Annotated in this window: 47 protein-coding genes (1 of these 47 cut by a window edge); 34 read left to right on the plus strand and 13 right to left on the minus strand. The window is 70.7% G+C overall.

Going from position 1 to position 48,305, the window contains the following annotated elements:
- The 5 genes from H537_RS0104695 to H537_RS0104715 all read left to right on the plus strand — a co-directional run.
- Positions 1–234 carry the final stretch of a Stp1/IreP family PP2C-type Ser/Thr phosphatase gene (locus tag H537_RS0104695; RefSeq protein WP_028996974.1) on the plus strand. It extends 546 nt beyond the left edge of the window, so the window shows 234 of its 780 coding nt (coding positions 547–780); its start codon lies beyond the left edge, outside the window; the stop codon is at positions 232–234.
- A 56-nt stretch (positions 235–290) separates the two neighbouring features.
- Positions 291–965, plus strand: a complete 675-nt coding sequence (locus H537_RS0104700; RefSeq protein WP_028996975.1) for an FHA domain-containing protein — start codon at positions 291–293, stop codon at positions 963–965.
- Positions 966–1,005: 40 nt separating this feature from the next.
- Complete coding sequence (locus H537_RS41175) at positions 1,006–1,794, plus strand: MBL fold metallo-hydrolase (RefSeq protein ID WP_043458188.1); 789 nt, start codon at positions 1,006–1,008, stop codon at positions 1,792–1,794.
- Between the two features lie 186 nt (positions 1,795–1,980).
- A complete protein-coding gene (locus H537_RS55390) occupies positions 1,981–2,457 on the plus strand; it encodes a pilin (RefSeq protein ID WP_043458189.1) in 477 nt (158 codons plus the stop codon).
- Positions 2,458–2,904: 447 nt separating this feature from the next.
- Positions 2,905–4,626 carry a PglL family O-oligosaccharyltransferase gene (locus tag H537_RS0104715; protein WP_156901393.1) on the plus strand — a complete coding sequence of 574 codons (1,722 nt, stop codon included), beginning with the start codon at positions 2,905–2,907 and terminating at the stop codon, positions 4,624–4,626.
- 33 nt (positions 4,627–4,659) lie between these two features.
- Here the strand turns inward: H537_RS0104715 and moaC are convergent, their stop codons facing one another.
- Positions 4,660–5,142: a cyclic pyranopterin monophosphate synthase MoaC gene (gene moaC / locus H537_RS0104720; protein ID WP_028996977.1), complete on the minus strand. Its 483-nt coding sequence runs from the start codon at positions 5,140–5,142 to the stop codon at positions 4,660–4,662.
- Between the two features lie 69 nt (positions 5,143–5,211).
- Between moaC and H537_RS0104725 the strand changes: the two genes are divergently transcribed.
- Positions 5,212–6,798: a M48 family metalloprotease gene (locus H537_RS0104725; protein WP_028996978.1), complete on the plus strand. Its 1,587-nt coding sequence runs from the start codon at positions 5,212–5,214 to the stop codon at positions 6,796–6,798.
- A gap of 24 nt (positions 6,799–6,822) precedes the next feature.
- Here the strand turns inward: H537_RS0104725 and H537_RS0104730 are convergent, their stop codons facing one another.
- Positions 6,823–7,173, minus strand: a complete 351-nt coding sequence (locus tag H537_RS0104730; RefSeq protein ID WP_028996979.1) for a phage holin family protein — start codon at positions 7,171–7,173, stop codon at positions 6,823–6,825.
- A gap of 168 nt (positions 7,174–7,341) precedes the next feature.
- On the opposite strand from H537_RS0104730, the gene H537_RS56450 reads away from it, so the two are divergent.
- The 9 genes from H537_RS56450 to H537_RS0104775 all read left to right on the plus strand — a co-directional run bounded on the left by H537_RS56450 (position 7,342) and on the right by H537_RS0104775 (position 15,153).
- Positions 7,342–8,037, plus strand: a complete 696-nt coding sequence (locus tag H537_RS56450) for an energy transducer TonB (RefSeq protein ID WP_043458190.1) — start codon at positions 7,342–7,344, stop codon at positions 8,035–8,037.
- A 5-nt stretch (positions 8,038–8,042) separates the two neighbouring features.
- Complete coding sequence (locus H537_RS41185) at positions 8,043–8,798, plus strand: MotA/TolQ/ExbB proton channel family protein (RefSeq protein WP_043458191.1); 756 nt, start codon at positions 8,043–8,045, stop codon at positions 8,796–8,798.
- A gap of 34 nt (positions 8,799–8,832) precedes the next feature.
- Positions 8,833–9,252, plus strand: coding sequence for an ExbD/TolR family protein (locus H537_RS0104745; protein WP_028996981.1), 420 nt, complete (start codon positions 8,833–8,835; stop codon positions 9,250–9,252).
- A 102-nt stretch (positions 9,253–9,354) separates the two neighbouring features.
- Entirely contained in the window at positions 9,355–11,631 is a 2,277-nt protein-coding gene (locus tag H537_RS0104750; protein WP_043458192.1) for a TonB-dependent receptor, read from the plus strand.
- Between the two features lie 86 nt (positions 11,632–11,717).
- Positions 11,718–12,401 (plus strand): Fe2+-dependent dioxygenase, encoded by a 684-nt coding sequence (locus tag H537_RS0104755; protein WP_028996983.1) that lies wholly within the window; start codon positions 11,718–11,720, stop codon positions 12,399–12,401.
- Positions 12,402–12,411: 10 nt separating this feature from the next.
- A complete protein-coding gene (locus H537_RS0104760) occupies positions 12,412–13,527 on the plus strand; it encodes an alpha-hydroxy acid oxidase (RefSeq protein ID WP_043458193.1) in 1,116 nt (371 codons plus the stop codon).
- A gap of 263 nt (positions 13,528–13,790) precedes the next feature.
- A complete protein-coding gene (locus H537_RS0104765) occupies positions 13,791–14,135 on the plus strand; it encodes an SWIB/MDM2 domain-containing protein (protein ID WP_028996985.1) in 345 nt (114 codons plus the stop codon).
- A gap of 168 nt (positions 14,136–14,303) precedes the next feature.
- Positions 14,304–14,585 (plus strand): PepSY domain-containing protein, encoded by a 282-nt coding sequence (locus H537_RS0104770; protein ID WP_043458194.1) that lies wholly within the window; start codon positions 14,304–14,306, stop codon positions 14,583–14,585.
- Positions 14,578–15,153 carry a cytochrome b/b6 domain-containing protein gene (locus H537_RS0104775; RefSeq protein WP_238446604.1) on the plus strand — a complete coding sequence of 192 codons (576 nt, stop codon included), beginning with the start codon at positions 14,578–14,580 and terminating at the stop codon, positions 15,151–15,153. Before H537_RS0104770 ends, H537_RS0104775 begins: the two co-directional genes overlap by 8 nt.
- A gap of 6 nt (positions 15,154–15,159) precedes the next feature.
- Here the strand turns inward: H537_RS0104775 and H537_RS41190 are convergent, their stop codons facing one another.
- Positions 15,160–16,335 (minus strand): alpha/beta hydrolase family protein, encoded by a 1,176-nt coding sequence (locus H537_RS41190; protein ID WP_051241850.1) that lies wholly within the window; start codon positions 16,333–16,335, stop codon positions 15,160–15,162.
- Between the two features lie 233 nt (positions 16,336–16,568).
- Here H537_RS41190 and bfr point away from each other — a divergent pair, with 233 nt between their 5' ends.
- Complete coding sequence (bfr, locus tag H537_RS0104785) at positions 16,569–17,036, plus strand: bacterioferritin (protein WP_028996989.1); 468 nt, start codon at positions 16,569–16,571, stop codon at positions 17,034–17,036.
- 103 nt (positions 17,037–17,139) lie between these two features.
- Here bfr and H537_RS0104790 read toward each other — a convergent pair whose 3' ends face one another.
- The 4 genes from H537_RS0104790 to uvrA form a co-directional block, all read right to left on the minus strand.
- Positions 17,140–17,550 (minus strand): response regulator, encoded by a 411-nt coding sequence (locus H537_RS0104790; protein ID WP_084150427.1) that lies wholly within the window; start codon positions 17,548–17,550, stop codon positions 17,140–17,142.
- Positions 17,540–18,211 (minus strand): dienelactone hydrolase family protein, encoded by a 672-nt coding sequence (locus H537_RS0104795; protein WP_043458195.1) that lies wholly within the window; start codon positions 18,209–18,211, stop codon positions 17,540–17,542. Before H537_RS0104795 ends, H537_RS0104790 begins: the two co-directional genes overlap by 11 nt.
- Complete coding sequence (locus tag H537_RS0104800) at positions 18,211–18,840, minus strand: 2-hydroxychromene-2-carboxylate isomerase (RefSeq protein ID WP_028996992.1); 630 nt, start codon at positions 18,838–18,840, stop codon at positions 18,211–18,213. Before H537_RS0104800 ends, H537_RS0104795 begins: the two co-directional genes overlap by 1 nt.
- A 353-nt stretch (positions 18,841–19,193) precedes the next feature.
- Entirely contained in the window at positions 19,194–22,091 is a 2,898-nt protein-coding gene (gene uvrA, locus H537_RS41195; RefSeq protein WP_043458196.1) for an excinuclease ABC subunit UvrA, read from the minus strand.
- A gap of 158 nt (positions 22,092–22,249) precedes the next feature.
- On the opposite strand from uvrA, the gene H537_RS41200 reads away from it, so the two are divergent.
- Both H537_RS41200 and H537_RS0104815 read left to right on the plus strand, forming a co-directional pair.
- A complete protein-coding gene (locus H537_RS41200; RefSeq protein ID WP_084150428.1) occupies positions 22,250–24,091 on the plus strand; it encodes a PHA/PHB synthase family protein in 1,842 nt (613 codons plus the stop codon).
- Positions 24,092–24,127: 36 nt separating this feature from the next.
- The gene (locus H537_RS0104815; protein ID WP_028996993.1) at positions 24,128–24,529 is read left to right on the plus strand and encodes a hypothetical protein; all 402 of its coding nucleotides are present in this window, start codon (positions 24,128–24,130) and stop codon (positions 24,527–24,529) included.
- Positions 24,530–24,550: 21 nt separating this feature from the next.
- On the opposite strand, the gene H537_RS52335 is transcribed toward H537_RS0104815, so the two are convergent.
- The 3 genes from H537_RS52335 to recQ form a co-directional block, all read right to left on the minus strand.
- On the minus strand, positions 24,551–26,035 hold the full coding sequence (locus H537_RS52335; RefSeq protein WP_156901403.1) for a tannase/feruloyl esterase family alpha/beta hydrolase: 1,485 nt from the start codon (positions 26,033–26,035) through the stop codon (positions 24,551–24,553).
- Positions 26,032–28,293, minus strand: a complete 2,262-nt coding sequence (locus H537_RS52340; protein ID WP_211234964.1) for a 3-hydroxybutyrate oligomer hydrolase family protein — start codon at positions 28,291–28,293, stop codon at positions 26,032–26,034. Before H537_RS52340 ends, H537_RS52335 begins: the two co-directional genes overlap by 4 nt.
- Before the next feature lie 201 nt (positions 28,294–28,494).
- Positions 28,495–30,378, minus strand: a complete 1,884-nt coding sequence (gene recQ, locus H537_RS0104830) for a DNA helicase RecQ (RefSeq protein ID WP_028996995.1) — start codon at positions 30,376–30,378, stop codon at positions 28,495–28,497.
- Positions 30,379–30,519: 141 nt separating this feature from the next.
- Here recQ and ssb point away from each other — a divergent pair, with 141 nt between their 5' ends.
- The 15 genes from ssb (at position 30,520) to H537_RS0104905 (ending at position 44,404) form a co-directional block, all read left to right on the plus strand.
- Positions 30,520–31,092, plus strand: coding sequence for a single-stranded DNA-binding protein (gene ssb, locus H537_RS0104835; RefSeq protein WP_028996996.1), 573 nt, complete (start codon positions 30,520–30,522; stop codon positions 31,090–31,092).
- 87 nt (positions 31,093–31,179) lie between these two features.
- Complete coding sequence (locus tag H537_RS0104840; protein ID WP_028996997.1) at positions 31,180–31,542, plus strand: thioredoxin family protein; 363 nt, start codon at positions 31,180–31,182, stop codon at positions 31,540–31,542.
- Between the two features lie 110 nt (positions 31,543–31,652).
- A complete protein-coding gene (locus H537_RS0104845; RefSeq protein WP_043458197.1) occupies positions 31,653–32,645 on the plus strand; it encodes a sulfate ABC transporter substrate-binding protein in 993 nt (330 codons plus the stop codon).
- 21 nt (positions 32,646–32,666) lie between these two features.
- Positions 32,667–33,503: a sulfate ABC transporter permease subunit CysT gene (gene cysT / locus H537_RS0104850; RefSeq protein WP_028996999.1), complete on the plus strand. Its 837-nt coding sequence runs from the start codon at positions 32,667–32,669 to the stop codon at positions 33,501–33,503.
- Positions 33,500–34,426, plus strand: a complete 927-nt coding sequence (gene cysW / locus H537_RS41210; protein WP_084150429.1) for a sulfate ABC transporter permease subunit CysW — start codon at positions 33,500–33,502, stop codon at positions 34,424–34,426. The genes cysT (H537_RS0104850) and cysW (H537_RS41210) overlap by 4 nt, the downstream gene beginning before the upstream one ends.
- 64 nt (positions 34,427–34,490) lie before the next feature.
- A complete protein-coding gene (locus H537_RS0104860; protein WP_028997000.1) occupies positions 34,491–35,477 on the plus strand; it encodes a sulfate/molybdate ABC transporter ATP-binding protein in 987 nt (328 codons plus the stop codon).
- A 282-nt stretch (positions 35,478–35,759) separates the two neighbouring features.
- On the plus strand, positions 35,760–36,779 hold the full coding sequence (locus H537_RS0104865) for a sulfate ABC transporter substrate-binding protein (RefSeq protein WP_028997001.1): 1,020 nt from the start codon (positions 35,760–35,762) through the stop codon (positions 36,777–36,779).
- Positions 36,780–36,917: 138 nt separating this feature from the next.
- Complete coding sequence (cysT, locus tag H537_RS0104870) at positions 36,918–37,751, plus strand: sulfate ABC transporter permease subunit CysT (RefSeq protein ID WP_028997002.1); 834 nt, start codon at positions 36,918–36,920, stop codon at positions 37,749–37,751.
- 11 nt (positions 37,752–37,762) lie between these two features.
- Entirely contained in the window at positions 37,763–38,626 is an 864-nt protein-coding gene (cysW, locus tag H537_RS0104875) for a sulfate ABC transporter permease subunit CysW (RefSeq protein ID WP_028997003.1), read from the plus strand.
- A gap of 6 nt (positions 38,627–38,632) precedes the next feature.
- Positions 38,633–39,697: a sulfate/molybdate ABC transporter ATP-binding protein gene (locus tag H537_RS0104880; protein WP_028997004.1), complete on the plus strand. Its 1,065-nt coding sequence runs from the start codon at positions 38,633–38,635 to the stop codon at positions 39,695–39,697.
- 82 nt (positions 39,698–39,779) lie between these two features.
- The gene (locus H537_RS0104885; RefSeq protein ID WP_028997005.1) at positions 39,780–40,808 is read left to right on the plus strand and encodes an amino acid ABC transporter substrate-binding protein; all 1,029 of its coding nucleotides are present in this window, start codon (positions 39,780–39,782) and stop codon (positions 40,806–40,808) included.
- A gap of 74 nt (positions 40,809–40,882) precedes the next feature.
- A complete protein-coding gene (locus H537_RS0104890; protein WP_028997006.1) occupies positions 40,883–41,839 on the plus strand; it encodes an amino acid ABC transporter permease in 957 nt (318 codons plus the stop codon).
- Positions 41,839–42,948, plus strand: coding sequence for an amino acid ABC transporter permease (locus H537_RS41215; RefSeq protein WP_084150431.1), 1,110 nt, complete (start codon positions 41,839–41,841; stop codon positions 42,946–42,948). Before H537_RS0104890 ends, H537_RS41215 begins: the two co-directional genes overlap by 1 nt.
- Positions 42,949–42,953: 5 nt before the next feature.
- Positions 42,954–43,748, plus strand: a complete 795-nt coding sequence (locus tag H537_RS41220) for an amino acid ABC transporter ATP-binding protein (RefSeq protein WP_051241854.1) — start codon at positions 42,954–42,956, stop codon at positions 43,746–43,748.
- A 59-nt stretch (positions 43,749–43,807) separates the two neighbouring features.
- Positions 43,808–44,404, plus strand: a complete 597-nt coding sequence (locus tag H537_RS0104905; RefSeq protein ID WP_028997007.1) for a nitroreductase family protein — start codon at positions 43,808–43,810, stop codon at positions 44,402–44,404.
- 10 nt (positions 44,405–44,414) lie between these two features.
- Here the strand turns inward: H537_RS0104905 and H537_RS0104910 are convergent, their stop codons facing one another.
- The 3 genes from H537_RS0104910 to H537_RS0104920 form a co-directional block, all read right to left on the minus strand.
- Positions 44,415–45,362: a CysB family HTH-type transcriptional regulator gene (locus H537_RS0104910; protein WP_028997008.1), complete on the minus strand. Its 948-nt coding sequence runs from the start codon at positions 45,360–45,362 to the stop codon at positions 44,415–44,417.
- Between the two features lie 160 nt (positions 45,363–45,522).
- The gene (mnmA, locus tag H537_RS0104915) at positions 45,523–46,683 is read right to left on the minus strand and encodes a tRNA 2-thiouridine(34) synthase MnmA (protein WP_051241858.1); all 1,161 of its coding nucleotides are present in this window, start codon (positions 46,681–46,683) and stop codon (positions 45,523–45,525) included.
- Complete coding sequence (locus H537_RS0104920) at positions 46,680–47,183, minus strand: NUDIX hydrolase (protein ID WP_028997010.1); 504 nt, start codon at positions 47,181–47,183, stop codon at positions 46,680–46,682. The genes mnmA and H537_RS0104920 overlap by 4 nt, the downstream gene beginning before the upstream one ends.
- Before the next feature lie 127 nt (positions 47,184–47,310).
- Between H537_RS0104920 and H537_RS0104925 the strand changes: the two genes are divergently transcribed.
- The coding region (locus tag H537_RS0104925; protein WP_028997011.1) for a Re/Si-specific NAD(P)(+) transhydrogenase subunit alpha at positions 47,311–48,305 on the plus strand (995 nt) is incomplete at its 3' end.

Here is a 48,305-nt window from a genome sequence, read left to right on the forward strand (position 1 = left end):
ATGCACGAGCTGCAGCCCGGTGACCTGTACCTGCTGTGCTCGGACGGGCTGTCGGACATGCTCGACGACAACGCCATCGCCCAGATCCTGCTGGCCCATGCCGACCTGGCGCAGGCCGGGCGCGCCCTGGTGGACGCCGCCAACCAGGCGGGGGGAAAAGATAACATCGCCGTGATCCTGGCCCGCGTGCCGGGACCGGCGGCGGCCCGCTCGTGGTGGCCGTTCAAGCGCTGAGGTCCGCCATGCCCGCCGGGCTCGCCGCCTCCCCTGCCAGCCACACGAGGACAAGCATGGGCAAACTGGTCGTCTCCCTGGACGGCGTGGTGATCAAGCAGGTCGATCTCACCAAGGAGAAGACCACGCTGGGCCGGCGTCCCTACAACGACATCGTGATCGACAACCTCGCCGTCAGCGGTGAGCACGCCGTGCTGCAGCGCGTGGGCGACGCGGTCTTCATCGAGGACCTCAACAGCACCAACGGCACCTACATCAACGGCCGCGCCATCCGCCGCCAGCAGCTCGCGCACAACGACAGCGTGGAGATCGGCAAGTACAAGCTGCGCTACCTCGCGCACGACGAAGGCACGCCGGAGCCGCCCCGCCCGCCGCGTGCCGCCCCCGTGCCCGATTTCGCCCACACCGCGCCGCTGCCCGGCGCGGGCAGCCCGTTCCCCATGCCGGCCGATGCCGGTTCCGACATGCCCGTGGCCACGCTGCGGGTGCTCAGCGGCAACGCCGCCGGGCACGAGGTGATGCTGACCAAGATCGTCACCACCGTGGGCAAGCCCGGCGTGCAGGTGGCCAGCATCACGCGGCGCCCGGGCGGCTACGTGCTGACCCATGTCGAAGGCAGTGCCCGCCCCGGCATCAACGGCATGCCGCTGCAGTCCGACGCCATGCCGCTGCGCGACGGCGACGTGATCGAGCTCGCCGGCACCCAGATGCTGTTCGTCCTGCAACGCTGATGCACACCGGCGCGAACCTCGGCGCGCCGCGCTCCGGCTCATGAACATCCGCGTCTTAGGTTGTGCCGGTGCGATTGCCGCGGGCAGCTTCACCACCTCGTTCCTGCTGGACGGCGACGTGCTCATCGACGCCGGCACCGGCGTGGGCACGCTCACGCTCGAAGAGCTCGCCGGTATCGACCACATCCTGCTGAGCCACTCGCACCTGGACCACGTGCTGGGCGTGCCGCTGCTGGCCGACAGCGTCATGCGCATGCGCGCCGCCGCGGGCCGCGGGCCCATCCGCGTGCACGGGCTGCCCGAGACGCTGCAGGCGCTGCGCGATCACCTGTTCAACAACCGCATCTGGCCCGACTTCACGCGGCTGCCCACGGCGCAGCAGCCGGTGCTGGTGCTGGAGCCCTTTGCCGTCGGGCAGGCACTCGCGCTGGGCGAGCGCCGCATCGAGGTGCTCAGCGCCGCCCACACCGTGCCGGCGGTGGGCTTTGCCGTCTTTGCCCGCGCCCAGGGCCCCTGCTGGGTCTTCACCGGCGATACCGGCCCCAACGAGGCGCTGTGGCAGCGCCTGGCGCAGCTGCCGGTGGCGCACCTGGTGATCGAGACCTCCTTCTGCGACGAGGAGGCCACGCTGGCCCAGCTCAGCCGCCACCTGTGCCCGTCATCGCTGGCGGCGCAGCCGCTGCAGCAACTGCAGCAGTCCCAGGAGCCGGCGCAGCTGCACATCACGCACGTCAAGCCCGGCGAGGTGCGCACGGTGATGGCGCAACTGCGCCGCCATGGCGTCAAGGCGCACGCGCTGCGCACGGGCGACCGCTGGCAGCTTGACTGAGCGGGGCCAGTCGGGCGGCGCCTGACGTTTGTCCCGAGCCCGGCGCCCCGGCGCCAGCCCCAGCATGGCGCCACCGGGGCGGCGAGCGTTTACTTCACTTCCAAGCCCGTCCTCCGGCCGCAGCCCCGGTGCTGTCGTGGTGCCGGTGCACCCACCTCTCACAGACCAAGGGAAGGAGGACGTTCCATGCAAAGCACCCGCCTCAAGCAACGGGGTTTCACGCTCATCGAGCTGATGATCGTCGTGGCGATCATCGGCATCCTGGGCGCCGTGGGCTTGCCGCTGTACCAGAACTACATCGTCAAGGCCCGCGTGGGCAATGCGCTGCGCTCGGCCGACGCGCTCAAGACCGCCGTGGGCCTGTGCATCCAGGAGCAAGGCGGCACGCTGGCCGGCTGCAGCCAGGGCGCCCAGGGCGTGCCGGCGTTCACGCCCACCAAGGAGGTCGCCTCCGCCACTGTCGCCGACGGCGTGATCACCCTGACGCTGGCCAGCGGCCTGGGCAACGGCGTGGATGGCCGGACCATCACCTTCACGCCGCAGCCGGGCACCAGCAGCGTGGTCTGGCTCAACTCCACCAGCGTGAGCCATGACGACGCCGCGGAGCTGATCCGCCGGAACAACCCGGCCGGCGCGGGCAGCGCCGCGTCCGCGGCCTCCTGAGCCGCCGTTGCCGGCGGCGCGCCGGGCTCGGCGCGCATCCCATTCCAAAGACCGCCTCGGCGGTCTTTTTTATGTCCGCACGAGGTTGCCCACAAGGTTGTGCACGGCCGGTGCAAGGGACACGTTGGCTCTCCGCGACGTCCACAACGAGCGACGCTAGAAGCAACTTTATTAATTGGTGTTGGTGATAGAGGTCGCCCTGATCTGTGGACAACTCTTTTTTCCCCTTGTTTATCAAAAGCTTATGCCAGGTACAAGGCTGTGCGGCCCACGGCTGGATTAGTTCTTTCGAAAACACAACAACTCGGCGCAGCGACCTGTGGCATGTGGACAAGCCCAAGTTGTCCAGATCACTGTCCACAGCCTTGTGCAGTGCGGCACGCGGAGGTGCGGGAGCTTCTTGCTAGAGTGCGCCGCCTTCGCTCAAACGCTTCATCCGTGCTCCCGATGTCCTCTCCCGCGCTGTTGCTGGCGGCGCTGCTGGCCTGCTGTGTGCCCGCCCTGGTGGCCTTCAACCTGCCGCCTTCCGCCACCTTCTTCAACCAGGCGGCGGCTCTGGGGCTATGGGGCGTGTTTGCCGCGCTGCTCGGAATGCCGCGCGGGCGGGCGGGCGGACGCGCGGCCATTGCGCTGCTCGGCGCGCTGGCGCTGCTGGTGCTGAGCGTGCTGTGGTCCGCCGCGGTGGCGTTGCCGGCCAGCCTGGCGGCGTCGGCACTGGGGCTGTTGCTGGGCGCGCTGGTCATGGCGTGGTCCGGCGCGGCGCTGCAGGGGCCGGCACGCGCGGTGGCGCTGCAGGTGTTCTTGCTGGGCTGGGTGGCGGTGGGCGTGCTCAGCAGCGTGATTGCCCTGGTGCAGGTGTTCGCGCCGAACTTGGCTGACGGCGTGCTGGTGGCGCGTTCGGGTCTGCCCGGCCGCGCCGTGGGCAACCTGCGGCAGCCCAACCACCTCAGCACGCTGTTGCTGTGGTCGCTGGTGGCGCTGGTGCCGCTGCGCGAGTCCGGACGCTTTTCCACCCGCAGCACGGCGCTGCTGGGCGCGCTGATGGTGGTCGGGATCGAGCTGTCGGGATCGCGCACGGGCACCCTGGGCGTGCTGCTGCTGGCGCTGTGGGGGGTGGTGGACAAGCGGCTGTCGCGTCCGGGCCGGTTGCTGCTGCTGGGAGCGCCGCTGTTCTATGCCGCCTGGGCGATGGGGCTCAAGACGCTGCAGGCGGACAGCACGCTGGGCGCGGCCACGCGGCTGGGTGAGGCCGACGTTTCCGGCTCGCGCTTCGGCATCTGGCGCAACACCGTGGAGATGATTGCGCAGCAGCCCTGGACGGGCGTGGGCTTCGGCGAGTTCAACTTCGCCTGGACCCTGACTCCTTTCCCCGGCCGCCCGGTGGCTTTCTTCGATCACACCCACAACGTGGTGCTGCAGTTCGCGGTGGAGCTGGGCGTGCCGCTGGCGCTGCTGGTGCTGGGCTTGCTGGGACTGGCCTTGTGGCAGGCTTGGCGGCGCACCTGGGCCGTGAAGGGCGTTGCGGGCACGGCGCTGCGCGCCCTCTTCGTGATGGTGCTGCTGGTGGCATTGCACAGCCAGTTGGAGTACCCGCTGTGGTACGCCTACTTCCTGCTGCCGGCGGCGTGGATGTGGGGCGTGTGCCTGGGCACGCCGCCGGCGGTCCCGGCCGAAGCCGCCGTGGCGCCCCGGCGTCTGCTGATGTCGCGGCTGCCCGGGCTGCTGCTGGCGGCGGGGGCGGTGTTCTCGCTGATGGATTACAGCCGCGTGGTGTCGATCTTCTCGCCCGGCGCGGACGCGGGCCCGCTGGCGCAGCGTATCGAGGACGGCCAGCACAGCGTCTTCTTCGCCCACCATGCCGACTACGCCGCCGCCACGACGGCCGACGCCCCGGCCGATGCGCTGGTGGCCTTCGAGCGCGCCACGCATTTCCTGCTCGACACCCGGCTGATGCAGGCCTGGGCCGAGGCGCTGGCCGATGCAGGCGACGTCGACCGCGCACGCCACGTCGCGCAGCGCCTGCGGGAGTTCCACTATCCGCAGTCAGAGCGCTTCTTCGCGCCGTGCGCAGCCGGCGCGCTGCTCAAGGCGGCCGACGAGAAGCCGTTCCAGTGCGAGAAGCCGGAAAAGGCGCTGGAGTGGCGCGATTTCCTGGACGTGATGCCCTGACGGAGACGGCGCGGCGCCCGCCGCGCCCCGGGCTCAACCCCCGGCCTGCCAGTGCCCCGACTTGCCGCCCTTCTTCTCCAGCAGGCGGATGTCGCCCATCACCATGCCCTTGTCCGCGGCCTTGCACATGTCGTAGATGGTGAGCAGGCCCACCTGCACCGCGGTGAGGGCTTCCATCTCCACGCCAGTGACGCCCACCGTCTCCGCCTGCACCGTGCAGTGCACGCCGGGCAGGGCCTCGTCGACGTCGAGCTCCACCGCTACGCGCGTGAGCGGCAGCGGGTGGCACAGCGGGATCAGGTCCGAGGTGCGCTTGGCGGCCTGGATCGCGGCGATGCGGGCGATGCCCAGCACGTCGCCCTTCTTGGCCGTGCCCTCGCGGATCAGCGCCAGCGTCTCGGGCAGCATGCGGATGCTGCCGCTGGCGCGCGCCACGCGGTGCGTGGCGGCCTTGGCCGAGACGTCCACCATGTGGGCCTGGCCCTGGCTGTCGAAGTGGGTGAGCGGGTTGTTCATGGGGGGAAACCTGGCAGCAAAAGCGCGGTGCGATCATAGCCAGCCGTTCTGCAGCCCCCTCCAGCGACCTTGAAGCACTCCCTTGCCGCCTCCGCCCTCGCCGCCGGCCTGGCGCTGGCCGCGCTGCCGGCCGCCGCGCCGCGGGCGCAACCCTCCTCCTCGTCCCTGCCCGCGCTGGGCGATTCGGTCTCGGGCGAGTTCAGCGTCGATACCGAGCGCCGCCTGGGTGACCAGATCATGCGCGAGGTCCGCCGCGACCCGGCCTACCTCGACGACGCGCTGCTGCTCGACTACGTGCAGTCGCTGTGGCAGCCGCTGGTGGGCACGGCGCGCCGGCGCGGCGAGATCGGCGCCGACACGGCCAATGCCTTCAGCTGGGAGGTGTTCCTGGTGCTGGACCGCAGCGTCAACGCCTTCGCGCTGCCCGGCGGGCACGTGGGCGTGCACCTGGGGCTCATCGCCATGACGGCCAGCCGCGACGAGCTCGCAGCGGTGCTGGCGCACGAGCTCTCGCACGTCACGCAGCGCCACATCGCGCGCAGCATCAGCAGCTCCTCGCGCCAGTCGATGGTGGGCATGGCCGCCATGATCCTGGGCGTGCTGGCCGCCAGCCGCACCGGCAATGCGGCCATGGCGCAGGCGGCCGTGGTGGGGGGGCAGGCCGCCATGGTGCAGGGACAGCTTAACTACTCGCGCGACATGGAGCGCGAGGCCGACCGCGTCGGCTACGGCGTGCACAGCGACTCTGGCTACGCCAGCGCCGGCGTGGCGGGCATGTTCGAGAAGCTGGAGCACGCCAACCGGCTCAACGACAGCAACAACTACCCCTACCTGCGCTCGCACCCGCTGACCACCGAGCGCATCGGCGAGGCCCGCGCCCGCGTGCAGGCCGATCCGCATGCCGCCAAGAACGTCCCGCCCGACGGCGCCATCGAGCACGCGCTGGCGCAGGCACGTGCGCGCGTGCTGATGGACACCACCGTGCAGGCGCTGCGCCGCAACCAGGCCCAGCAGGCCGGCCCGAACGCGGGCGCGGCCGAGAAGCTGGGCGCGCTGTACGCGCAGGCGCTGGCCTCCACGCTGCTGCGCGAGTTCGAGCCCGCCGACGCCGCGCTGGCCGCAGCCGACACGCTGCTGCAGCGCGAGGCGCCGCCGGCCGCGCGTGGCGGCGACGCGGCCCAGTGGCTGCAGCTGTTGCGCGTGCAGTCGCTGCTGGCACGCGGCGACGCGCGCGCGGCGCAGCAGCGCATGCAGGCGCTGCCCGACAGCGGCAGCTCGCGCCCGTTGCTGCTGTGGCATGCGCAAGCCGCGCTGGCCGCGGCGCGGGCCGGTGCGGGCACCGAATCGCTGCGGCGCAGCACCGAGGCGCTGCAGACCTGGGTGGCCGAGCGGCGCGAGGACGCCGGGGCCTGGCAGCTGCTGGCGCAGTGCGCCGACCAGCTCGGCCTGAAGCTGCGCTCGGTGCGCGCGGAGGCCGAATCGCGCGCGGCGCTGGGCGACATCCCCGGCGCGGTGGACCGGCTGCGCGCCGGCCAGCAGCTCGCGCGCAGCGGCGCCGCGTCGGACTTCATCGAGGCCTCCATCATCGACGCGCGGCTGCGCGAGATGGAGGCGCGCCGGCGCGAGCTGGCCGATGAGATGCGCAACCAGCGCTGAGCGCCGCAGCGCGGCGGCGCCTCTTCAGGCGCCGAACATCGACTCCATCGCCGAGTCGATGACCATGCCGCAGGCGCTGTAGATCAGCGAGCCGATCAGCGCCGCGACGAAGCCGTTGACGTTGAAACCGTCCAGCACCGAGGCCGCGAACCAGAACATCACGGCGTTGATGACGAACAGGAACAGTCCCAGCGTCAGCAGCGTCACCGGCAGCGTCAGCAGCACCAGCAGCGGCCTCACCACCGTGTTGAGCAGCCCCAGCACCAGCGCCGCGACCATCGCGGTGCCGAAGCTCGCCACCGACACGCCCGGGTAGAGATAGGCCACCAGCAACAGCGCGGCGGCCAGCAACAGCCAACGAACGAGCAGTTTCATGCGGCCAAGCATAGCCATGGCCGAGGCCCGGCCGTGCGTCCGCGAGTCGCCCGCATGCCACAGGCTGCTTAAGAAAACTTAAGATTTCGTTTGATTGAGAATAATTCTTGTTTAGAATGTCCTCACACAGTTTGTGACCTTGGTCTGAAGAGATCGCGGAGCCCAGTGATGAATTTGCCGCCCCTGCCTGCTGGCCACCCCGAGCCGATGACGCCCAACGCTCGCCGCGCGCTGGGTGCGGGGATGCTGGCGGCGCACGTGGCGCTGGGCTGGGGCCTGCTGCAGCTGGAGCCGGTGCGCGAGGCCGTCGCCGAGGTGATTCCGCTGACGGTCAACTTCATCGCCCCGCCGGCGCCGGCGCCCGCGCCGCCGCCCCCGGCGCCGGTGAAGCGCGAGCCGCCCAAGCTCAAGCCGACGCCGGCGCCCAAGCCCGTGATCACCAGCGCCCCGACGCCCGCGCCGCAGCCGCCGGCCTTCACGGCCCCGCCCGCGCCGCCGGAGCCCGCACCGCCTGCGCCCGTGGCCGCGCCGCCCGCACCTCCGGCACCGCCGGCCCCGCCCGCGGCGCCGCCGCAGCCCAAGACCATCTCCATCAGCGCCGTCGAGTACCTCACGCCGCCGGTGCTGAACTACCCGCCGGCGGCGCGCCGCGCGGGCGAGTCCGGCAGGGTGACCGTGCGCGTGCTGGTGGACGCCCGCGGGCTGCCGCAGCAGACGCAGGTCACGCGCTCGTCGGGCTTCGCGCGCCTGGACGAGTCGGCGCTGGCCACGGTGCGCGCCACGCGCTTCAAGCCCTACATGGAAAACGGTCAGCCCCACGCCTTCTGGGTGCTGATGCCCCTGATCTTCGAACTTGAGGAGTGAGCCCCATGAACGATCCCCAAACCGCCGTGGGCTTTGCCCATTTCCTGGGCCAAAGCGATGCCGTGGGCAAGGGCCTGCTGCTCATCCTCGTGGGCATGTCGGTGCTGTCCTGGGCGCTGATCGCCATCAAAGGCATCGCGCACGTCCTGCGCAAGAAGCGCAGCGAGCATTTCCTCAAGTTCTTCTGGGACGCGCGCTCGCTGGAGGAAGTGGGCAACGAGATCACCACCCACGGCTCGCACGACCCGTTTTCGCACCTGACTGCACATGCGATGCATGCGCAATCGCATCACGCCAAGTACGGCGCGGCCAAGCTCAGCGAGGCCGGCTCGGCGCAGGACTTCGTCACCCGCACCATCAAGAAGGTGCTCGACGAGGAGACCACCCGGCTGGAGAACGGCCTGACCGCGCTGGCCACCGTCGGCGCCACCGCGCCCTTCGTGGGCCTGTTCGGCACGGTGTGGGGCGTCTACCACGCGCTGCTGGCCATCGGCATGAGCGGCGCGGGCACGCTGGACAAGGTCGCCGGCCCGGTGGGCGAGGCGCTGATCATGACCGGCATCGGCCTGGCCGTGGCGATCCCCGCGGTAGTGGCCTACAACGCCTTCACGCGCAGCAACCGGGTGCTCAACGCCCGGCTCGACGCCTTCGCCTTCGAGCTGCTGACCTTCCTGTCCATGGGCCAGACCATGAAGCCCGCGGCGACCGAGCCGGCTGTCGAGCCGGGCAGCAACGTGCGCGGCCTGCGCACGGCCGGTTGAGGCCTCATCCCCGCGACCTCAAGGAGTTCCTGCCATGGCCTTCGCCAGCTTCGACCGCAAGTCCTCATCCGCGCCGGTGTCCGACATCAACATGGTCCCGCTCATCGACGTGATGCTGGTGCTGCTGGTGATCTTCATCGTCACCGCGCCGCTGCTCACCCACGCCGTGAAGCTGGACCTGCCCAAGGCCAGCAGCGCGGTCAACCAGGCGCCGCCGCAGAAGGTCGAGTTCGCCATCGACGCCACCGGCCAGCTGTTCTGGAACGGCGAGCCCGTGAGCCGCGAGGAGTCCGCAGCGCGCTTTGTCGTCGAGGGCGCCAAGGACCCGCAGCCCGAGGTGCACCTGCGCGCCGACCAGGCCGTGGCCTACCGCTTCGTGGCCGAGACCCTGGCCGATGCCTCCAAGGCCGGGCTCTCCAAGGTGGGCTTCGTCAGCACGCCCGAGACGCCCTGATCTCCCGGGCGCGCCGCGCCGTCGCCGCGCGCCCTCCCCCGTTTCCTGCCGATTTTTCAGGCGCCGCGTGCGCCTTGGCCGAACTCAACCTGGAGTATTCGCATGACCCACAAGAACGACCGCCGCGCCCTGCTCCCGCTGGGCGCCCTGGCCGCCGGCTTCAGCATCGCCGGCGCCGCGATGGCCCAGCAGGCCGAGGCCCCGGCCAAGGAAACCGAGGCCGTGATGCCCGCGGTGCGCGCCAAGGCCGCCGGCGAGCCCAAGGGCAACGACAGCCTGCGTACCACCACGACCACCATCGGCAAGGGCAAGCAGGCGCTGCGCGACATCCCGCAGTCGGTGACGGTGGCCACCGAGAAGCTGATCGAGGACCGCAACCTCGACACGCTCAAGGAAACGCTCAAGAACACTGCTGGCGTGACTTTCATGGCCGCCGAGGGCGGCGAGGAGGACATCCGGCTGCGCGGCTTCTCGCTGGCCCAGGCCGGCGACATCTACGTGGACGGCCTGCGCGAGCCCGCCTTCTACGAGCGCGACACCTTCAACTACGACCGCCTGGAGCTGCTGCGCGGCTCGGCCTCGATGCTCTTCGGCCGCGGCTCCACCGGTGGCGCCGTCAACCAGGTCAGCAAGCTGCCGCAGCTCAGCGATGAGCATGAGGTGCGCGTGACGGCCGGCAACCACAGCTACCGCCGCTTCACCGGCGACTTCAACATCCAGACGGGTGAAGAGTCGGCGGTGCGCCTGAACACGATGTACACCAAGGCCGACAACAACGGCGCGGGCAGCAGCATCGAGAAGGGCGGCTTTGCCGGTTCCTTCCGCACCGGCATCGGCACCAACGACGAGTTCACCCTGTCCGGGTTCTACCTGAACAACAACAACGGCATGAACTACGGCATGCCCTGGATCAAGCCCACGGCTGCCAGCCCCAGCTCGACCAACACGCTGCTGCCGGGGCTGGACCCCTCCACCTACTACGGCATGGCCAGCGACTACAACGACGGTTCGGCCCGCCTTGCCACGCTCAGCCACCTGCACCGCTTCGACAACACCACTGAGTTGCGCACGACGCTGCGCAAAGGCAAGTTCGCGCGGGACCAGCATGCCTCCACCATCCGCTTCGCCGGCACGCCGCTCAACTCGGCCGCGGTGGACCTGAGCAACTTCGGACCCAGCACGGTGCTCACCCGCGGGACCCCTCTGAAGATTCAGAACCTGGATACGCTGCAGCTGCAAAGCGACCTCAGCACCAAGTTCGACGCCCTGGGCATGCGCCACAGCGTGCTCGCCGGCGTGGACTTCGCGCGTGAGGAAAAGCAGGTCTACACGGCGCGCAGCGCCGTGCAGGGCGGCGTGGTGCCCGTCAAGCCCAACACCACGGTGGGCACGCCCAACGACGGCGCGTGGGTGGACGAAAGCCTGCGCACGCTGCGCGACGCGAACCAGTTCGTGGCCAAGTCCTGGGGCGTGTACGCGCAGGACATGGTGCAGGTGGCCCCGAAGTGGAAGGTGCTGGGCGGCGTGCGCTACGACCACATGAAGGGCTCGTTCAACCAGTTCGCGATCCCGGCCAACGCGCCCGGCCCTGTCACGACGACGAGCTACGAGCAGAACATCGGCGAGTGGAGCAAGCGCGTGGGCGTGCTGTTCCAGCCCAACGAGCTGCAGTCCTACCACTTCTCCTGGGGCACCTCCTTCAACACCTCAGGTGACTCCTACTCTTACAGCGCCTTCAGCGCCAACACGGATCCGGAGCAGAGCGAGAACCTGGAGCTCGGTGCCAAGCTCGACAGCGCGGACGGCCGCTTCACCACCCGTCTGGCCCTGTTCCGCTCGACCAAGAAGAACGAGCGCAACACTGACGCCACCGAAGGCCCGCTGGGTGAGGAGGCCTATCTGCTCTCGGCCAAGCGCCATGCCACGGGCCTGGAGATCGACCTCACCGGCCGAATCACGCCGAAGTGGGAGGTGTACGGCTCCTACATGTGGATCCCGGAAGCCAAGGTGGATGCCACGGCCTCCAATGCCAGCTTCGGCAACCGCGCCGGTGACCGTCCGGGCCTCACGCCCAAGCACAGCGGCACCATCTGGACCACCTACCAGGTGCTCCCCCAGCTGCGCCTGGGCGCGGGCGTGAACTTCCGCAGCAAGCAGTCGCCGGCGGACATCTCGACGCAGAACGGCGGCTTGCCGTGGAGCGCTCCGGGCTGGGCCACCTTCGACCTGATGGGCGAGTACACCTTCAGCGACAAGGTCTCGCTCAAGGTCAACGTCAACAACGTGGCCGACAAGTACTACGCCGATTCGCTCTATCGCGGCCACTACATTCCCGGCTTCGGCCGCCTCGTTCAGGCGCAGCTGATCAGCCGCTTCTGATCCCCCCGCTCCTCTGACCGCGGCGGCCGCTCCTGCTCCAGGACGGCCGCCGTTCCCGCTTCCACTCCTTCATGACGGGTGCGCCCATGCTGCTCCACGTTCCCGAAGTCCTCACCCCCGACGAGCTGCGGCAGTGCCGCGAGATCCTGCGCGACGCGCCCTGGATCGACGGCCTCGCCACCGCCGGCGCGCAGTCGGCCGCGGTCAAGAACAACGAGCAGCTGCCCACGCGTTGTGAGCAGGCGCAGGCGCTGCAGGGCATCGTGCTGCGGGCGCTGGAGCGCCATCCCCTCTTCTTCTCGGCGGCGCTGCCCAAGCGCATCCTGCCGCCCATGTTCAACCGCTACGGCGGCACCGCCAACACTTACGGGCCGCACGTGGACATGGCGGTGCGCCACACCGCCGAGCGCAACGTGCGCGTGCGCACCGACATCTCCTGCACCCTGTTCTTCGCCGAGCCCGAGGAGTACGACGGCGGCGAGCTGGTCATCGATGACACCTACGGCAGCCAGCGCGTGAAGCTGCCGGCCGGCGACATGGTGCTCTACCCCGGCACCAGCGTGCATGGCGTGGCGCCGGTGACGCGCGGCTACAGGCTGGCCAGCTTCTTCTGGGTCGAGAGCATGGTGCGCAGCGACGAGCAGCGCCGGCTGCTGTTCGACCTGGACATGAACCTCATGCGGCTGCGCGAGCGCGAGGGCGAGACGCCCGAGGCCGTGGGGCTTACCGGCACCTATCACAACCTGCTGCGCATGTGGGCCGACACCTGAAGGCCGCGCCATGAGCAGCAACGCCCCTGACGCCGCGGCGCGGCCGCGCATCCCGGCCGGCATCGCCAGTGCCGCCGACTACGAGCCGCATGCGCGCGAGCGCATGGACCCCGCCGCCTGGGCCTACCTGTGCGGCGGCGCGGGCGACGAGATCACGCTGCGCGCCAACCGCGAGGCCTGGGACGCGCTGCGGCTGCTGCCGCGCGTGCTGCGTCCGCTGGCCGGTGGCTGCGCCGGCATCGATCTGCTGGGCCGGCGCCTGGCCAGCCCGCTGCTGGTGGCGCCCATGGCCTTCCAGCGCCTGGCCCATGCCGACGGCGAGGCCGCCACCGCGCTGGCCGCCGCGGCGCAGGGCGTGGGCATGGTGCTCAGCGCCCAGGCCAGCCAGCGGCTGGAGGACGTCGCCGCGCTGGTGCGCGACGAGGCCGACCGCGGGCCGCTGTGGTTCCAGCTCTACCTGCAGCGCGAGCGCGGCCACACGCTGGAGCTGGTGCAGCGCGCCGAGGCCGCGGGCTTCGAGGCGCTGGTGCTCACGGTCGATGCGCCCACCTCCGGCGCGCGCGACCGGGAGCGCCGCGCCGGCTTCTGCCTGCCGCCGGGCATTTCGGCGGTCAACCTGCGTCCGCAACCGTCGCCGCCGCAGGCCCAGGACTTCTTCGCCCAGGTGGTCGCGCAGGCACCGACCTGGGATGACGTGGCCTGGCTGCGCTCGGCCACGAGGCTGCCGCTGCTGCTCAAAGGCGTGCTGCACCCGGCCGACGCGCGCCAGGCGCTGGCGCTGGGCGTGGCCGGGCTGATCGTCTCCAACCACGGCGGGCGCACGCTGGACACGGCGGTGAGCACCGCGCGCGCGCTGCCGCGCATCGCCGATGCGCTGGGCGGTGCGCTGCCGCTGCTGGTGGACGGCGGCATCCGCCGCGGCACCGACGTGCTCAAGGCGCTGGCGCTGGGCGCGCACGCGGTGCTGCTGGGCCGACCGGTGCTGCACGGCCTGGCCACGGCCGGGGCGCTGGGCGTGGCCCATGTGCTGCGGCTCGTGCGCGACGAATTCGAGATCGCCATGGCGCTGTGCGGCTGTGCCGGCGTGGCCGGCATCGGCCCCGAATTGCTCGATCCGCCGGCTTGAGCTGGCGCATTCCTGAGCCTTGGACGGCCCGGCTTGGACCGTGCGTCGGCCTGTTTTGATGCCGTGGTGCCACAAATGCCCGCTTTATGATGGCGCGACAGCTTCCGGAAACGGTTTCCCAGAGGGAAAACAGTGGCTGCGGCTTCTCACTCCCCTAGGGGCGCAGTACCATTTGCCCTGCAGGGTGCCGCAGAGAAAAGAGGGTTCATGCAGCCTTCGCCCCACCCGGCGCATCAACTCAGTAATTGATGGAGAGATTCCAAATGGCAACTGCAAAGAAAGCTGCGTCCAAGACGGTCGCGGCGAAGAAGGCCCCGGCCGCCAAGAAGGCCGAGTCGGCGGCCACCGCCGAGGGCAAGCGCAGCCCCAACGCTGCCTTCATGAAGGAGATGAAGCCCAGCGCCCAGCTCGCGGCCGTCATCGGCGACAAGCCGATGCCGCGCACCGAGGTCACGAAGAAGGTGTGGGACTACATCAAGGCCAACAACCTTCAGGACGCTGCCAACAAGCGCATGATCAACGCCGACGCCAAGCTGAAGGACATCTTCAAGAAGCCCCAGGTGTCGATGTTCGAGATGACCAAGCTCATCAACGAACACCTCAAGTGATCGTCCGGGCGCGCTCCAGCGCCCACGTCATCGAAAAGCCGGCCCCGCGCCGGCTTTTTTCATGCCCGCGTGGCAGTACCTTGCGGGCTCTTCATGAGAACCATTCGCATTCGTGTGGTAGGCTGAAGTCATTCATAACCGACTCACCCCATTGCACAGAGGGATGCCATGAAGCCGTTCGTTCTCGTCGCCGCCACGCTGGGCCTGGTCGCCAGCCTGGGCTCCACCGCCGTCATGGCCAAGGCCAACTGCAAGGCCTACCCGAAGGAGGAGTGGCTGAAGGAGGACGAGGCGCGCTCGCGCATCGAGGCCCAGGGTTACAAGATCAACAAGTTCAAGGTGGACGGCAACTGCTACGAGATCTACGGCCGCGCGCCGGACGGCCGCAAGGTCGAGATCTACTACGACGCCAAGACGCTCAACCCGGTCAAGACCGAGTACGGTGAGTAAGTCCGCGCCGCGGGTGCACCGCGGCACGGGCAGCACCGACGTTGCCGCGTCAACCGCCGTGCGCGTGTGGGACGCCGTCGTGCGCCTGGCGCACTGGACGCTGGCGGCCACGGTGCTCTTCGACTGGGTGCGCGACGACGGCGACCGGCTGCACCGCACGGTGGGCTACGTGGCCGTCGGCGCGGTGGTGGCGCGGCTGCTGTGGGCGCTGCTTGCGCGCCGCGGCTACGCTGACCTGTCGCACCTGAAGCCCTCGCTGGGCGCCACGCGCACCTACCTGCGCCAAGGCGCGCCGCGGCACGTCGGCCACGACCCGCTGGGCCTGTGGATGGTGTGGCTGCTGTGGGCGCTGGTGCTGCTGCTGGGCCTCACGGGCTGGGTCAGCCGGCTCGACGCCTTCTGGGGCGAGGACTGGCCCATCGAGCTGCACCAGTGGCTGGCCGATGCGCTGGTCGCCTGCGTGGTGGTGCACCTCCTGGGCGTGGCCGGCATGAGCTGGCACTGGCGCGAGAACCTGCCGGCCTCGATGCTCACCGGCCGCAAGCGCGCCGACGAACGCCGGCGCTGAGCTTTTTCAGGGCGCCAGGTGCGCCTGCAGGAAGGCTTCGAGCTCGCGCAGGAACTCCGTGTGGTGCGCCTGGCGGCTGAAGTGATGGTCGCCGCCCTCCTGCTCCATGTAGCGGTAGCTCCGGCCGGCGCTTGCCAGCGCCTTCGCCATGTCGCGGCTTTGTTCCACCGGCACGCGGCGATCCGCGGTGCCGTGCACCAGCAGCACCGGCACCTCGATGCGCTGCGCCTGCAGCGCCGGCGAGGTGGCGCGCAGCCGCTCCCGGTCCTGCCACCAGTTGCCCAGGACCCGGCGCGAGCCTTCCTTGCCGCCGATGAACTCCGTCCAGTGCAGCGCCAGGTCAGTCAGGTTGGACACCCCGGCGAAGCTCACCGCGCAGCGGTACAGGTGCGGCGTCTTGACCACGCCCATCAGCGCGGCATAGCCGCCGTAGCTGGCGCCGACGATGCAGATGCGCCGCGGATCGGCCACGCCCTGCGACACCGCCCACTGCACCGCGTCCTCCAGGTCTTCCTGCATTTCCTGGCCCCACCGCTGCAGCCCGGCCTTCTGGAACTCGGCGCCGTAGCCGCTGGAGCCGCGGAAGTTCACCTGCAGCACCGTGTAGCCCCGGTTCGCCAGCAGCTCGGTCCAGGGGTCGAAGCTCGCGTCGTCTCGGGCATACGGCCCGCCATGCGGCAGCAGCACCAGCGGGCCCGGCGCCGTGCCGCCGTTGCGCGCGTGCGTGAGGTAGGCCGCCAGCGACAGCCCGTCCCGCGCCTGGATGCGGACCGCCTTCTCCACCGTGCCCGTGAAGCCGCGGCGGCCCGGGTAGATGACGCTCACCAGCAGCCGCTCGTTGCCGACCCAGCGCGCCCAGCGGAAGCGGAACTTCAGGTTGTCGGTCTTCATGAGCGCGCGCAGCTCGCCGCCGTCCACGTCGCGGGTGACGAGCAGCGTGTCCTCGCCGCGGTTCACCAGCGCCGCGAGGCGCGCGCCGTTGGGCGAGAGCGACACGCCCGTGAACATCGGCAGCCGCGCGAAATGCTCCAGCGGCACGCGCGCCGGCGCGGGCGGTGCCGCCTCGGCGGGGGCAGGCTGCTGCGCGGCAGGGGTGTCACCGGCGCCTGCACGGCACGGCGCCCAGGCCATCGCCAGCGCCGCCAGCGCCAGCCCACCGGCGCGCCAAGCCCGACCTTTCAACGTCGCGCCCGCGTACCCCACTCCCCTGCCGCGCCGGCTTGCGCGCTCTCCTATCGTGTATTCCCTGCTTGGTCTTGCGCCGCGCGCTCTGGTCTAGCGCGCATCGTGTTGGGCCGGCCCACGAAGGGTTCGTTGCCCACGTACTTTTATTGTGCCGTGTCAAGACCTTCCCACTCCCCGTTTCACGGGGCGCAGGCATGATGCCGCCTTTACAACCTGCTTCGTGCTCCGCCATGCAAGGCCATCCCGCCGTCCTCGATGCCCTCAACGCGCTGCTTGTCGGCGAGCTTGCCGCCCGCGACCAGTACTTCATCCACTCGCGCATGCTGGAGGACTGGGGTTACGGCAAGCTCGCCGCGCGCATCTCGCACGAGATGGAGGACGAGACCGGCCACGCCGACGCGCTGATCAAGCGCATCCTGATGCTGAGCGGGCGGCCCAACATGGTGCCCGCGCCGCTGAACGTGGGCACGGACGTGCCCAGCGTGCTGGGCAACGACCTGGCGGTCGAGTACTCGGTGATCAACCACCTGCGCGAGGTGATCGCGCTGTGCGAGCGCGAGCGCGACTTCGTCACCCGCGACCTGCTGCTGCCGATGCTGGAGGACACCGAGGAAGACCACGCCCACTGGCTGGAGCAGCAGCTCGGCCTGATCCAGGCCGTGGGCCTGCCCAACTACCTGCAGAGCCAGATGGGCTGAGCGGGCCTGCGGCCGCAGCCGCGGCCTCCCTCTCCATGCAACAGGCCGCCCTTGGGCGGCCTGTGCTTTTGCATCGTTCAGCGCACGGCGCCTATGGCGTTGCTCAGGGCAGCCACTGCGCCAGCTGGACCCACATCTGCGCGATGGAGATGGGCTTGGTCCAGTAGTCGTCGAAGCCGGCGTGCTTGGCCGCGCGGGCCTGCTCGGGCATGGCGTCGGCCGACAGCGCGATGCACGGCAACCGGGCCGTGACCGGGTCGGCGCGCAGCTGCGCGATCAGCTCCAGTCCGGTCATGTCGGGCAGGTTCATGTCGATGAGCAGCAGCTCCGGCGCATCCTCGCGCGCCGCGCGCAGGCCCGAGGCACCGTCGGGCTCGATCTGCAGCGACCAGCCCTCGTGGCCGCGGAACATCTCCGTCATCAGCAGCGCGTTGAGCGGCTCGTCCTCGATGTAGAGCACGCGTCGCGGCGCACGGTCGGCGCCTGCCGACGAGGCTGCGCGATCAACCGACATGCTGCTGCAGGAAGTCCAGCGAGCGGCGGCGGGCCAGCGCGGCGCTCTCGGGTTCGAAGGCCGCGCGCTGGTCGCAGTTGAATCCGTGGTCGGCCGGGTACACGTGCACCTGCACCTCGGGCCGTGCCTGCGTGAAGGCCTGCACCTGCGTCTGCGGGATGAGGTGGTCGCGCTCGCCGAAGTGCGCCAGCACCGGGCAGCGCGGCTGCAGTGCCGCCTGGTCGGGGATGCCGGCGCCGTAGTAGCTGATGGCCGCCGACAGCCCGTCGAGCTTGCCGGCCGATAGCCATGCCATCAGCCCGCCCCAGCAGTAGCCCACGATGCCCACCTTGCCGTGCTTCGCGCCCTCGGCGATGGCAGCGGCGATGTCCTGCAGCACCAGGTCCTGCTGCGCCATGGCCGCGGCCTTCAGCTCGCGCCCGCGCTTGACGTCGTCCTCGCCGTAGCCCAGCTCCACGCCGTGCTCCAGGCGGTCGAACAGCGGCGGCACGATGGCGACGTAGCCCTCGTCGGCGTAGCCGCGCGCCACGGCGCGGATGTGCGAGTTCACGCCGAAGATCTCCTGCAGCACCACCAGCGCGCCGCGCGGGCGCCCCTGGGGCAGCTCGATGAAGGCGTCGAAGCGGTGGCCGTCGGTGGCCTGCAAGGGTTGTAGGGACATCAATGGTCTCCGTTCTCTTGTGGTTTGTAGTGCTGCAGGCGGCGCTCGACGAAGTCCAGCCGGTCCTGGCCCCAGAAGATCTCGCCGTCGATGACGTAGCTGGGCGCACCGAAGACGCCGGCTTCGATGGCGCGCTGCGAGTCCTCCTCGTAGCGCTGGTGCACGCGCTGGGTATGGGCGTCGTCCAGCCGCGCGAGCTTCAGGCCCTGCGCCTTGAGCAGCTCGGCCAGCGTGGCCTCGTCGGCGATGTTCTTTTCCTCGACCCACAGCGCGCGCATCACTGCGCCGGCCAGTGCCATGGCGGCGTCGGTGCCGTCCTGCAGGTCCACCGCGATGATGAGCTTGGCCGCGTCGTCGGGATTGACGGGGAAGTAGCGCGGCGTGGGGTTCAGCGGCGCGTGGAGCCATTCGCTGAAGCGCTTGAGCTCCAGGAGCCGGTAGGCCTGGCGCTCGGGCGCGCGCTTGGTCAGCGGCAGCCCGCCGGTGAGCGGGAACACGCGTCCGCCCAGGTCCACCGGCAGCACGCGGACTTCGGCGCCGTGCTGGCGCGCGATGTCCTGGAAGCGCTGGTGGCCCAGATAGGCCCACGGCGAGTGCGGGGCGAAGTAGTAGTCGATGGCGAGGCTCATGTACGACAACCGTCCAGGGCGACAAAGGACCGGCACCATAGCCGATCCGCCGCGTCCCTCCTCCGGATGGGCGCTTGGACCGCAAATGGGTGCCTCCGCGGCCAGGGCCCGACCCGACGCGCCGCCCCGGCCTTGCTGCTGCGCAGCAGATTCATTGCCCGCTACGGCGGTGAATGGGACTGTAGCCGAGAGGATTACATTTGCTCACATGGCGCTTGCCAGAACGCGACAGTTGCGCCTGGAACCCGCCATGGAAAGGCATGCGCCGGCCGCGGCCCTCGCCGCACCGCTGCCGCGCCACCGGCAACCCGCCCCCGCGTCACGGGCGGGAACAGCACCACGCCCGGGTCGCCTTATCCCCGCTCCAGCAGCGGCGCCAGGAACCGCCCGGTGTGGCTGTCCTTGCAGGCGGCCAGATCTTCCGGCGTGCCCGCCAGCATCACCCGCCCGCCGCCCGAGCCGCCTTCGGGGCCCATGTCGATCAGCCAGTCCGCCGTCTTGATCACGTCCAGGTTGTGCTCGATCACCACGATGGTGTTGCCCGCGTCGCGCAGCTGGTGCAGCACCCGCAGCAGCAGCTCGATGTCGGCGAAGTGCAGGCCCGTGGTCGGCTCGTCCAGGATGTAGAGCGTGCGACCGGTGTCGCGCTTGCTCAGCTCCAGCGCCAGCTTCACCCGCTGCGCCTCGCCGCCGGAGAGCGTCGTCGCGCTCTGGCCGAGCGTGATGTAGCCCAGGCCCACGTCCAGCAGCGTCTGCAGCTTGCGCGAGATCGTCGGCACGGCCGAGAAGAACGCCGCCGCCTCCTCCACCGTCATGCCCAGCACCTGCGTGATGTTGCGGCCCTTGTAGAGGATCTCCAGCGTCTCGCGGTTGTAGCGCGCGCCGTGGCACACGTCGCAGGGCACGTACACGTCCGGCAGGAAGTGCATCTCCACCTTGATCACGCCGTCCCCCTGGCACGCCTCGCAGCGCCCGCCCGAGACGTTGAAGCTGAAGCGCCCCGCCCCGTAGCCGCGCTCGCGCGCCGCCGGCACCTCGGCGAACAGCTCCCGGATCGGCGTGAACAGCCCCGTGTAGGTCGCGGGGTTGGAGCGCGGCGTGCGGCCGATGGGGCTCTGGTCCACGTTGATGACCTTGTCGAAGGCCTCCAGGCCCTCGATCGCCTCGTGCGGCGCCGGCTCCAGGTTGCTGTTGTAGAGCTTGCGCGCTACCGCCGCGTACAGCGTGTCGTTGACCAGCGTGCTCTTGCCCGAGCCCGAGACGCCCGTGACGCAGGTCAGCAGCCCCACCGGGATCTCCACGCTCACGCCCTTGAGGTTGTGCCCCGAGGCGTTGACGATGCGCAGCCCCGTGCCCGCTTCCCACGCGCGCCGCTGCTTGGGCACCTCGATGCGCAGCCGCCCGCCCAGGTAGCCACCGGTGAGCGATTCGGGGTGGTCCATCACCTCTCGCGGCGTGCCGCGCGCGATCACCTCGCCGCCGTGCACGCCCGCGCCCTTGCCCATGTCCACCACGTAGTCGGCGGCGCGGATCATGTCCTCGTCGTGCTCCACCACCAGCACCGAGTTGCCCAGGTCGCGCAGGTGCTGCAGCGTGCCGATCAGCCGCTCGTTGTCGCGCTGGTGCAGCCCGATGCTGGGCTCGTCCAGCACGTACATCACGCCGGTCAGGCCGCTGCCGATCTGGCTCGCCAGCCGGATGCGCTGCGCCTCGCCGCCGGAGAGCGTGTCGGCGCTGCGGTCCAGGCTCAGGTAGTTCAGCCCCACGTCGTTGAGGAAGCGCAGCCGGTTGCGGATCTCGCTGACGATCTTGTCGGCGATGGCCGCCTTGGCGCCGCGCAGCGTCAGGCCCTCGAAGTACGCCAGCGCGTCGGCCAGCGTCGCGTGCTCGACCTCGTAGATGGGCTTGCCGGTCTCGCCCGGCGCGGCGTCCGCGGCGTGCAGGAACACGTGGCGCGCCTCGCGCCGCAGCCGCGTGCCGCGGCACTCCGGGCAGGACTGCGCGTGCTGCATGCGCATGAGCTCCTCGCGCACGGCGGCGGAGTCGGTCTCGCGCAGGCGGCGCGTGAGCAGCGGCAGGATGCCTTCGAAGGGGTGCGAGCGCTTGACCGAGCGCGACTTGCCGCGCGCGCCCTCGGCCTCGTAGGTGAACTCGATCTCCTCCGTGCCCGAGCCGTGCAGCAGCACCTGCCGCACTTGCGGCTCCAGCTCCTCGAAGGGTTGCTCCAGGTCGAAGCCGTAATGCTTGGCCACCGCCTCCAGCAGCCCGTAGGTGTAGCTGTTGCGGCGGTCCCAGCCCTTGATGGCGCCGCTGGCCAGGCTCAGCGAGGGGAAGGCGACCACGCGCTCCGGGTCGAACACCGTCACGTGGCCCAGGCCGTCGCACGACGGGCAGGCGCCCGTGGGCGAGTTGAATGAGAACAGCCGCGGCTCCAGCTCCGTGAGCGAGTAGTCGCAGTGCGGGCAGGCGAAGCGGCTGCTGAAGGGCGTCTCGCGCCCGCTGTCCATCTCCAGCGCCAGGGCGCGCGCGTTGCCGATGCGCAGGCAGGTCTCGAAGCTCTCGGCCAGCCGCTGTCGCAGGCCCCCGCTGCCGCCGGTGCCGGTGTCCTCGGCGCGCACGCGCACGCGGTCCACCACCACGTCGATGTCATGCGCGCGGCCGTCCGCCGCGGGCAGGCTGTCGATGTCCACCACCTGCCCGTCGATGCGAAAGCGCACGTAGCCCTGCGCCTGCAGGTCGGCCAGCACCGGCGCGAAGTCGCCCGTGCGGGCGCGCGCCACGGGGGCGAGCAGCATCAGCTTGGAGTCTTCGGGCAGCGCCAGCACCGTGTCCACCATCTGCGCCGTGCTCATGGCCTGCAGCGGCAGCGCGTGCTGCGGGCAGAACGGCGTGCCCGCGCGGGCGTAGAGCAGGCGCAGGTAGTCGTGGATCTCGGTGACGGTGCCGACGGTGGAGCGCGGGTTGTGGCTGGTGGCCTTCTGCTCGATGGAGATCGCGGGCGACAGGCCCTCGATCACGTCCACGTCGGGCTTGTCCATCAGCTGCAGGAACTGCCGCGCGTAGGCCGACAGGCTCTCGACGTAGCGGCGCTGGCCTTCGGCGTACAGGGTATCGAAGGCCAGGCTGCTCTTGCCGGAGCCGCTCAGGCCCGTGATGACCACCAGCGCCTGCCGCGGCAGGTCCAGGTCGATGTTCTTGAGGTTGTGGGTGCGCGCGCCGCGCACGCGGATCGCAGGCGTCTCGGGATTCAAGGGTTTTCACTCAGCGCTGGACAACCGGCCATCATAGCCAGCGCCCGCGGCGCTCGGGCCGGACCCGGGGTCAACGGCGCAAGTCCTGTCAACCCGCCGAGGGGGGATGGGGCGATCCCCCGATGGCGGTATGCCGCCGCTTCGGTATACGTCCCCCGATGAACGACGACACCCTGCGGCGTTTCGCTGATTCGGTTCCCGCCACCACAGCCGCCTTGCCGCCGGCGGCTCCCGTGGTGTCACTCTCCGAGGTGCCCGAGAAGCCCTCGGGCGCCGATGCGCCGGACGCGCACCGGGCGGCCTACGCCATGGACCGCGTGCTGCACGCCGCCGCCGCGCAGGTCACGGGCGGGCTGTCGCCCATCTCGCTGGGCCTGGCGCTGGCGGACTGGAGCTGGCACCTGGCGGCGCAGCCGGCCAACTCGGCACGGCTGGCGCTCTCCGCCCAGCAGCATGCGCTGGAGGCGCTGTCGGACTGCGTCAGCGGCGACTGCAGCGGCCCGCTGGCCGCGGACACGCGCTTTCGCGACCCGTCCTGGCACCAGTGGCCCTTCGCGCCGCTGGCACGCGCGCACCAGGCGGCGCAGCACTGGTGGCAGGACGCCAGCCGGCTGCGCGGCATGACGGCGCACCACGCGCAGGTGGTGCGCTTCTTCTCCCAGCAGTGGCTGGACATGCTGTCGCCCAGCAACAACTTCTTCACCAACCCCGAGGTGCTGCGCCGCACCGCCGAGCGCCAGGGGGCGAACCTGGCCGACGGCTTTGCCAACCGGCTGGACACCTGGCGCCGCCGCCACGGCCTGGAGCCGCTGGCGCCGCCCGAGCACCCTTACCTGCCGGGCGTGGACCTGGCGCTCACGCCGGGGCAGGTGGTGCACCGCAACCGCCTGGTGGAGCTGCTGCAGTACGCGCCCACCACCGAGGAGGTGCAGGCCGAGCCGGTGTTCATCGTCCCGTCCTGGATCATGAAGTACTACATCCTGGATCTCTCGCCGCACAACTCGCTGGTGAAGTGGCTGACGGACCAGGGGCACACGGTGTTCATCCTGTCCTGGCGCAACCCCGACGAGAGCGACGCGCTGCTGAGCCTGGACGACTACCTGGAGCTGGGCATCCTGGACCCGCTGGCGGCCATCGCGCGGCAGATCCCCGACCAGCCCGTGCAGGCCTGCGGCTACTGCCTGGGCGGCACGCTGCTGTCCATCGCCGCGGCGGCGCTGGCGCGGCCGGGCCAGGTGGAGGGCGCCGACCGGCTGCCCCGGCTTGCGGGCGTGACGCTGCTGGCGGCGCAGACCGACTTCACCGAACCGGGCGAGCTGGGCGTGCTGATCGACGAGTCGCAGGTCGAGCTGCTGGAGGACGTCATGTCCGAGCGCGGCTTCCTCACCGGGCGGCAGATGGCCGAGAGCTTCCAGTTCCTGCGCTCGCGCGAGCTGATCTGGTCCACCCGCATGCGCGAGTTCTGGCTTGGCGAGCGGCTGCAGCCCAACGACCTCATGTCCTGGAACGCCGACGTCACGCGCATGCCCGCCGTGATGCACAGCCAGTACCTGCGCCGCTGCCACCTCCAGAACCAGCTCGCCCACGGCGAGTACCCGGTGCAGGGGCGCCCGGTGTCGCTGGGCGACATCCGCCAGCCCATCTTCTGCGTTGCCACCGAGCTGGACCACGTCTCGCCCTGGCGCTCGGTGTACCAGCTGCACCGGCTGGTGCACACCGAGCTGAGCTTCGTGCTGACCAACGGCGGGCACAACGCAGGCATCGTCTCCGAGCCCGGCCATGCGCGGCGGCGGTTTCGGATGCGGCGCGTGGCGCATGGCGCGCACTGGGCCGGGCCGGACGAGTGGCTGCAGGGCGCCACGCCGCACGAGGGCTCGTGGTGGCCGGCCTGGCACGACTGGCTGGTGGAGCACAGCCGCGGCCGGGTGCCGGCACGCCCCGTGCCGCAAGGGCTTGAACCCGCTCCAGGGAGCTACGTGCATGTGCGTTACCACGACTGACATGGGAGCGGCCGGCGCCGTCCGGCCGCCTCGACCATGAGCCCGCGCCGCGGGTCCCGGCGCGCTGCCGGGGCGGCGCTGCTGGCCGCCACGCTGCTGCTGGGCGGCTGCGGCGGCGGCGTCTGGGTGGGCGTCGGTCCGGATGATGACCCGCCCGGCGTGGCGCTGGCGGTCTCGCCCACGCAGGCCGTGCCCGGCCAGACCGTCGCGCTGCTGGCCGACGCGCGTGACGACTACCACGTGGACTACGTCGCCTTCTACCAGCTGCTGCCCGACGGCAGCGCCGTGCGGCTGGGCATCCAGTTCACGCCGCCCTACCAGCTCAACGTCGTGCTGCCCACCGACGCGGCCCCGCTCACGCAGTTCTTCGCCCGCGCCGTGGACGACGTGGGCCAGTTCGCCGACAGCGCGGTGGCGACGGTGCAGGTGCTGCGCTGAGCCGGGCCGAGGGCCCCGTGCTCAGCGCGTGGCGCAGCTGAAGCTGGCGGCCTGGTTCACGTCGCCCGTGCCCTGGTAGCGCGGCCAGCTCGGGTACTCGCACAGCGGGCGCGTGCGGCCCGGCACGCCCACGGTGTCGGCCACCACCTGGTTCATCGGCGCCACGCCCCGCTCCACCCAGTTCTCCAGCGCCGTGAGCGAGTCCCACGCGGCGCCGAACTGGTTGCTGACCGAGTGCCCGTAGCCGGGGATCTCGTAGTAGCGCAGGAAGCTGGCGGTGGCGGCGTCGCCCATGGTCTTGCGCACGCGCACCACGAACTGCTGCGTGGCGCGGTTGCTCACCAGCGCGTCATGCACGCCATGGGCCAGCAGCAGCTTGCCGCCGCGGGCGCGGAAGACCGAGAAGTCGGTGCGGTTGGCGTCCTGCAGCTCGATGAGCTGGACGATGCGCTGCTGCCACACCCCCGGCCGCTCCGGGTCCAGCGCCAGGGAGTTGAACATCGTGTCGTCGGTGACGAAGTAGCGCACCCACTGGTCCCAGAAGGTGCTGCTGTAAGGCGGGCTGGTCGCCACGCCCGTCAGGCTGGCCAGGCCCACGCCGGTCATGGGATAGGCGCTGGGCGCGTCGGTGCCCAGGCCCAGCGTCAGCACCGCGGACTGCGCCGGGTTGGGCACCGCGAAGCCGAAGTCGGTGCCCCAGGTCGTCAGGCCGGGGTAGTTCTTCTCGCCGCTGGGCAGCGTGAAGGTGGGCACGGTCGGGGTGTTGAGCACTTTGAAGGCGGCGATCTGCGCGTCCGTGAGGCAGCCGTCGCCGGAGGTGCCGGGGGCGCAGCGCAGCGGCTGGTCGCCGACGGTGGCGGTGGCCGGATCGAAGCTGGTGTCGCAGGCGGCCTGGTGGCTGATGAGGCCGTCCTCCACGCCGTCGAGCGCGTCGCAGGCCTGCAGCGCGGCCTTGTACAGCGCCTGGCGCTGCGGCAGCCCCGGGAAGGCGCCGGGCTGGGCCAGCGCGCGCGTCATGCGGCCGAAGTGCAGGTTCAGCACCGCCGCGTTCCAGGCCGGGTACAGCGCGATGGCGCCGTCGAAGTCCCGCGGCCAGCGCTCCACGGCCAGCAGCGCCTCGCGCCCGCCGGTGGAGCCGCCGGCGAAGTAGGTGCGCTGCACCTCGCGGCCGTAGTAGGCCCCGATCAGCGCGACGGCGGTGTCGCGCGTCTTCTTGAGGGCGTCGCCGGCGAAGTTGCGGCGCGCCTCCAGGTTGGCGCCGAAGCTGCCGTCGCGGCTCGCCCCGGCGGGCGGGCGCAGCGACTGGTGGCCCGAGTCGCTGCCGAACACGGCGTAGCCGCGCGCCAGCGGCAGGGGCTGGTCCACGGGCCCGGCGGGCACGTTGCCGGCCGCGTTCGGCACGGTGCCGCTGTAGCCGCCGCCGCATGAAAAAGCCGGGCCGCGAAAGCGGCCCGGCTTGCAGAGCGCAGCCGGCGTGGGAGCCGGCTGGTGTGCGGAGGGCGTCAGTTCGGCACGTTGATCGCGTTGCCGCTGAAGCCGATGACGTCGGTCGCCGCCGGCGAGACGGCGATGGCCGGCAGGTTGACGGCGCGCGTGGGCGCCGGCGCCGCGCCGGGCGTGCCGCCGCGCGGCGTGGTGCGTACCACCTGGCTGGGCGGCAGCGCGGTGCCGGACTTCAGGTTCGCGTACATGGCGTTCAGCGCGTCCACGAAGTAGACGTGCAGCGGGATGTAGCGGGTGTCGAAGCCGGTGAAGCCCAGGAAGCCGTCGAAATGCTGGCCGTTGGTGACCTCGACATAGCGCACCGGGCTGGCCGCGCCCTCGGCCACGTGGTTGGCCGCCACGTAGGCGCGCGCGGCGTTGTTCACCGGCAGCAGGGCGTCGCTGCGGCCCGCCACGATCAGCGTGGGCTTGCCGCGCACGTTGGCGGTGGCCAGCGTCTCGGTGATGCCGGTGCGCACGCGCTGGCTCTGCTCCAGCGTCGGGGTGGTGGTGGCGGTCAGCGGCGCGTTGGTGCGCGGGTCGGTGCCCGTGTAGAGCGCGCGCAGGCACATCGCGCTGTCGAAGCCGAAGTCCGCCGTGTTGGTGCTGGGCGAGACGGCCAGGTCCCAGCGCTTGGCGCCGCCCATCGAGTTGTTGACGATCACCGCGGCCGGGGTGCCGTTGGCCGTGCCGTTGGCCACCGCGAAGCTCTGGGCCTTCTGCAGGGGCGTCGCGGCGGTGGCCGTGGCCAGCGGCGCGGGGCTGCCCGTGGCATCCACGCCCGCGAAGCTGACGCCGCACACGTTGTCCGCCACCGAGAAGCGGCCGTAGGCGTTGGCGTACATGCTGGTGACGATCCAGGCGTTGCCCAGCCCGTAATGGGCGTTGTGCATGGTGTCGTTGTAGGTGCCCCAGCCGTAGTTGCGCAGCCGGTTGAGCGCGTCGGTGGCCTGGGTGGCGGTGTCGGCCCCGCTGACCAGCCCGGCCGCGGCCAGCGCGGTGCAGCGGCTGGCCGCGCGCGCGTTCATGCCCGTGAGCGTCATGTAGTTGTGCAAGGACACCTCGGCGCCCATCGAGGCCTCCGGCGCCAGGGCCGCGCAGGGCTGGTAGAGGTTGGCGAAGCTGAAGTAGTCGTACAGCGGCTTGCCGTAGCCGCCCACCGCGACGCCGCCCTGCTGCACGCCGTAGGACGTGGTCGCGAGCTGCGGCGAGGCGCCGGGCTCGCCCGCCACCACCGCGTCGATCAGGCCCTCGGTGTCGAGCTCGGCGGCGCGCAGCACGGCCGTGCCGCCGTTGGACACCGAGGCCGCCATCACCAGCGTGTTGCCGGGGTCGTAGCGGCGCAGCTTGTAGCTGGTGCCCAGGAGCGCGGTGCCGTACTCCTCGTTGAGCACCCACAGCGCGAAGCGCGCGGCGCCCAGCGTGTCGCTGCCCCAGTCCTTCTCGGGGTTGAGCTGCGAGTGCGCCTGCTTGAGCGCGACGCGGCCGGGGAAGGCGGCGAGGAAGGCGCTGCGCACGGCGTCGGTGAGCTGCGCCGCGAAGTTGGCGGGCGAGCCGGTGGCCGTGGCGCTGCGCGCGGCACGGGTGCCGTCGACGCGGTTGACGCTGTCGTCCGCCAGGTCGTGCAGACCGATGCCCTTGCCTGCGTCGGTCATCGCCACCGCGCAGCCGCGCTTGAGGCCCCATTCGGCCACGGTGCCGATGGCGCCGTACACGCCGCGCGAGCCCGAGGACGGCGCCACGACAACGCAGGGATCGCTGGGGTTGAAGCTGGCGGGCACCTGCACCGCCATCGTCACGCGCTTGGTGCCTTCGGGGTTGTCGAGCACGCCGATGTACTCGACGCCGGGGATCAGGCCCTCGCCCAGCGTGTCGTTGCCGGCGAGGTCGATGTTGGGGCCGAACAGCGTGCCGAAGCCGCCGTTGGTGGTGGCGGTGACGGTGGTATCCACCAGCCCGCGGTAGTTGGAGAGGATGGCGTTGCGCCGCAGCTCCAGCGCCGTGGGGTTGAGCGGGTCGGCGTAGGCAGGCGTGGGCGAGGTGCTGGCAAGCCCGGTGCGGCCCAGGCCTGCGGTGAGCAGGTCCTGGGTGTCGGCCGTGGTGCCGGCGCCACGCGCGGTGGCGGTGTAGGCCGTGCGCGACAGCGAGGCGGTGTTCTCCGGCAGGGTGTTAATGGGCGGGTCGTCACCGCCACCCAGGCAGCCCGCGAGCGGGACGCAGAGCAGCGCGGCAGCGGCCGCCACGGGCAGGCGGCGCGGGATACGGATGCTTTCCACGGACATCACATCTCCTTGACGTGTTGTGCAACGCGGGCCTCGTCATCCCTCACCCGCGGCAGTTCGAAGCGAACGTCCCAGGCTACGGGGGCCTGCCTCGCGGGGGCAGTTGCGTGATCGCTTAGGCAAAGACCCGATGCGGGACAACCCGGGGATGGAGCGGATCGGCGGCCCGGCTCGGGCGCCCGGCAGCGCGTCAGCCCGGGCTCAGCGCTCCAGCACGCGCAGGATCTCGCGCCCGTAGGCTTCGAGCTTCTTGGCACCCACGCCGCTGATGTGGCCCAGCGCCTGCAGCGAGTCCGGGCACTCGGCGGCCATCTGCGCCAGCGTGGCGTCGTGGAAGATCACGTAGGCCGGCAGCCCGTGCTCGCGCGCCACCTCGGCGCGCCAGGCCTTGAGCTTGGCGAAGCGCTCCTGGCCCGCGGCGTCCAGCGTCGCGGCCGCGGCCGGCACCCGCTCGCCGCGCTCGGCGCGGCTGGCGCGCGTGCCGCGGGTGCGGGGAGTGGGCTCGCGCGGCTCGCGCAGCACGATGGGCACCTCGCCCTTGAGCACCGCGCGCGCGCTGGCCGTGAGCGCGAGCGTGTTGAACTCGCCCTCGGCCTGCACGTGGCCCAGCGCCACGAGCTGGCGCAGCACGCCGCGCCACTGCGCCTCGGACAGGTCCGCGCCGATGCCGAAGGTGGAGAGCTTGTCGTGCCCGTACTGCGCCACCTTCTCGGTGCGCTTGCCGCGCAGCACGTCCAGGAGCTGGCCGGCGCCGAAGCGCGAGGGCCCGAAGCCGCCGCCGTGCTGCGCGAAGCGGTAGATGCAGGACAGCGCCTTGCGCGCGGCCTCGGTGGCGTCCCAGGTGCGCGGCGGGTGCAGGCAGTTGTCGCAGTTGCCGCAGGGCCGGCTGGCCTCGCCGAAATAGGCCAGCAGCCGCACGCGGCGGCAGTCGTGGGCCTCGGCCAGGGCCAGCAGCGCATCGAGCTTGGCGCGCTGCAGGCGCTTGAAGTCTTCCTCGGCGTCGCTCTCGTCGATCATGCGGCGCTGGTTGACCACGTCGGCCAGGCCGTAGGTCATCCAGGCGTCGGCGGCCTCGCCGTCGCGGCCGGCCCGGCCGGTTTCCTGGTAGTAGGCCTCGATGTTCTTGGGCAGGTCCAGGTGCGCCACGAAGCGCACGTCGGGCTTGTCGATGCCCATGCCGAAGGCGATGGTGGCCACCATCACCAGGTCCTCCTCGCGCAGGAAGCGGTCCTGGTGGCGGCGGCGCACGTCGGCGTCCAGCCCGGCGTGGTAGGGCAGCGCGCGGATGCCCTGCTGCTCCAGCCACTCGGCGGTTTCCTCCACCTTGCGCCGGCTCTGGCAGTAGACGACGCCGGCCTCGCCCTCGTGCTCGTCGCGGATGAAGCGCAGCAGCTGTGCGCGCGGGTTGTCCTTCTCGACGATGGCGTAGCGGATGTTGGGCCGGTCGAAGCTGCTGACGAAGGCCGCCGCGTCCTCCAGCTGCAGCCGCTCCACGATGTCGCGCCGCGTGTGGTCGTCGGCCGTGGCCGTGAGCGCCACGCGCGGCACGCCGGGGTAGCGCTCGTGCAGCGCCGACAGGCCCAGGTATTCCTCGCGGAAGTCGTGTCCCCACTGGCTGACGCAGTGCGCCTCGTCGATGGCGAAGAGGCTCAGCAGGGAGCGCTCGTGCAGCGAGTCGAGCATCGCCAGCATGCGCGGCGTGAGCAGCCGCTCCGGCGCGACGTACAGCAGCACCAGGCGCCCGCTGCGCAGCTCGCGCTCCACCTGCTGTGCCTGCTCGCTGGAGAGCGTGGAGTTGAGGTAGGCGGCGTGCACGCCGGCTTCTTCGAGCGCGCCGACCTGGTCGTGCATCAGCGCGATGAGCGGGCTCACGACGACGGCCACGCCCTGGCCCTGGCGGTGCCGCACGATGGCCGGCACTTGGTAGCACAGGCTCTTGCCACCGCCGGTGGGCATGAGCACCAGCGCGTCGCCGCCGTCGACGACGCGCTCGACGATGGCGGCCTGCGACCCGCGGAAGGCGGTGTAGCCAAAGACCTGCTGCAGCACCTGCAGCGCGGGGGAGGAATCGGGAAGGGCGGCCATGGTGCGGGAAGCCGGCGATGGTAACCGGCCGCCCGCGGCGGGCCTTTCCGGAGGGTTGGCCCAAGGCCCCGGCCCGGGTGCGGCAGGGGGCTTGCGGCACAATCCTGCGTTTACGTACAGATCATCGCGCAGGAGCGTCCCATGGCCAGCGTCAACAAAGTCATCCTCATCGGCAATTGCGGGCGCGACCCGGAAGTGCGCTACACGCCCCAGGGCACGGCCATCTGCAACGTCTCGGTCGCCACCTCCAGCCGCCGCAAGGACCGCAACACCGGCGAGACGGTGGAAGACACCCAGTGGCACCGCGTGACCTTCTACGAGCGCCTGGCCGAGATCGCCGGCGAGTACCTCAAGAAGGGCCGTCCCGTGTACGTCGAAGGCCGCCTGAAGTACGGCAAGTACACCGACAAGGACGGCATCGAGCGCAACACCGTGGACATCGTGGCCGAGCAGATGCAGCTGCTGGGCGGCCGTGAAGGCATGGGCGGCGGCGACGACATGGGCGGTGGCGGCATGGGCATGGGCGGCGGTGGCGGCAGCCGCGGCGGCTACAACCGCGCCCCGGCCCGCGGCGGCGACGACATGGACGGCGGCGGCGCAGCGCCCGCCCCGCGCGCCGCGGCCCCGCGTCCGGCCCCGCAGCGTCCGGCGCCCGCGCCTCAGCAGCGCCCGGCCACCGGCTTCGACGACATGGACGACGACATCCCGTTCTGAGCCCGGTCTTCACCTGGATCAATAAGCGGCCCGAGGGCCGCTTTTTCACGTCCGGGGCCCGCGCGACCTTTGCCACACTTGGAGCCCATGTCCTCCGCTTCCGAACCCCTGCTCGTCGCCTGCCTGTGTGCCGCCTGGTGCGGCACCTGCAAGGAATACCTGCCCGTCTTCGACGCCGCCCGCGACGCCGCCCCGCCGGGCGAGCATTTCATCTGGGTGGACATCGAGGACGACGCGGACGTGGTCGAGGACATCGACGTCGAGAATTTCCCCACGCTGCTCGTGGCCCGCGGCGACACGGTGCTGTACTTCGGCGTGCTCACCCCGCAGCCGGGGCTGCTGGCGCGGCTGCTGCAGGCTGCGCGCGAGGGCAGCCTGAAACCGCAGGTGGGCGACGCCGCCGTCGCCGCCCTGCCGGCGCGCGTGCGCGCCATGTCCGGTAACGCCTGACACCTTCGCCGCGCACGGCTGTGCCCGGCGCATAAGCAAGCGCGCAAACATTCGTTGGTCCGCCTGGGGGGCCTTCCTAGGATGCCCTCATGCATCCAAGGAGGACCTTCATGAAATCGCTGTTCTTGAGCGCGCTGCTGGCCGTGGCGGCCCTTGGCGCCAACGCCCGCGACATCGCGCTGCTCAACGTCTCCTACGACCCCACGCGCGAGCTCTACCAGGACGTCAACGCCGCCTTCGCCAAGCAGTACCAGGCCAAGACTGGCGACAAGATCGACATCAAGCAGTCGCACGGCGGCTCGGGCAAGCAGGCGCGCTCGGTCATCGACGGCCTGGAGGCCGACGTGGTGACGCTGGCGCTGGCCTACGACATCGACGAGATCGCCGCCAAGGCCAAGCTACTGCCGCCCGACTGGCAGAAGCGCCTGCCGCAGAACAGCGCCCCGTACCGCTCCACCATCGTGTTCCTGGTGCGCAAGGGCAACCCGAAGGCGATCAAGGACTGGGACGACCTGGTCAAGCCCGGCGTCTCCGTCATCACCCCCAATCCCAAGACCTCCGGCGGCGCGCGCTGGAACTACCTCGCCGCCTGGGGCTACGCCCAGAAGAAGTACGGCTCCGAGGCCAAGGCGCAGGAGTTCGTCGGCAAGCTGCTGGCCAACGTGCCGGTGCTCGACAGCGGCGCCCGTGGCGCCACCACCACCTTCGTCGAGCGCGGCCTGGGCGACGTGCTGCTGGCCTGGGAGAACGAGGCGCTGCTGGCGCTCAAGGAACTGGGCCCCAGCAAGTTCGACATCGTCGCGCCCTCCGTCTCCATCCTGGCCGAGCCGCCGGTGGCCGTGGTGGACAAGGTCGTGGACAAGAAGGGCACCCGCGCCGCGGCGCAGGCCTACCTGGACTTCCTCTACACGCCCGAAGGCCAGGACATCGTCGGCAAGCACTACTACCGGCCGGTGGACCAGAAGGCCGCGGCCAAGTACGCCCAGCAGTTCCCGCAGCTGAAGCTGTTCACCATCGACGAGGCCTTCGGCGGCTGGGCCAAGGCGCAGCAGGTGCACTTCTCCGACGGCGGCACCTTCGACCGCGTCTTCGCCCGCAAGTAACTCCCTGAAGGGCCTGCCGCCATGCTTTCCCGCCTGCTGCTCAAGCAGCGCAGCGTGCTGCCCGGCTTCAACCTGGCACTCGGCTTCACGCTGCTCTACCTGAGCCTCATCGTGCTGCTGCCGCTGTCGGCGGCCTTCATCAAGACCTCGGGCATGACGCTGCAGGCCTTCTGGGATGCAGTGAGCTCGCCGCGCGTGCTCGCCTCCTACCGGCTGACCTTCGGCGCTTCGCTGGCCGCGGCGCTGGTCAACGCGGTGTTCGGGCTGCTGGTGGCCTGGGTGCTGGTGCGCCAGCAGCTGCCGGGCAAGCGCATCGTCGACGCGCTGGTGGACCTGCCCTTCGCGCTGCCCACCGCCGTCGCCGGCATCGCGCTGACGGCGCTGTACGCGCAGAACGGCTGGATCGGCCAGTTCCTGCCCTTCAAGGTCGCCTTCACGCCGGTGGGCGTGTTCGTGGCGCTGGTCTTCATCGGGCTGCCCTTCGTGGTGCGCACGCTGCAGCCGGTGTTGGAGGACCTGGACCGCAGCGTGGAGGAGGCGGCCGCGACGCTGGGCGCCTCGCGCGCGCAGACCTTCTTCAAGGTGGTGCTGCCGGTGCTGCTGCCCGCGCTGCTCACCGGCTTCACGCTGGCCTTCGCCCGGGCGCTGGGCGAGTACGGCAGCGTGATCTTCATCGCCGGCAACCTGCCCATGGTCAGCGAGATCACGCCGCTGCTGATCATCACCCGCCTGGAGCAGTACGACTACCACGGCGCCACGGCCATCGCCGTGGTGATGCTGGTCGCCAGCTTCGTGCTGCTGCTGCTCATCAACGCGCTGCAGGCCTGGACCCGCCGCCGCCAGGGAGCCACGACATGAGTTCCGTCCTGCCCGTTTCCCCCGTGTCCCTGGGCGCCGCGGCCCTGCCCCGCCCCGCCGCCGCGGCGCGCCGGAAAAAATCCCAGGCCCGGCAGCGCTGGACCAATGCCCTGCTGGCGGGCGTGGCGCTGCTGTTCCTCACGCTGTTCCTGTTCGTGCCGCTGGCCTCGGTGTTCGTGCAGGCCTTCGCCAAGGGCGTGGGCGTGTACTTGGACGCCATCTCGCACCCCGACGCGCTGGCGGCCGTGAAGCTCACGCTGCTGGCGGCCGTGATCTCGGTGCCGCTGAACCTGGTCTTCGGCGTGGCGGCAGCCTGGGCCATCGCCAAGTTCGAGTTCCGCGGCAAGAGCGTGCTGCTCACGCTCATCGACCTGCCTTTCTCGGTCAGCCCCGTCATCGCCGGCCTGATCTACGTGCTGGTGTTCGGCCTGCAGGGCTGGCTGGGCACCTGGCTGCAGGACCAGGACCTGAAGGTCATCTTCGCCGTGCCGGGCATCGTGCTAGCCACCGTCTTCGTCACCTTCCCCTTCGTGGCGCGCGAGCTGATTCCGCTGATGCAGGCGCAGGGCAAGGACCAGGAGGAAGCGGCGCTGGTGCTGGGCGCCTCGGGCTGGCAGACCTTCTGGCACGTGACGGTGCCCAACGTGAAGTGGGCGCTGCTGTACGGGGTGATCCTGTGCAACGCGCGCGCCATGGGCGAGTTCGGCGCCGTGAGCGTGGTCTCGGGCCACATCCGCGGCGTGACCAACACCATGCCGCTGCACATCGAGATTCTCTACAACGAGTACCAGTTTGCCGCCGCCTTCGCCGTGGCCTCGCTGCTGGCCGGGCTGGCCCTGGTGACGCTGGTGCTCAAGGCGCTGGTGGAGCGCCGGGTCAAGGCCGAGTTGCGCGCGCAACAGGCTGCGGAAGCCGCCGCATGAGCCGGATGAACCCTGCCGACCTTCCCCTGAACGAACACGACGCAAGCAAGGACCGGAGAGCCGCATGAGCATCCAGCTGCACCAGATTTCCAAGCGCTTCGGCCCCACCGTGGTGTGCGAGAACGTGGACCTGCACATCCCCGCCGGCGAGATGGTGGCGCTGCTGGGCCCCTCGGGCTCGGGCAAGACCACGCTGCTGCGCATCATGGCCGGGCTGGAGGCGCCCGATGCCGGGCGCGTGTTCATGCACGGCGAGGACGCCACCGACGCCCCGGTGCAGGAGCGCCGCGTGGGCTTCGTGTTCCAGCACTACGCGCTGTTCAACCACCTGAGCGTGCGCGACAACGTGGCCTTCGGGCTGCGCGTGCAGCCGCGCGCGCAGCGGCCGTCCGAGGCGCAGGTCCGCCGCCGCGTGGACGAGCTGCTGGAGCGCGTGCAGCTCAGCGCGCTGGCCGGGCGGCATCCGGGGCAGCTCTCCGGCGGCCAGCGCCAGCGCGTGGCCCTGGCGCGCGCCCTGGCGGTGCAGCCGCAGGTGCTGCTGCTGGACGAGCCCTTCGGCGCGCTGGACGCGCAGGTGCGCAAGGAGCTGCGCCGCTGGCTGCGCCGGCTGCACGAGGACATGCACGTCACCAGCGTCTTCGTCACGCACGACCAGGAGGAGGCCATGGAGGTGGCCGACCGCATCGTGGTGATGAACAAGGGCCGCATCGAGCAGGAGGGCCGCCCGCAGGAGCTCTACGACCGCCCGGCGAGCCCCTTCGTGCTGCAGTTCCTGGGCGACGCGCAGCGCCTGGACGACGGCGGCACGCCGCTGTGGGTGCGCTCGCACGAGATCGCCGTGCATCCCGAGCACGCGCCCGGCCGCCTGTCCGCGACGCTGGTGCACGCGCTGTGCATGGGCCCGCGCATGCGGCTGGGCTTCCAGCGCCCCGACGGCGCCAATGTGGAAGTGGAGCTCACGCGCGAGGAGTTCCAGGCGCAGCCGCTGGACGTGGGCCGCGCCTACCACCTGGAAGCGCGGCGGCCGGCACGCTTCCAGCAGGCGGCTTGAGTCGAGAACCAGGACCCGCCCCCGGCGTTCTGCCCAATCTGCTTGCGGCGGCTTGGGGGCCGCCTGGACTCCCGCCTGCGCGGGAGTGACGAAGCGGTTTTCGAAGCCACGCAGCTCACGGCCAACGCCCTGCGGCGCGCTCCGGGGCCCGGCGGCGCCCCGGCCCGGGGGCGGGCCGGGCATAAGCTTCTGAAAATCCTTTCCTTGGGGCGGCTCGGCGGCCTCGCCTACCATCGCCGCCGTCGAATAAATCCATCCCGCTTTCGCGGGGCCCCTGCCGCCATGACCGTTCGCAATCCCCTGCGCCGCCGCCTCGTCCTCGGAGCCCCGGCCGCCGCGCTCGCCGGCGCCCTGCCCACCCTCGTGCACGCCGCGCCGGTGACGCTGCTCAACGTCAGCTACGACGTCGCGCGCGAGTTCTACAAGGACTACAACAAGGCCTTCGCCGCCTACTGGAAGAAGACCGCCGGCGAGGACATCACGCTCAACCAGTCGCACGGCGGCTCCAGCAAGCAGGCGCGCGCGGTGATCGAGGGCCTGGACGCCGACGTCATCACCATGAACCAGGCGCTGGACATCGACGTGGTGGCCGACAAGGGCCTCATCGCTGCCGACTGGGCCAAGCGCCTGCCCAACAACGCCGCGCCCACCTCCTCGGTGACCATGTTCCTGGTGCGCAAGGGCAATCCCAAGGGCATCAAGGACTGGTCGGACCTGGCCAAGCCCGGCATCAGCGTCGTCATTCCCAACCCCAAGGTCACGGGCAACGGCCGCTACACGTACCTGGGCGTGTGGGGCTCGGTGATCAAGGGCGGCGGCACCCCGGCGCAGGCGCGCGAGCTGACCCAGAAGATCTTCGCCAACGTGCCGGTGTTCGACGGCGGCGGCCGTGCCGCCACCACCACCTTCGCGCAGCGCAACATCGGCGACGTGCTGTGCACCTTCGAGAGCGAGGTGCAGTCCATCGTCGAGGAGTTCGGCAAGAACTTCGACTTCGTCTACCCGTCGCGCACCGTGCTGGCGGAGAACCCGGTGGCCGTCGTCGACAAGGTGGTGGACCGCAAGGGCACGCGCAAGCAGGCCGAGGCCTACCTGAAGTACCTCTGGTCGGAAGAGGCGCAGCAGATCGCCGTGAAGCACAACCTGCGTCCGCGCGACGCCAAGCTGCTGGCCGCGCACGCCAAGGACTTCCCCAACGTCGCCACCTTCACGGTGGACGAGGTCTTCGGCAGCTGGAAGAAGGCGCAGGCCGAGCACTTCAACGACGGCGGCATCTACGACCAGATCATGGCCAAGAAGTAATTCACGCCCGCGGGTGGCCGACAGCGCGCCGCCCGCCCTCGCATCGGCGCCGGCCCTGCTCCCGTGCGCCAGAATTCCCGGTTTCCCTATCCGACAAGGCGCATCCGTTCTCCCGGGCGGCTGCGCCTTGTGCTTGTCATGCTCTTCTCCCGCACCCTGCTCAAGCGCCACAGCGTGCTGCCGGGCTTCGACCTGGCGCTGGGCTTCACGCTGCTGTACCTCAGCCTCGTGGTGCTCATCCCGCTGTCCTCGGCCTTCCTCAAGGCCGCGACCATGACGCCCGAGGGCTTCTGGGACGCCGTGGCCGCGCCGCGCGTGGTGGCCTCCTACCGGCTGACCTTCGGCGCCTCCTTCATCGCGGCGCTGGTCAACGCCTTCTTCGGCCTGCTGATCGCCTGGGTGCTGGTGCGCTACGACTTCCCCGGCCGGCGCCTGGTGGACGCGCTGGTCGACCTGCCCTTCGCGCTGCCCACCGCCGTGGCCGGCATCACGCTCACGGCGCTGTACGCCGAGAACGGCTGGATCGGGCAGTACCTGCCCTTCAAGGTCAGCTTCACGCCGCTGGGCGTGTTCGTGGCGCTGCTGTTCATCGGGCTGCCCTTCGTGGTGCGCACGCTGCAGCCGGTGCTGGAGGACCTGGGCCGCGAGCTGGAGGAAGCCGCCGCCACGCTGGGCGCCACGCGCTGGCAGTGCTTCACGCGCGTGACGCTGCCGATCCTGGCGCCCGCGCTGCTGACCGGCTTCGCGCTGGCCTTCGCCCGCGCTCTAGGCGAGTACGGCAGCGTGATCTTCATCGCCGGCAACCTGCCCATGGTCAGCGAGATCACGCCGCTGATGATCATCTCCAAGCTGGAGCAGTACGACGTGCCCGGCGCCACGGCCATCGCCGTGGTGATGCTGGTGACGAGCTTCGTGATGCTGCTGCTGATCAACTCGCTGCAGGCCTGGTCCCGCCGCCGGGAGGGCCGCTGATGAGCAACCCCATGTCTTCTTCCTCCAGCTTCCCCGACGCGCCGACCACCGAGCCGGCCTGGGTGCGGCGCACGCTCATCGCGGTGGCGCTGGTCTTCCTGACGCTGTTCCTGTTCGTGCCGCTGGTGCTGGTGTTCATCGAGGCCTTCAAGAAGGGCTTCGAGGTCTACCTGGAGGCGATCGTGGAGCCCGATGCCGCCGCGGCCATCAAGCTCACGCTGATCGCCGCGGGCATCTCGGTGCCGCTGAACCTCGTGTTCGGCGTGGCCGCCGCCTGGGCCATCGCGAAGTTCGAGTTCCGGGGCAAGAGCCTGCTGCTCACGCTGATCGACCTGCCCTTCTCGGTCAGCCCGGTGATTGCCGGCCTGATCTACATCCTGGTCTTCGGCTTGCAGGGCTGGCTGGGCGCGTGGCTGCAGCTGCACGAGATCAAGATCATCTTTGCCGTGCCGGCGATCGTGCTGGCCACGCTGTTTATCACCTTCCCCTTCGTGGCGCGCGAGCTCATCCCGCTGATGCAGGCGCAGGGCGTGGAGCAGGAGGAGGCGGCTACGGTGCTGGGCGCCTCGGGCTGGCAGACCTTCCGCCGCGTGACGCTGCCCAACGTGAAGTGGGCGCTGCTGTACGGCGTGATCCTGTGCAACGCGCGCGCCATGGGCGAGTTCGGCGCGGTGAGCGTGGTCTCGGGCCACATCCGCGGCCAGACCAACACCATGCCGCTGCACATCGAGATTCTCTACAACGAGTACCAGTTCGCCGCCGCCTTCGCCGTGGCCTCGCTGCTGGCGGCGCTGGCGCTGGTGACGCTGGCACTGAAGTACATCGTCGAGCGGCGCGTGAAGGCGCAGCTCAAGCAGGCCGGCCGGAGCGAGTGAAGTCCCATGAGCATTGAAGTCAAGAACCTCGTCAAGCGCTTCGGCAGCCTGGCCGTCTGCGACAACCTGAACCTGACCATCAACTCCGGCGAGCTGGTGGCGCTGCTGGGCCCCTCGGGCTCGGGCAAGACCACCCTGCTGCGGATCATCGCGGGGCTGGAGAAGCCCGACAGCGGCAGCGTGCTGTTCCACGGCGACGACGCCACGCGCACGGCGGTGCGCGATCGCAACGTCGGCTTCGTGTTCCAGCACTACGCGCTGTTCCCGCAGATGAACATCTTCGAGAACGTCGCCTTCGGGCTGCGCGTGCGCCCGCGCGCCACGCGGCCGAGCGAGGCGCAGATCCGCGCCAAGGTGATGGAGCTGCTGAAGCTGGTGCAGCTGGACTGGCTGGCCGAGCGCTACCCGCACCAGCTCTCGGGCGGGCAGCGGCAGCGCATCGCCCTGGCACGCGCGTTGGCGGTGGAGCCCAAGGTGCTGCTGCTGGACGAACCCTTCGGCGCGCTGGACGCCAAGGTGCGCAAGGAGCTGCGGCGCTGGCTGCGCCGGCTGCACGACGAGATGCACGTCACCAGCGTCTTCGTCACGCACGATCAGGAAGAGGCCATGGAGGTGGCGGACCGCATCGTGGTGATGAACCAGGGCCGCATCGAGCAGGACGGGCGTCCGGATGAGGTCTACGACCACCCGGCCACGCCCTTCGTGCTGCAGTTCCTGGGCGACGTGAACCTGTTCCACGGGCGCACCGGCCACCACGGTGCCGCGCGCGAGGGCGAGGTCACGATGACCTACGTGCGCCCGCACGAGCTGCAGATCCTGGGCGAGGCGCGCCCGGGCGCGCTGCCCGGGCGGCTGCAGCAGGCGCTGACGGTGGGGCCCAACACGCGGCTGGAGTTCCGGCGCCTGGACGACGAGAGCTACATCGACGTGGAGCTGCCGCGCGCGGAGTACCTGGCGCTGCGCGAACAGCTCAAGCTGGAGCCCGGCAGCCAGGCCTGGCTGCTGCCGCGCCGTGTCACGCGCTTCGTGGAGCGGGCGGAGGAGCCGGAGGATCCGGCGGCGATGATCTGACGCCACGGCACGCGCGGCGGGCCGTTCATTGCCGAAGGACCTGGCCCGGCGGCACGGACACCCGCCCTGCATACTTCCCCGCATGAAAACCCTGACTCCCCTCCTCGCCCCGCTGGCTGCCGCGCTGGCGTTCACTGCCGCGCCGGCGCTGGCCGGCAAGACCCTTGACGCCATCAAGCAGCGCGGCCAGGTCGTGGTCGGCGTGAGCACGGGCGTGGCGGGCTTCTCCGCCGCCGACAGCCAGGGACGTTGGAGCGGCTTCGACGTGGACTTCGGCCGAGCCTTCGCCGCCGCGGTGCTGGGCGACGCCGACAAGGTGCGCTGGGTGCCGCTGAGCTCGCAGCAGCGCTTCACGGCGCTGCAGTCCGGCGAGGTGGACGTGCTCTCGCGCAACACCAGCTTCACGCTCACGCGCGACGCCTCGCTGGGCCTGCAGCAGACCGCCATCAACTTCTTCGACGGCCAGGGCTTCATGGTGCCGGCCAAGACCAAGGTGAAGAGCGCCAAGCAGCTCAAGGGCGCCAGCGTCTGCCTGCAGTCGGGCACCACCACCGAGAAGAACCTCACCGACTTCTCGCGCACCAACAACCTGAACCTCAAGCCCGTGGTGTTCGAGAAGATCGAGGCCGCCAACGCCGCCTACTTCTCCGGCCGCTGCCAGGCCTACACCACCGATGCCTCCGGGCTGGCCGCCATCCGCTCGCGCGAGGCCAAGGACCCGAAGGAGCACGTGATCCTGCCCGAGCTGATTTCCAAGGAGCCGCTGGGCCCGCTGGTGCGCCGCGGCGACGACGAGTGGTTCACGGTCGTGAAGTGGGTCGTCTACGGGCTGATCGAGGCCGAGGAGGCCGGCATCACCCAGGCCAATGCCGACAAGCTCAAGGCCGAGAGCACCGACCCCGTCGTGCAGCGCCTGCTGGGCAAGAGCGACGACATGGGCAAGCTGCTGGGCCTGGACCGCGACTGGCTGCTGCGCGCCGTCAAGGCCGTGGGCAACTACGGCGAGATCTACGAGCGCAACGTCGGCGAGAAGACGCCCGTGGGCCTGCCCCGCGGCAAGAACGCGCTGTGGAGCCAGGGCGGCCTGCTGTACGCGCCGCCGGTGCGCTGATCCGCCAACCCCGTTCACGCTGAGCCCTTCGGCAGGCTCAGCCTGAACGGGCTCATTTCTGGACTGAACGACGGATGAAAGCGACTTCCCGCGCCCGGCTGGCGCAGGCGCTGGTGCTGATCGCGCTGGCGCTGCTGCTGGCCTGGCTGGCGCGCAACACGCTGGCCAACATGGCCGCGCGCGGCATCCAGGCCGGCTGGGACTTCATCGGCGACGCCGCGGGCTTCGACATCGGCGAGGCACCCATCGCCTTCGACGCCGGGCAGAGCTACGGCCGCGCCTTCCTGGTGGGCGTGCTCAACACGCTGCGCGTGGCGCTGGCGGGCATCGCCACGGCCTCGCTGCTGGGCGGCGCCATCGGCTTGGCGCGGCTGTCGCGCAACGCGCTGCTCAGCCGCCTGGCCGGCCTCTACGTCGAGCTGTTCCGCAACGTGCCGCTGCTGGTGCAGCTGCTGCTCTGGTACCTGCTGCTGGTGGAGTACCTGCCCGATCCGGGCGAGCCGCTGCAGCTGGGTTCGTGGTTCCTGCTCAGCAAGGGCGGGCTGTCGCTGCCCTGGCCGGGTGAAGGCGGCTGGAGCCTGCCGCAGCCCGGCCCCTTCGCGGTGGAAGGCGGCGCCACGCTCACGCCCGAGTTCGTGGCGCTGTGGGGCGGCCTGAGCCTCTACACCGCCGCCTTCATCGCCGAGGTGGTGCGCGGCGGCATGCTGGCCGTGCCGCGCGGGCAGACGGAGGCGGCGCTGAGTATCGGCCTGTCGCGTGCGCAGGTGCTGCGGCGCGTGGTGCTGCCGCAGGCGCTGCGGGTGATCGTCCCGCCGCTGGCGAACCAGTACCTGAACCTGACCAAGAACTCCTCGCTGGCCGTGGCCATCGGCTATCCGGACGTGGTCTCCATCGCCAACACCACGCTGAACCAGACCGGGCGCGCGCTGGAGTGCATCAGCCTGATCATGGCCGTGTACCTGTGCACCTCGCTGCTGACCGCAGCGCTGATGCACGCGCTGGACCGCCGCGCGGCCATCCGGGAGCGCTGATGGATCCGCGGGACGACTTCCAGCCCATCCCGGCGCGCCGCCCACCCCCGCCGCCGGAGCTGGCCACGCGGCTGCGCGAGCGGCTCTTCGGCGGCTGGCTCAGCGGCGCGGTGACGCTGGCGATCCTGGCGCTGGCGGCCTGGGCGCTGCCGCGCCTGCTGGACTGGGCGCTGTGGCAGGCGGTGTGGGCGCCCGACGCCGAGGCTTGCCAAGCTGCGCGCGGCCACGGTGCCTGCTGGGGCGTGGTGGCGGAGAAGCACCGGCTGATCCTGTTCGGCCGCTATCCCTTCGAAGCGCACTGGCGCCCCGCCGCGACGCTGGCGCTGTGGGGGCTACTGGCGCTGTGGAGCGTGCTGCGCGGCGGCCGCCCCGGCGGCGGGCGCGCGCTGGCCTGGGGCTGGGTCGCCGGACTGCTGGCGGGCGTGGGGCTGCTGCGCGGCGGCTTCGCGGGGCTGCCGCTGGTGACCACCGACCAGTGGGGCGGACTGCCGCTGACGCTGCTGCTGGCGCTGGTCGCCATCGCGCTGGCCTTTCCGCTTGCGGTGGCGCTGGCGCTGGCGCGGCGCTCGGGGCCGCCGCTGCTGCGCGGGCTGGCCACGCTCTACATCGAGCTCGTCCGCGGCGTGCCGCTGGTGTCGGTGCTGTTCATGGCGAGTTTCATCTTTCCGCTGCTGCTGCCGCCGGGAAGCAACCCGGACGTGCTGCTGCGCGTGCTCGCCGGGCTGTCGCTCTTTGCCGCCGCGTACCTGGCCGAGACCATCCGCGCCGGGCTGCAGTCGGTGCCGCTGGCGCAGGCCCAGGCCGCGCGCAGCCTGGGCCTGACGCCGTGGCAGGTGCAGCGCCTGGTGCTGCTGCCGCAGGCGCTGCGCGCGGTGATGCCGGCGCTGCTCAACAGCTTCATCTCGACCTTCAAGGACAGCTCGCTGGTGACCATCGTCAGCCTCTACGAGCTCACCGGCGCGCTGGGCCTGGCGCTCAACGGCGACCCGGTGTGGCGGCCGTTCAAGGTGGAGGGCTACCTGTTCGTGACCGCGATCTATTTCATCGGCTGCGCCGCGATGTCGGCCGGCGGGCGCTGGGCGGAAGCGCGCTGGCGGCGCGGAGGCTGAGACACATGGCGAACGATCGTGATCCCGCCCCGCTGGTGCGCTTCGAGCGCGTCAACAAGTGGTTCGGAGCGCAGCACGTGCTGCGCGACGTCGACCTGGCGATCCAGCCCGGCGAGCGCGTGGTGCTGTGCGGGCCGTCGGGCAGCGGCAAGTCCACGCTGCTGCGCTGCGTGAACCGGCTGGAGTCGTTCCAGGAGGGCCGGCTGACGGTGGACGGCGTGGTGTTCGAGCCCGGGCGGCGCGAGGACGAGCGCGCGCTGCAGGCGCTGCGCCGGCGCGTCGGGATGGTGTTCCAGCAGTTCAACCTGTTCCCGCACCTCACCGTGCTGGAGAACCTGGCGCTGGGCCCCGAGCTGGCCGGCGAGCCTCGGCTGCAGGTGCGCGAGCGCGCCCTGGCGCAACTGGCGCGGGTGCAGGTGGCGGAGCAGGCGGATAAATACCCGCTGCAGCTCTCGGGCGGGCAGCAGCAGCGGGTGGCCATCGCGCGGGCGCTGGTGCAGGCGCCGCGGCTGCTGCTGTTCGACGAGCCCACGTCGGCGCTGGACCCGGAGATGGTGCAGGAGGTGCTGGACGTGATGCGCGCGCTGGCCGACCAGGGCCAGGCCATGCTGTGCGTCACCCACGAGATGGGCTTCGCGCGCGCGGTGGCCGACCGCGTGGTGTTCATGGACGAGGGGCAGATCGTCGAGGAGGCGCCGGCGGCGCAGTTCTTCGAGGCGCCGCGCAGGGCGCGCACGCGCGCCTTCCTGCAGCGGGTACTGGACCCGGCGGGCGCGGCGCCGGGGTTCCCCCACGCCTGAAACGAGTGGTTGCGCGCGGCACACTGCCGCCCTTCCTCAATCACCCTGCGATGCCGCCCATGACCGACGTGCGCCAGCCCGATTTCCGTATCGATCCCCAGTTCACCGAGCGCTGGTCGCCCCGCGCCTTCACCGGCGAGGCGCTGGAGCGGGCCACGCTGATGACGATCCTGGAAGCCGCGCGCTGGGCGCCCTCGGGCTCCAACCTGCAGCCCTGGCGCTTCGTCTATGGCCTGCGCGGCACGCCGGCCTTCGAGACGCTGGCCTCCACGCTGGCCGAGGGCAACCGCGCCTGGGCGCCGCAGGCCGGTGCGCTGGTGCTGGTGCTGTCGCGCACGCAGCGCGTGGTGCCCGGCAAGGAGCAACCGCAGCCCATCGTCTCGCACGCCTTCGACGCGGGCGCGGCCTGGATGAGCCTGGCGCTGCAGGCCCAGGCGCTGGACCTGCACGCGCACGCGATGGGCGGCTTCGACCGCGCCATGGCGCGCGAGCGGCTGGGCGTGCCCAAGGACGTGGAGCTGCACGCCGTGGTGGCGCTGGGCCGGCGCGGCGAGGCGTCGCTGCTGCCGCCGTCGCTGCAGGAGCGCGAGCAGCCCAGCGGGCGGCTGCCGCTGTCGGCGCTGGTGGCCGAGGGGCGGTTCGAGTTCGAGGGCTGAGCGTCCGGCTTTAAAGCGGCGCCGGCTCGGCCGCCGAGGCGCGCGTGGCCTGGGCCTGCATCACGATCTCGGGCTTCAGGTGCGGCGCGAAGGACTGGATGAAGTCGTAGGCGTAGGCGCGCAGCAGCGCGCCGCGGCGCAGGCCGATGCTGGTGGTGTTGATGGCGAACAGGTGCCGCGCATCGATGGCCCGCAGCGGCTGGTCGCGCTCCTCGTCGAAGGCGATGGAGGCCACGATGCCCACGCCCATGCCCAGGCCCACGTAGGTCTTGATCACGTCAGCGTCCATGGCGCTGAGCACCAGCTGCATGTTCAGCCCAGCGCGGCGGAAGGCGTCGTCGATGGTGCCGCGGCCTGTGTAGCCGACGTCGTAGGTGATCAGCGGGTAGGCCGCCAGCCGTTGCAGCGTCAACGGGCCCTGCAGCAGCTCGTGCTCCGGCGGCACCACCACCGAGTGCGTCCAGCGGTAGCACGAGAGCGCCACCAGCCCGTCCTGCTCGGCCAGCGACTGCGTGGCGATGCCGATGTCGGCCTCGCCGCTGGCCAGCATCTGCGCGATCTGCTGCGGCGAGCCCTGGTGCAGCTTGAGGCTCACGCCGGGATGGCGGGACTGGAAGTCGCGCACCACCGCCGGCAGCGCGTAGCGCGCCTGCGAGTGCGTGGCGGCAATGGAGAGCGTGCCCACGTCGCCCTTGCTGAAGTCCTCGCCGATGCGGTGCAGGTTCTGCGCCTCGGTGAGCAGCCGCTCCACCACCGGCAGCAGGGCGCGCCCGGGCGCGGTCAGCCCCGTGAGGCGCTTGCCCTGGCGCACGAAGATCTCGATGCCCAGCTCCTGCTCCAGCTCGCGGATCTGGCGGCTCACGCCGGGCTGCGAGGTGTGCAGGGCCTGGGCGACTTCGGTCAGGTTGAAGCCGCAGCGTACGGCCTCGCGCACGGATCGCAGTTGCTGGAAATTCATGGCGGCTCCCGTTATTGATGCTCGCTGGGATTATTTGAAGCCGCGTTTGATGAGCCAACGAAGGGTTAAGTGCTTGTTCATGCGGTAAGCGCATGAACTGTCCGGTCCCTGTGCGCCGAAGGGATTAAGCCGGCCTCTGGCGGACGGCCGGCACGTCCCGTCAGTCCGGGCTGGCCGTGGCGATGACGCCGCCGCCCAGGCAGACCTCGCCGTCATAGAGCACGGCCGACTGGCCCGGCGTGACGGCCCACTGCGGCTGATCGAAATGCAGCGCGACCGCGTCCGGCGCGGGCAGCGACAGCCGGCAAGGGGCGTCGGACTGGCGGTAGCGCGTCTTGGCTGCCAGCGCGCCGGGTGCGGGCGTGCGGCCCGCCACCCAGCTCAAGTCCTGCGCCACCAGCGAGCGGCTCAGCAGCCAGGGGTGGTCGTGGCCCTGCACCGCGTAGAGCGTGTTGGTAGCCGGGTCCTTGCGCGCAACGTACCAGGGTTCATGCTCACCACCACCGCGGGGAGCGCCCTTCTCCTTCACGCCGCCGATGCCCAGGCCCTGCCGCTGTCCAAGGGTGTAGAAGCTCAGGCCCACGTGTTCGCCGATCTTGCGGCCGCGCGCGTCCTTGATCGGCCCGGGCTGGTTGGAAAGGTAGCGGTTGAGGAACTCGCGGAACGGGCGCTCGCCGATGAAGCAGATGCCGGTGGAGTCCTTCTTCTTGGCGTTGGGCAGGCCGGCCTCGGTGGCGATGCGCCGCACCTCGGTCTTGGGCAGCTCGCCCACGGGGAACAGGGTGCGCGAGAGCTGCGGCTGGTTGAGGCGGTGCAGGAAGTAGCTCTGGTCCTTGAGCGGGTCCAGGCCCTTGAGCAGCTGGAACTCGCCGGCCACCTCGCGCACTCGCGCGTAATGGCCGGTGGCGATCTTCTCGGCGCCCAGGCGCATGGCGTGGTCCAGGAAGGCCTTGAACTTGATCTCGGCGTTGCACAGCACGTCAGGGTTGGGCGTGCGGTTGGCCTGGTACTCGCGCAGGAACTCGGCGAAGACGCGGTCCTTGTACTCGGCGGCGAAGTTGACGTGCTCGATCTCGATGCCGATGACCTCGGCCACGCTGGCGGCGTCGATGAAGTCCTGGCGCGACGAGCAGAACTCGCTGTTGTCGTCGTCTTCCCAGTTCTTCATGAAGATGCCGACCACCTCGTGGCCCTGCTGCTTGAGCAGCCAGGCGCTGACGGCGGAGTCCACCCCGCCGCTGAGGCCCACCACCACGCGCCGGGGCCGCGCGCCGGTGTGCACCGCCGGGGCGGCGGTCGAAGAAAGCTCGGTACTGCTCATGCCTTGATCTGGGGCGCGAAGACGCTGGGGTCGGTGGTGATGAGGTCCATCGGGTAACGCTTGCCCGACAGGTAGTCCTCGATGCCCCGCATCAGCAGCGGGTTGCGGTGGCGGTGGGTGTTGGCGCGGATCTCGGCCGGCGTCATCCACAGCGTGCGCACGATGCCCTCATCGAGTACCCAGCCGGGCTGCGGCGCGCTGGCCGTACCGGCGAAGGCGAAGCGCAGGTAGGTGATGTCCTCGCCCGTGCCCTGCCGGTACACGCGCGAGAGGTACACGCCCACGAGCTGCGTGGGCACGAACACGCAGCCGGTCTCTTCCAGAACCTCGCGCGCCACGCCTTGCAGCAGCGATTCACCCGGGTTGAGATGGCCGGCCGGGTTGTTCAGGCGCAATCCCTCGGCCGTGTGCTCCTCCACGAGCAGGAAGCGATGCTCCCCATCGACCACCTTGCCGATGAGCGCCGCGACGGTGACGTTGGGTTTCCATCGTTCTGACATGGGCGCGATGGTAGCTTCCGACCAACGCCCGCACCTTACCAAGGCCGGATTTTGGTCCGTAGCTTTCTATAAGGTGGTATAGAAGAGCGTAATGTGAAATTTTCACGATCATGGAAGGAGACAAGCCATGCTGATCGGAGTGCCGCTGGAGACGGCGGCGGGAGAGACCCGGGTCGCGGTGACGCCGGAGACCGCGAAAAAGCTCAAGGCGCAAGGGCACCAGCTCTTCGTGCAGTCCGGTGCCGGCCTGGCCGCTGCCGCGCCCGATGCGGCCTACGCCGCGGTGGGCGCCGAGATCGTGGACGCCAAAGCGGCGCTGGGCTGCGACCTGGTGCTCAAGGTGCGCTCGCCGTCCGCCGAGGAGCTGCCGCTCATGAAGCGCGGCGCGACGGTGGTCGGCATGCTCAATCCCTTCGACCGCGAAGGCCTGGAGCGTCTGGCCGCTGCCGGCGTGACCGGCTTCGCGCTGGAGGCCGCCCCGCGCACGACGCGTGCGCAGAGCATGGACGTGCTCTCATCCCAAGCCAACATCGCCGGCTACAAGGCCGTGATCATCGCGGCCGACCGCTACCAGAAGTTCTTCCCGATGCTCATGACCGCCGCCGGCACCGTGAAGGCCGCGCGCGTGGTGATCCTGGGCGTGGGCGTGGCAGGGCTGCAGGCCATCGCCACGGCCAAGCGGCTCGGCGCCGTGATCGAGGCCTCCGACGTGCGCCCCTCCGTGAAGGAGCAGGTCGAGTCGCTGGGCGCCAAGTTCATCGACGTGCCCTACGAGACGGCCGAGGAGAAGGAAGCGGCCGAGGGCGTGGGCGGCTATGCGCGGCCGATGCCCGAGAGCTGGCTCGCGCGCCAGCGCGCCGAGGTGGCCAAGCGCGTGGCGGCGGCCGACGTGGTGATTTCCACCGCGCTCATTCCCGGACGCCCGGCACCGAAGCTGGTGTCGGCGGAGATGGTGCAGTCCATGAAGCCCGGTTCAGTGGTCGTGGACCTGGCGGCGGCCAACGGCGGCAACTGCGCGCTGACGGTGCCCGGACAGATCGTGCAGGCGCACGGCGTGACGATCGTCGGCGAGACCAACCTGCCCGCGCTCGTGGCGGCGGACGCCTCGGCGCTGTACGCGCG

It is taken from the genome of Azohydromonas australica DSM 1124, assembly GCF_000430725.1.
Taxonomy (GTDB): Bacteria; Pseudomonadota; Gammaproteobacteria; order Burkholderiales; family Burkholderiaceae_C; genus Azohydromonas; species Azohydromonas australica.

Coding starts and splice junctions, on each gene's coding strand:
- H537_RS56450 (WP_043458190.1), top strand. CDS start 7,342: ATGAATTTGCCGCCCCTGCCTGCTGGCCACCCCGAGCCGATGACGCCC.
- H537_RS0104790 (WP_084150427.1), bottom strand. CDS start 17,550: ATGTCGGTTGATCGCGCAGCCTCGTCGGCAGGCGCCGACCGTGCGCCG.
- H537_RS0104765 (WP_028996985.1), top strand. CDS start 13,791: ATGGCAACTGCAAAGAAAGCTGCGTCCAAGACGGTCGCGGCGAAGAAG.
- H537_RS0104910 (WP_028997008.1), bottom strand. CDS start 45,362: ATGAATTTCCAGCAACTGCGATCCGTGCGCGAGGCCGTACGCTGCGGC.
- recQ (WP_028996995.1), bottom strand. CDS start 30,378: ATGGCCGCCCTTCCCGATTCCTCCCCCGCGCTGCAGGTGCTGCAGCAG.
- cysW (WP_028997003.1), top strand. CDS start 37,763: ATGTCTTCTTCCTCCAGCTTCCCCGACGCGCCGACCACCGAGCCGGCC.
- H537_RS0104755 (WP_028996983.1), top strand. CDS start 11,718: ATGCTGCTCCACGTTCCCGAAGTCCTCACCCCCGACGAGCTGCGGCAG.
- H537_RS41185 (WP_043458191.1), top strand. CDS start 8,043: ATGAACGATCCCCAAACCGCCGTGGGCTTTGCCCATTTCCTGGGCCAA.
- cysT (WP_028996999.1), top strand. CDS start 32,667: ATGCTTTCCCGCCTGCTGCTCAAGCAGCGCAGCGTGCTGCCCGGCTTC.
- ssb (WP_028996996.1), top strand. CDS start 30,520: ATGGCCAGCGTCAACAAAGTCATCCTCATCGGCAATTGCGGGCGCGAC.
- H537_RS0104745 (WP_028996981.1), top strand. CDS start 8,833: ATGGCCTTCGCCAGCTTCGACCGCAAGTCCTCATCCGCGCCGGTGTCC.
- H537_RS41200 (WP_084150428.1), top strand. CDS start 22,250: ATGAACGACGACACCCTGCGGCGTTTCGCTGATTCGGTTCCCGCCACC.
- H537_RS52340 (WP_211234964.1), bottom strand. CDS start 28,293: ATGTCCGTGGAAAGCATCCGTATCCCGCGCCGCCTGCCCGTGGCGGCC.
- cysT (WP_028997002.1), top strand. CDS start 36,918: ATGCTCTTCTCCCGCACCCTGCTCAAGCGCCACAGCGTGCTGCCGGGC.
- H537_RS0104700 (WP_028996975.1), top strand. CDS start 291: ATGGGCAAACTGGTCGTCTCCCTGGACGGCGTGGTGATCAAGCAGGTC.
- H537_RS0104730 (WP_028996979.1), bottom strand. CDS start 7,173: ATGAAACTGCTCGTTCGTTGGCTGTTGCTGGCCGCCGCGCTGTTGCTG.
- H537_RS0104770 (WP_043458194.1), top strand. CDS start 14,304: ATGAAGCCGTTCGTTCTCGTCGCCGCCACGCTGGGCCTGGTCGCCAGC.
- H537_RS0104750 (WP_043458192.1), top strand. CDS start 9,355: ATGACCCACAAGAACGACCGCCGCGCCCTGCTCCCGCTGGGCGCCCTG.
- H537_RS0104800 (WP_028996992.1), bottom strand. CDS start 18,840: ATGAGCCTCGCCATCGACTACTACTTCGCCCCGCACTCGCCGTGGGCC.
- H537_RS41220 (WP_051241854.1), top strand. CDS start 42,954: ATGGCGAACGATCGTGATCCCGCCCCGCTGGTGCGCTTCGAGCGCGTC.
- H537_RS41175 (WP_043458188.1), top strand. CDS start 1,006: ATGAACATCCGCGTCTTAGGTTGTGCCGGTGCGATTGCCGCGGGCAGC.
- H537_RS0104865 (WP_028997001.1), top strand. CDS start 35,760: ATGACCGTTCGCAATCCCCTGCGCCGCCGCCTCGTCCTCGGAGCCCCG.
- cysW (WP_084150429.1), top strand. CDS start 33,500: ATGAGTTCCGTCCTGCCCGTTTCCCCCGTGTCCCTGGGCGCCGCGGCC.
- mnmA (WP_051241858.1), bottom strand. CDS start 46,683: ATGAGCAGTACCGAGCTTTCTTCGACCGCCGCCCCGGCGGTGCACACC.
- H537_RS0104715 (WP_156901393.1), top strand. CDS start 2,905: ATGTCCTCTCCCGCGCTGTTGCTGGCGGCGCTGCTGGCCTGCTGTGTG.
- bfr (WP_028996989.1), top strand. CDS start 16,569: ATGCAAGGCCATCCCGCCGTCCTCGATGCCCTCAACGCGCTGCTTGTC.
- H537_RS0104880 (WP_028997004.1), top strand. CDS start 38,633: ATGAGCATTGAAGTCAAGAACCTCGTCAAGCGCTTCGGCAGCCTGGCC.
- H537_RS41215 (WP_084150431.1), top strand. CDS start 41,839: ATGGATCCGCGGGACGACTTCCAGCCCATCCCGGCGCGCCGCCCACCC.
- H537_RS0104885 (WP_028997005.1), top strand. CDS start 39,780: ATGAAAACCCTGACTCCCCTCCTCGCCCCGCTGGCTGCCGCGCTGGCG.
- H537_RS0104845 (WP_043458197.1), top strand. CDS start 31,653: ATGAAATCGCTGTTCTTGAGCGCGCTGCTGGCCGTGGCGGCCCTTGGC.
- moaC (WP_028996977.1), bottom strand. CDS start 5,142: ATGAACAACCCGCTCACCCACTTCGACAGCCAGGGCCAGGCCCACATG.
- H537_RS0104760 (WP_043458193.1), top strand. CDS start 12,412: ATGAGCAGCAACGCCCCTGACGCCGCGGCGCGGCCGCGCATCCCGGCC.
- H537_RS0104890 (WP_028997006.1), top strand. CDS start 40,883: ATGAAAGCGACTTCCCGCGCCCGGCTGGCGCAGGCGCTGGTGCTGATC.
- H537_RS0104905 (WP_028997007.1), top strand. CDS start 43,808: ATGACCGACGTGCGCCAGCCCGATTTCCGTATCGATCCCCAGTTCACC.
- H537_RS0104840 (WP_028996997.1), top strand. CDS start 31,180: ATGTCCTCCGCTTCCGAACCCCTGCTCGTCGCCTGCCTGTGTGCCGCC.
- H537_RS0104860 (WP_028997000.1), top strand. CDS start 34,491: ATGAGCATCCAGCTGCACCAGATTTCCAAGCGCTTCGGCCCCACCGTG.
- H537_RS0104795 (WP_043458195.1), bottom strand. CDS start 18,211: ATGTCCCTACAACCCTTGCAGGCCACCGACGGCCACCGCTTCGACGCC.
- H537_RS55390 (WP_043458189.1), top strand. CDS start 1,981: ATGCAAAGCACCCGCCTCAAGCAACGGGGTTTCACGCTCATCGAGCTG.
- H537_RS0104920 (WP_028997010.1), bottom strand. CDS start 47,183: ATGTCAGAACGATGGAAACCCAACGTCACCGTCGCGGCGCTCATCGGC.
- H537_RS0104815 (WP_028996993.1), top strand. CDS start 24,128: ATGAGCCCGCGCCGCGGGTCCCGGCGCGCTGCCGGGGCGGCGCTGCTG.